General features: G+C 48.3%; 51 protein-coding genes, 1 pseudogene and 1 riboswitch. Of the genes and pseudogenes, 38 read left to right on the top strand and 14 right to left on the bottom strand.

Features of this window, described 5'->3' with window-relative positions; translation table 11 throughout:
• Together AVZ68_RS16835 and AVZ68_RS16830 are read left to right on the top strand one after the other, a co-directional pair.
• Positions 1-398: 3D domain-containing protein (locus tag AVZ68_RS16835; protein WP_180316724.1), on the top strand; the 398-nt coding region annotated here is incomplete at its 5' end.
• Positions 399-742: 344 nt separating this feature from the next.
• The gene (locus AVZ68_RS16830; RefSeq protein ID WP_059105742.1) at positions 743-1,888 is read left to right on the top strand and encodes a peptidoglycan-binding protein; all 1,146 of its coding nucleotides are present in this window, start codon (positions 743-745) and stop codon (positions 1,886-1,888) included.
• Between the two features lie 229 nt (positions 1,889-2,117).
• Here the strand turns inward: AVZ68_RS16830 and AVZ68_RS16825 are convergent, their stop codons facing one another.
• Entirely contained in the window at positions 2,118-3,017 is a 900-nt protein-coding gene (locus tag AVZ68_RS16825) for a cation diffusion facilitator family transporter (protein ID WP_059105741.1), read from the bottom strand.
• Positions 3,018-3,387: 370 nt separating this feature from the next.
• On the opposite strand from AVZ68_RS16825, the gene AVZ68_RS16820 reads away from it, so the two are divergent.
• The 7 genes from AVZ68_RS16820 to AVZ68_RS16790 all read left to right on the top strand — a co-directional run bounded on the left by AVZ68_RS16820 (position 3,388) and on the right by AVZ68_RS16790 (position 10,075).
• Positions 3,388-4,467 carry a branched-chain amino acid aminotransferase gene (locus tag AVZ68_RS16820; protein ID WP_059105740.1) on the top strand — a complete coding sequence of 360 codons (1,080 nt, stop codon included), beginning with the start codon at positions 3,388-3,390 and terminating at the stop codon, positions 4,465-4,467.
• A gap of 16 nt (positions 4,468-4,483) precedes the next feature.
• The gene (locus tag AVZ68_RS16815) at positions 4,484-5,275 is read left to right on the top strand and encodes an HAD family hydrolase (protein ID WP_059105739.1); all 792 of its coding nucleotides are present in this window, start codon (positions 4,484-4,486) and stop codon (positions 5,273-5,275) included.
• A gap of 48 nt (positions 5,276-5,323) precedes the next feature.
• A riboswitch (TPP riboswitch) is annotated at positions 5,324-5,422 on the top strand.
• A 139-nt stretch (positions 5,423-5,561) separates the two neighbouring features.
• Entirely contained in the window at positions 5,562-6,164 is a 603-nt protein-coding gene (locus AVZ68_RS16810; protein ID WP_059105738.1) for an ECF transporter S component, read from the top strand.
• Positions 6,161-7,597, top strand: coding sequence for an ABC transporter ATP-binding protein (locus AVZ68_RS16805; RefSeq protein ID WP_157404691.1), 1,437 nt, complete (start codon positions 6,161-6,163; stop codon positions 7,595-7,597). The genes AVZ68_RS16810 and AVZ68_RS16805 overlap by 4 nt, the downstream gene beginning before the upstream one ends.
• Positions 7,594-8,391 carry an energy-coupling factor transporter transmembrane component T family protein gene (locus AVZ68_RS16800; protein ID WP_059105737.1) on the top strand — a complete coding sequence of 266 codons (798 nt, stop codon included), beginning with the start codon at positions 7,594-7,596 and terminating at the stop codon, positions 8,389-8,391. The genes AVZ68_RS16805 and AVZ68_RS16800 overlap by 4 nt, the downstream gene beginning before the upstream one ends.
• A 163-nt stretch (positions 8,392-8,554) precedes the next feature.
• Entirely contained in the window at positions 8,555-9,169 is a 615-nt protein-coding gene (locus AVZ68_RS16795) for a DNA-3-methyladenine glycosylase (RefSeq protein WP_245628165.1), read from the top strand.
• A 330-nt stretch (positions 9,170-9,499) separates the two neighbouring features.
• Positions 9,500-10,075, top strand: coding sequence for an LOG family protein (locus tag AVZ68_RS16790; RefSeq protein ID WP_059105743.1), 576 nt, complete (start codon positions 9,500-9,502; stop codon positions 10,073-10,075).
• 386 nt (positions 10,076-10,461) lie between these two features.
• Here AVZ68_RS16790 and AVZ68_RS16785 read toward each other — a convergent pair whose 3' ends face one another.
• The 4 genes from AVZ68_RS16785 to kynU are packed head-to-tail and all read right to left on the bottom strand — an operon-like array spanning position 10,462 to position 14,587.
• The gene (locus AVZ68_RS16785) at positions 10,462-11,796 is read right to left on the bottom strand and encodes a sodium-dependent transporter (RefSeq protein ID WP_059105736.1); all 1,335 of its coding nucleotides are present in this window, start codon (positions 11,794-11,796) and stop codon (positions 10,462-10,464) included.
• 39 nt (positions 11,797-11,835) lie between these two features.
• Complete coding sequence (kynA, locus tag AVZ68_RS16780) at positions 11,836-12,672, bottom strand: tryptophan 2,3-dioxygenase (protein ID WP_059105735.1); 837 nt, start codon at positions 12,670-12,672, stop codon at positions 11,836-11,838.
• Entirely contained in the window at positions 12,662-13,306 is a 645-nt protein-coding gene (gene kynB / locus AVZ68_RS16775) for an arylformamidase (RefSeq protein ID WP_059105734.1), read from the bottom strand. Before kynB ends, kynA begins: the two co-directional genes overlap by 11 nt.
• Positions 13,307-14,587 carry a kynureninase gene (kynU, locus tag AVZ68_RS16770; protein ID WP_059105733.1) on the bottom strand — a complete coding sequence of 427 codons (1,281 nt, stop codon included), beginning with the start codon at positions 14,585-14,587 and terminating at the stop codon, positions 13,307-13,309.
• Positions 14,588-14,742: 155 nt separating this feature from the next.
• Between kynU and AVZ68_RS16765 the strand changes: the two genes are divergently transcribed.
• Positions 14,743-15,723 (top strand): acrylyl-CoA reductase family protein, encoded by a 981-nt coding sequence (locus AVZ68_RS16765; protein ID WP_059105732.1) that lies wholly within the window; start codon positions 14,743-14,745, stop codon positions 15,721-15,723.
• Positions 15,724-15,831: 108 nt separating this feature from the next.
• On the opposite strand, the gene AVZ68_RS16760 is transcribed toward AVZ68_RS16765, so the two are convergent.
• From AVZ68_RS16760 to AVZ68_RS16745, 4 genes are all read right to left on the bottom strand, one after another.
• Positions 15,832-16,479 (bottom strand): Uma2 family endonuclease, encoded by a 648-nt coding sequence (locus AVZ68_RS16760; RefSeq protein WP_245628164.1) that lies wholly within the window; start codon positions 16,477-16,479, stop codon positions 15,832-15,834.
• 241 nt (positions 16,480-16,720) lie between these two features.
• Entirely contained in the window at positions 16,721-18,838 is a 2,118-nt protein-coding gene (locus tag AVZ68_RS16755; RefSeq protein WP_059105731.1) for an ATP-dependent Clp protease ATP-binding subunit, read from the bottom strand.
• Between the two features lie 286 nt (positions 18,839-19,124).
• Positions 19,125-20,336: a GNAT family N-acetyltransferase gene (locus tag AVZ68_RS16750; RefSeq protein WP_059105730.1), complete on the bottom strand. Its 1,212-nt coding sequence runs from the start codon at positions 20,334-20,336 to the stop codon at positions 19,125-19,127.
• A gap of 58 nt (positions 20,337-20,394) precedes the next feature.
• Positions 20,395-20,967: a TetR/AcrR family transcriptional regulator gene (locus tag AVZ68_RS16745; protein WP_082676732.1), complete on the bottom strand. Its 573-nt coding sequence runs from the start codon at positions 20,965-20,967 to the stop codon at positions 20,395-20,397.
• A 146-nt stretch (positions 20,968-21,113) separates the two neighbouring features.
• Here AVZ68_RS16745 and AVZ68_RS16740 point away from each other — a divergent pair, with 146 nt between their 5' ends.
• From AVZ68_RS16740 to AVZ68_RS16720, 6 genes are all read left to right on the top strand, one after another.
• Complete coding sequence (locus tag AVZ68_RS16740; RefSeq protein ID WP_059105728.1) at positions 21,114-22,124, top strand: LLM class flavin-dependent oxidoreductase; 1,011 nt, start codon at positions 21,114-21,116, stop codon at positions 22,122-22,124.
• Positions 22,125-22,131: 7 nt separating this feature from the next.
• Positions 22,132-23,424, top strand: a complete 1,293-nt coding sequence (locus AVZ68_RS16735) for a Zn-dependent hydrolase (protein ID WP_059105727.1) — start codon at positions 22,132-22,134, stop codon at positions 23,422-23,424.
• A 236-nt stretch (positions 23,425-23,660) separates the two neighbouring features.
• Positions 23,661-24,413, top strand: coding sequence for a type II toxin-antitoxin system SpoIISA family toxin (locus AVZ68_RS16730; RefSeq protein ID WP_059105726.1), 753 nt, complete (start codon positions 23,661-23,663; stop codon positions 24,411-24,413).
• Between the two features lie 86 nt (positions 24,414-24,499).
• Positions 24,500-24,643, top strand: coding sequence for a hypothetical protein (locus AVZ68_RS20340; RefSeq protein ID WP_157404690.1), 144 nt, complete (start codon positions 24,500-24,502; stop codon positions 24,641-24,643).
• Between the two features lie 255 nt (positions 24,644-24,898).
• Positions 24,899-25,903, top strand: coding sequence for an LLM class flavin-dependent oxidoreductase (locus tag AVZ68_RS16725; RefSeq protein ID WP_059105725.1), 1,005 nt, complete (start codon positions 24,899-24,901; stop codon positions 25,901-25,903).
• 113 nt (positions 25,904-26,016) lie between these two features.
• Positions 26,017-26,793, top strand: coding sequence for an exodeoxyribonuclease III (locus AVZ68_RS16720; protein ID WP_059105724.1), 777 nt, complete (start codon positions 26,017-26,019; stop codon positions 26,791-26,793).
• 9 nt (positions 26,794-26,802) lie between these two features.
• Here the strand turns inward: AVZ68_RS16720 and yxiS are convergent, their stop codons facing one another.
• Together yxiS and AVZ68_RS16710 are read right to left on the bottom strand one after the other, a co-directional pair.
• A complete protein-coding gene (yxiS, locus tag AVZ68_RS16715) occupies positions 26,803-27,111 on the bottom strand; it encodes a protein YxiS (RefSeq protein ID WP_059105723.1) in 309 nt (102 codons plus the stop codon).
• A gap of 121 nt (positions 27,112-27,232) precedes the next feature.
• On the bottom strand, positions 27,233-27,781 hold the full coding sequence (locus tag AVZ68_RS16710; protein WP_059105722.1) for a Uma2 family endonuclease: 549 nt from the start codon (positions 27,779-27,781) through the stop codon (positions 27,233-27,235).
• 128 nt (positions 27,782-27,909) lie between these two features.
• Between AVZ68_RS16710 and AVZ68_RS16705 the strand changes: the two genes are divergently transcribed.
• The 22 genes and pseudogenes from AVZ68_RS16705 (at position 27,910) to AVZ68_RS19975 (ending at position 50,886) form a co-directional block, all read left to right on the top strand.
• Positions 27,910-28,683, top strand: a complete 774-nt coding sequence (locus AVZ68_RS16705; protein WP_059105721.1) for an IclR family transcriptional regulator — start codon at positions 27,910-27,912, stop codon at positions 28,681-28,683.
• A gap of 172 nt (positions 28,684-28,855) precedes the next feature.
• Positions 28,856-30,181, top strand: coding sequence for an FAD-binding oxidoreductase (locus tag AVZ68_RS16700; protein WP_059105720.1), 1,326 nt, complete (start codon positions 28,856-28,858; stop codon positions 30,179-30,181).
• Between the two features lie 3 nt (positions 30,182-30,184).
• Positions 30,185-31,543, top strand: a complete 1,359-nt coding sequence (locus AVZ68_RS16695) for a (Fe-S)-binding protein (RefSeq protein WP_059105719.1) — start codon at positions 30,185-30,187, stop codon at positions 31,541-31,543.
• Positions 31,530-32,978 carry an FAD-binding oxidoreductase gene (locus tag AVZ68_RS16690; RefSeq protein WP_059105718.1) on the top strand — a complete coding sequence of 483 codons (1,449 nt, stop codon included), beginning with the start codon at positions 31,530-31,532 and terminating at the stop codon, positions 32,976-32,978. Before AVZ68_RS16695 ends, AVZ68_RS16690 begins: the two co-directional genes overlap by 14 nt.
• A 13-nt stretch (positions 32,979-32,991) precedes the next feature.
• Positions 32,992-35,178, top strand: coding sequence for a malate synthase G (gene glcB / locus AVZ68_RS16685; RefSeq protein ID WP_059105717.1), 2,187 nt, complete (start codon positions 32,992-32,994; stop codon positions 35,176-35,178).
• An 84-nt stretch (positions 35,179-35,262) separates the two neighbouring features.
• A complete protein-coding gene (locus AVZ68_RS16680; protein WP_059105716.1) occupies positions 35,263-36,027 on the top strand; it encodes a fumarylacetoacetate hydrolase family protein in 765 nt (254 codons plus the stop codon).
• A 221-nt stretch (positions 36,028-36,248) separates the two neighbouring features.
• Positions 36,249-38,033, top strand: a complete 1,785-nt coding sequence (locus AVZ68_RS16675) for an L-lactate permease (RefSeq protein WP_059105715.1) — start codon at positions 36,249-36,251, stop codon at positions 38,031-38,033.
• A gap of 439 nt (positions 38,034-38,472) precedes the next feature.
• Entirely contained in the window at positions 38,473-39,474 is a 1,002-nt protein-coding gene (locus AVZ68_RS16665) for a DUF3231 family protein (RefSeq protein WP_059105713.1), read from the top strand.
• 12 nt (positions 39,475-39,486) lie between these two features.
• The gene (locus AVZ68_RS16660; protein ID WP_059105712.1) at positions 39,487-39,948 is read left to right on the top strand and encodes a hypothetical protein; all 462 of its coding nucleotides are present in this window, start codon (positions 39,487-39,489) and stop codon (positions 39,946-39,948) included.
• A gap of 23 nt (positions 39,949-39,971) precedes the next feature.
• Positions 39,972-40,760, top strand: coding sequence for a hypothetical protein (locus AVZ68_RS16655; RefSeq protein ID WP_059105711.1), 789 nt, complete (start codon positions 39,972-39,974; stop codon positions 40,758-40,760).
• Position 40,761: 1 nt separating this feature from the next.
• Positions 40,762-41,223 (top strand): hypothetical protein, encoded by a 462-nt coding sequence (locus AVZ68_RS16650; protein WP_059105710.1) that lies wholly within the window; start codon positions 40,762-40,764, stop codon positions 41,221-41,223.
• 20 nt (positions 41,224-41,243) lie between these two features.
• Positions 41,244-41,711, top strand: a complete 468-nt coding sequence (locus AVZ68_RS16645) for a CBO0543 family protein (RefSeq protein ID WP_059105709.1) — start codon at positions 41,244-41,246, stop codon at positions 41,709-41,711.
• A 21-nt stretch (positions 41,712-41,732) separates the two neighbouring features.
• On the top strand, positions 41,733-42,563 hold the full coding sequence (locus tag AVZ68_RS16640; RefSeq protein ID WP_059105708.1) for a squalene/phytoene synthase family protein: 831 nt from the start codon (positions 41,733-41,735) through the stop codon (positions 42,561-42,563).
• A gap of 138 nt (positions 42,564-42,701) precedes the next feature.
• Entirely contained in the window at positions 42,702-43,706 is a 1,005-nt protein-coding gene (locus AVZ68_RS16635; protein ID WP_059105707.1) for a DUF3231 family protein, read from the top strand.
• Positions 43,707-43,774: 68 nt separating this feature from the next.
• The gene (locus AVZ68_RS16630; protein ID WP_059105706.1) at positions 43,775-45,370 is read left to right on the top strand and encodes a spore germination protein; all 1,596 of its coding nucleotides are present in this window, start codon (positions 43,775-43,777) and stop codon (positions 45,368-45,370) included.
• Positions 45,371-45,407: 37 nt separating this feature from the next.
• A complete protein-coding gene (locus AVZ68_RS16625; RefSeq protein ID WP_059105705.1) occupies positions 45,408-46,511 on the top strand; it encodes a GerAB/ArcD/ProY family transporter in 1,104 nt (367 codons plus the stop codon).
• A complete protein-coding gene (locus tag AVZ68_RS16620) occupies positions 46,508-47,740 on the top strand; it encodes a Ger(x)C family spore germination protein (protein ID WP_059105704.1) in 1,233 nt (410 codons plus the stop codon). The genes AVZ68_RS16625 and AVZ68_RS16620 overlap by 4 nt, the downstream gene beginning before the upstream one ends.
• A 119-nt stretch (positions 47,741-47,859) precedes the next feature.
• Positions 47,860-49,095: a Ger(x)C family spore germination protein gene (locus AVZ68_RS16615; RefSeq protein WP_059105703.1), complete on the top strand. Its 1,236-nt coding sequence runs from the start codon at positions 47,860-47,862 to the stop codon at positions 49,093-49,095.
• Positions 49,096-49,182: 87 nt separating this feature from the next.
• Positions 49,183-49,386, top strand: coding sequence for a CLC_0170 family protein (locus AVZ68_RS16610; protein WP_059105702.1), 204 nt, complete (start codon positions 49,183-49,185; stop codon positions 49,384-49,386).
• Between the two features lie 91 nt (positions 49,387-49,477).
• The gene (locus AVZ68_RS21095; protein WP_367576343.1) at positions 49,478-50,029 is read left to right on the top strand and encodes a DUF3231 family protein; all 552 of its coding nucleotides are present in this window, start codon (positions 49,478-49,480) and stop codon (positions 50,027-50,029) included.
• Complete coding sequence (locus AVZ68_RS21090) at positions 49,980-50,462, top strand: DUF3231 family protein (protein ID WP_367576342.1); 483 nt, start codon at positions 49,980-49,982, stop codon at positions 50,460-50,462. The genes AVZ68_RS21095 and AVZ68_RS21090 overlap by 50 nt, the downstream gene beginning before the upstream one ends.
• Before the next feature lie 89 nt (positions 50,463-50,551).
• Positions 50,552-50,886, top strand: a pseudogene (locus AVZ68_RS19975) (DUF3231 family protein).
• 191 nt (positions 50,887-51,077) lie between these two features.
• Here AVZ68_RS19975 and AVZ68_RS16600 read toward each other — a convergent pair.
• The 3 genes from AVZ68_RS16600 to AVZ68_RS16590 form a co-directional block, all read right to left on the bottom strand.
• Complete coding sequence (locus AVZ68_RS16600) at positions 51,078-51,407, bottom strand: hypothetical protein (RefSeq protein ID WP_059105701.1); 330 nt, start codon at positions 51,405-51,407, stop codon at positions 51,078-51,080.
• Positions 51,408-51,538: 131 nt separating this feature from the next.
• Positions 51,539-52,255: a Fic family protein gene (locus AVZ68_RS16595; RefSeq protein WP_059105700.1), complete on the bottom strand. Its 717-nt coding sequence runs from the start codon at positions 52,253-52,255 to the stop codon at positions 51,539-51,541.
• Between the two features lie 47 nt (positions 52,256-52,302).
• Complete coding sequence (locus AVZ68_RS16590) at positions 52,303-52,851, bottom strand: Uma2 family endonuclease (RefSeq protein ID WP_059105699.1); 549 nt, start codon at positions 52,849-52,851, stop codon at positions 52,303-52,305.
• Between the last annotated feature and the right edge of the window lie 162 nt (positions 52,852-53,013).

The raw sequence follows: 53,013 nt of genomic DNA, 5'->3' as shown, positions 1-53,013 counted from the left end.
AAGCTGAGCGGGAACAGGCTGCTCAAGCTCAAGCTGAGCGGGAACAAGCCGCTCAAGCTCAAGCTGAGCAGGAACAGGCTGCTCAAGCTCCTGCCGCTGATGAAGGACAGGCAACTTATCAAATGGAAGCAACAGCTTATACAGCCAATTGTGAAGGATGCACTGGCGTAACGGCTACAGGCATTGATTTGAATGCCAACCCGAACCAAAAAGTCGTAGCTGTTGACCCGGACGTCATTCCACTTGGGAGCCGCGTCCATGTTGAAGGCTACGGTGAAGCCATCGCCGGTGATACTGGCGGCGCCATTAATGGTCAAAAAATTGATTTATATGTTCAATCAAGAGGCGAAGCGTTAAACTTTGGTCGTCAAACAGTGAACGTAACTGTACTTGATTAATCGGTAAAAAAAGGATCCGCCATTGAGCGGGTTCTTTTTTGTCTAGCTCCTGCAGGTAGAAGCGACCTGTCGGAGCTTTTCGGTATTGGCAAAAGCTTTCTGTCATCTCCCTCAACATGTTTACAAAATCCCTTCTTGCCCCACTCAGGTGCCCATTTTTCTTCTTGTCTTCCTCTTCAAAAACATTACAAAAAGGTTACAAAAACATTAAACTCTTTGTAACTTGGCTTATTTGTAGAACAGGCTGAGTAGGTATCATAGCAGATTGAACGTTGACCACCATGGTTCAGCTTTCATCTCTGCGGCATCTGTCGCAAGAACTTTTTGTAAGGAGGAAACAAAGAATGAAAAGATGGTTGAGAACTTTTTTGGCTACGGTTAGCGCGGCGGTTATCATTATAGTAGCTCCAGGTGAAGCGAATGCTGAAGGAGAGGGTTTTAATCCTATACATAAAGGGGCACAAGGGGAAGAAGTGCAAGCTTTGCAAGAAAAACTTGCGGATAGAGGCTACTTAGGTACGGAACAAATCACAGGTGTGTTTGAGTCAGGAACGAAAGAAGCAGTGGTTTCCTATCAAGAAAGCCAAGGACTTATAGTTGATGGAGTGGCAGGCGTGCAAACCCTCGGGGCGATGAGCGTATTGCAACAGGGAGAAGTTGGAGTGCTCGTCTCAAGCCTTCAATCAAGACTTCAAAGCCTTGGTTATTATCCAGCCGACATTGATGGTCACTACGGACCGATCACCAAGCAAGCGGTCCTAGATTTCCAAGCGAGGGCGAACATCCAAGTAGACGGCGTTGCTGGTCCCGAAACACACAAACAGTTGTATTACGGAAACATCCCAACAGCGACAGCAGAAGAAACAGCCCCATCCGAGCACACTTCTGATTCTAGCGAAAGCACTGCTAACAACGAGAATGGCGAAGAATCAACAGCGGTGGCAGACACAGAAGTCCCTTCTGAAAATAGTGAGGCTCAGACTCAAGCCCCGTCCTCTGAACCGAGTGCAGAAAGCACAGAGCAGGCCGTGAGTTCAGAAGATTCTTCCGGAGATTCTGAGAATCAAAGCCCATCTGAGGCAACTTCCCAACCAAGCGAAAATGCATCCACTAGTCAGGGCTCGGAGGAGTCAGCAGAGGTGGCAAGTTCAGAAGCCTCTGCCGAGAATGCAGAGACTGAAAGCAGCAGCGACGTTTCTGGTGCCACCTACCAAATGGAAGCCACAGCCTACACGGCTTACTGCAACGGCTGCTCGGGAACAACGGCAACCGGCATTGACCTTAGAAGCAATCCAAATCAAAAAGTCGTCGCTGTAGACCCGAACGTGATTCCGCTTGGAAGTCGTGTGTATGTGGAAGGCTATGGTGAAGCGATTGCTGGTGATACGGGAGGGGCCATTAAAGGGCAAAAAATTGATTTGTTTGTAGAAACCAAGGATGAAGCATTTTCCTTTGGGCGTCAGCAAGTGAACGTCACCGTTATTGATTAATTCCTATCGAAAAAGCGGAGGTTTCCCTGCTCAGGGCCTTGGAAACCGTCCCACCCTATGTTTCAGATGACCTCCACCAGCCGGAGCTAGAAACACCGAGACGCGAAGGCGGATTGCTCAGGAGCGAGAAGTTTGGAGACCCGATAAAAGAAATCCCGGTTCTGGATGTCGGTATCGGGGGCGAAAAATCTCGGCGCTCCTACCCGCCGGAGCTAGAAAAACGCCGAACCTACTCGTTAGGTTCGGCGTTTTTTTCTTGCTGCTCCCGTGGTTCAATATGGACTTGCGTATGAGCAATATTGTGCGTCTCTCGCAATTTCACTTCCACACTATCGGCGATTTCATGGCTATCTTTCACGGTAAGGTTCGGTTTCACTTCAATAATAACATCGGCATAAATGGAGCTTCCGACTTGACGGGCTTTGATCGTTTTTAGCGCATGCACAGAGTCCAGCTGCTCCACCGTCTTTCTATAGGAAGAAAGAGAGCGTTCATCAAAGCCGTCTGTTAAGGAATGGGTCGCGTCTCGAAAGATCGTCCACGCCGTGTGACAAATAAGCACTCCAATGAGAAAAGCCGCCAGCGTATCGACCCAGCCCAAACCAAATTGAGCAGCCACAATCCCGACAAATGCCCCGATGCTGACGATGGCATCCACTTTATTGTCCTGTGCCGCTGCCATTAATGCCTGACTGTCGATTCGCTGAGCGAGCCGTCGATTGTACGCATAGACCGCAAACATCACGGCCGCACCGCCGATGGCCACCCAGGCGGTAAGCATATGCGGCGCCTCTGTGCGAGCATCACCAAGTAACGACGTTCCCGCGCCCCAAATCACCTGAAGTCCAACCACCATCATGACAAATGCAGCAAGGAGGGCCGCAATGTTTTCAGCACGGAAATGACCGTACGGATGATCATGGTCCGGCGGCTTTTGAGAGATACGAAGTCCGACGAGAACGGCCACCGACACAATGATATCGGTGGCATTATTTAAGCCATCTGCAATCAATGCTTGTGATAAGAACAAATATCCAACAATCAATTTAATAGCGGCTAATACAACATAGGCGCAAATGCTCAACCAGGCACCTGACTCCCCTTGTTTCAACTCATCATAACGTTTCATAAAAGTAGCACCTCAGCCCTTTAAATCTGTCTACGTATTTTAGCAAACGACTGTTGTGTGGGTCTATAGCAACAAGTTTCTCTCCCTTCAGAACTATAGCTCCCGCGGAATTCTTTTGTATAAGGGAAACAAAAACAGTTTCGGCATGAATTCGAAACTCCATTCATCTATTTTAAAATTTAAGCGCTCAAACGAAATTTTCATCAGGAGAGAAATGAAGGAAACTTGCCTAAAATTACTGTCTAATTGACCATTTCGTGCTATAGTTGAAAAATACGTAGGCGAACCTTTCTAGAGAAGGGGACATCAACCGTACGTGGAGAAGACAAAACCAGACTCTCAGAGATAAAAGAGAAAGGGGCGCTAATTCATGACACAGAATAAGCTAGAGATTATGAAATGTACACATGGTAAGCCAAAACCGGATGTTGATTCTCTTGCTTTTGGCAAGCACTTTACGGATCATATGTTCATTATGGACTATTCTGAAGAGAAAGGCTGGCACGGCGCACGCATCATTCCTTACCAACCTCTGACGCTAGACCCCGCAGCTATGGTTTTTCATTACGGGCAGACGGTATTTGAAGGCTTGAAGGCTTACCGCTCAGAGGAAGGAGACATTCGTTTGTTTCGTCCAGAGGAAAACTTTGCCCGACTCAATCGCTCAAGCGATCGCCTGAGCATTCCACCTGTGGATGAGAGCCTTATGCTTAATTACTTAAAAGAATTGATTTTACTCGATAGAGACTGGATTCCAACAGCGGAAGGAACGTCTCTCTACATTCGACCATTTATTATCGCGACCGAACCGAATTTAAGCGTGGCTCCTTCTCGAACCTACAAATTGATGATGATTTTATCACCGGTTGGCGCGTACTATGAAGAAGGAATGAACCCTGTAGGCATTTTTGTCGAGGATCACTATACACGGGCCGCTCCTGGAGGAACGGGGACGGCAAAAACCGCAGGGAACTACTGTGCCGCTTATAAGGCACAAGACCGGGCGACAGCCAACCAGAAATCACAGGTTTTGTGGCTGGACGGGGTGGAGAAAAAGTATATCGAGGAAGTTGGGAGCATGAATGTCTTCTTTAAAATTGATGGCGAAATCCACACCCCGGAACTCTCTGGCAGCATCTTAGAAGGGGTCACTCGAAAGAGCGTGATAGAGCTTCTACATAGTTGGGGGATGAACGTGCGTGAGCGGAGAATTTCCATGGAAGAAGTGATCGCCGCTAGCAAAGCAGGGACACTTGAAGAGGTTTTCGGCACAGGAACAGCTGCAGTGATTTCGCCCGTAGGGGAGCTGCAGTGGAAGGATCATTCCATGCTCATTAACAACCGCAACACCGGAGCGCTCGCCAAGCGTCTCTATGACAGTCTCACCGGGATTCAGACGGGGGAGCAAGAAGATCCGTTTGGCTGGAGCGTTCAAATTAATGACAACTGAAGCAGGGGGGAATGGAATGAAAGCGGTTCTGTTTGATTTAGACGACACTTTGCTATGGGACGAGCGCAGCATTGCTGAAGCGTTTAAAGTTACCTGCGAATATGCCAGGAAGAAAAATCAACGGGTGGTTCCTGCCGAACTTGAAGCTGCCGTAAGGAAAGAGGCTCGGGCGCTCTACGAGACGCTTCCCACTTATGAATTTACGCAAAACATTGGCATTAATCCATTTGAAGGCCTCTGGGGGCAGTTTCAAGATGAACACGAATCATTTGCCGCTCTGCGTGAGGCTGCTCCCGGCTATCAGAAAGCTGCATGGGCCAGAGGACTAGAGGCCATTGGAGTTGACGACGTTGACTTAGCGAGTGCTCTCGCCGAGCAGTTCCCGCTTGCGCGCAGGCGGCATCCTTATGTCTACGACGAGTCCTTTCGAATTCTTGAGAAACTGCGTGAGCGTTACAGCCTTTTGCTGATCACGAATGGTTCCCCAGACTTGCAAAACACTAAGCTTGAGATCACGCCGCAGTTGGTTCCTTACTTTGATCATATCGTAATCTCAGGGGCGTACGGAAAAGGGAAGCCGGATAAAGGCATCTTCGAACACGCGCTTGGATTGTTAAATGTGGCCAACGACGAGGCGTTAATGGTCGGTGATAATTTGTGGACGGATATTCTCGGAGCGAATCGCGCGGGCATTCGTACTGCTTGGATTAACCGTACCAACAAAGAGCCAGCAGAAGAAATCACACCGACCTATGAAATTTCTGCTTTGGAGGAGTTGTATCCGATTTTAGAGAAACTGGAAAAATAGTTTGTCTTTTTCTTGAGATTATGGTTAAATAAAAAGCAATCACATAGATGATTCCACTAGGGGTGCCGAAGCGCTGAGAGAGACGGATGTCTTAACCCTTAACCTGATCTAGGTAATGCTAGCGAAGGGAAGTGGAGTTGACGTACATACGCACGCGAGCAGTGTATTTCTGCACGTGCCCTCTGTAAGTCGCTCTCTTCGTTTCGGGAGCGGCTTTTTGGCTTGTCCAGAGCTCCCACTCGGCGATCCTTTTTGTTTTGTCTGTGCACGAGGAGAGGATTTGAAAATGAAAAGAAACCGTTTAACCTTAACCGATGTCATGGTCACCATTATGATTGCCGTTGTTTTTGCCATTGTCTACAGACTATGGACGCCGGTCATGGACATCTTTAGCCTTGTCGGCTTACAAGGGGAGCAGCTTCTATATGGCATGTGGTTCATCGCCGCTACCATTGCGATGCTTATTATTCGTAAACCAGGCGTGGCCATTCTCGCCGAGACAGCAGCAGCCTCCGGAGAATTTTTCGCAGGCGCTCCGTACGGGCCGATGCTTCTGCTGTACGGATTAGCGCAAGGACTAGGCACGGAAGCTGCCTTTGCTTTGTTTCGCTACCAACGTTTCACGGTTACTGTCGCGATTCTTGGAGCGATCGGAGCCTCTGTCGCCTCCCTTGGGCTGGACTATTACTACGCCTACTTAGGAGATCTATCCACATGGAATCTAACACTCCGTATTGTTTTCCGAACCGTTGGATCCATCGCGATTGCAGGAATATTCGCTTACCTGCTTGTTCGTGCGTTAGAGAAAACCGGAGTCACAACCATGATCAGGCCGGCCTCGAAAAACGATTATGATCTGTTGGATAAGAAAGCGGGGACCAAAAGATGATCGCTGCCTCCGTACACGATTTGCGCCTTGCTTTCCCTAAAAGCGAAACACTGCTTTTTGACGGGCTGGATCTAACGATTGAAAAAGGGGAGAAAGTGCTCTTTCTCGGACCTAGCGGCTGTGGAAAATCGACGCTGTTACAGGTTCTTTCGGGGTTGTTTCCAGAAGTGATAGACATCCCGATGCGCACGTCCCATGCCACCGTCCCCCAGAGAAGCGGATTTGTATTTCAAGATCCCGACACACAGTTCTGTATGCCTTTCGTTGATGAAGAGCTTGGGTTTGTTCTGGAAAACCTGCAAGTTCCACGGAAGCAAATGAACGATCGGATCGCCTCTCTCTTGAAGAAAGTAGGGATAAAGCTTGAAACGCTTCATACCCCAATCCAACATCTTTCTCAGGGGATGAAACAACGGCTAGCCATCGCTTCTATGCATGCCCTGGAAGCAGACACCCTATTTTTAGACGAACCAACCTCTCTCCTTGATCCCGAAGGCACCGCTAAGGTATGGGCAACCATCAAAGAAATGAGCGTTGAAAAAACCGTCATTATTGTCGAGCATAAAATCGATCACATTCTTGATTACGTTGACCGGATTGTACTTTTTTCGGACAACGGGATGATTCTTGCAGATGGAAAACCTGCAGATATCTGGCGAAACCACCAAAGAGAGATTGACACGTACGGCATTTGGCATCCTTCCTCTTGGAGCAGGCATTTACAAGAAGCGACGTTTTCCCCCGTCAACAAGCAAGGACCCCTTCATCTCTCACTAAAGGAATGGAAGGCTTGGCGAGGAAAGAAGAAAGTGGCTTCGGTCGAGCAAGCCCATGTTCAAGGCGGGGAGTGGGTCACCATCGTAGGCGAGAACGGAGCGGGGAAATCGACACTTTTGTATGCGCTGATGAATCTTCTACCGACTACGGGCACCTATAAGGTTAATGAGCGAAGCATTCACGGAAAGTCACCTCTCGCGGGTGAGATTGGCTTTGTCTTTCAAAATCCTGAATTTCAGTTTGTCACCGACCGCGTGATGGATGAGTTGATGTTTTTAAAAGACCCTTCAAAAGAAGAAAGGGCGCTTGCATTACTGGATCGATTTGATCTCCTTGATAAAAAAGACGTTCATCCTTACCAGCTTTCGACCGGGCAAAAGCGGCGCTTGAGTGTTTGCACAGCTCTTGTCGGTGCTCACTCGATCCTGATGCTCGATGAACCGACATTTGGTCAGGATGCCAAAAACACGTTCTCGCTTTTGCAGCTGCTCGAGACGTGCCGGGCCGAGGAGACAACGATTGTCATGGTGACACACGACGAGGAGATTGTGAAGCAGTATGCCACGAGTGTATGGACGATAAAAGGCGGCAAACAAACCAGGATCGAGGCTGGTGAACGAGTGGATACAATGAAGAGAGGAGTGGTGGGAGAATGAATGGTTACGAATGGAGGACCACATGGTTGACTCGCATTAACCCAAGCCTTAAGCTGATCCTCACCCTTGCTCTTTTTATCGTTCTTGTATTCATTCACAACCCCAATGTGCTGGTACTCTTTTTTGCAGGAAGCACGGTGCTGCTTTTTGCTTTTTCCGGACACCCGATTCGCTATGTGCTGCTCTATACCGCCCCGTTCATTCTCATCTTCGTCTCCTCGGCAAGTGCGATGACATTCTTTGGCCAGGGGGAGACGACCTGGTTTGAGTGGGGGCTTGTTCATATTACAGAGGAAAGTTTTTACCGCGGCATGCATCTGGGCGTAAGGGCGTTAAGCTTTGCTGTTCTCGGGCTTCTCTTTGCCTTAACGACGAAACCTGTGCTCTTATTTTACTCGCTCATGCAACAGCTAAAGCTGCCTTCGCGCTATGCCTACGCGTTCATGGCTTCCATTCGAATGCTTCCCATTATGGTGACGGAGTTTCAAACGCTGCGTCACGCGCTTGCCATTCGCGGGTTGCAATTCCGGGGAATGAGAGGCCTTTATCAAAAGCTTAAATTCTTCACCATTCCCTTGCTTGCCCAGGCGATTCGCCGTTCTCAGCGTATTGCGGTCGCTATGGAAGCGAAGCACTTTACGAGCCAAAGCAAACGCACTTATTTCTACCACACCGGTTTTTCGATGTACGACGTCGCCTTTGTGAGCATTATGAGTCTACTTTTAGCTGGAAGTCTTTCTCTTGGTCAGTATCAGTGGTTTGTGGGGGTTCACGATGTCCGGCATTATCAATAATACGTACATGTAGTCGCTCTCAGGTGCGGAGCGGTTTTTCGTTTAGCCACCTCCAAGCATTCCACTTTTGTTTTTTGGCGTGATCGGACAAACTAAGGAGTGGAAAGAAGCTGAGGAGGAATGCAGATTCCCATACGGCAGCTTAGAAAGGAAGGATGGTCCGTTGCAAACCGAAGCAAAGCCGAAACTGGAGGCATTGCCTGATCTCTTTTATTCACAATCCACACTGGCGATCGCCAAGGGGCTGATCGGCCAGTGGCTTGTGCACGAGGTGGGTGAAGAGACACTTGTAGCAAAAATTACGGAAACAGAAGCCTATCTTGGCACCCTCGACCGAGCTTGCCATAGTTACGGAAGGAGACGAACCAACCGCACCCGCGTTCTCTACGGCGAACCTGGACATGCCTACACTTATGTTATGCATACCCACTGCCTGCTTAACGTTGTTTGTGAGCCAAAAGGACAAGCGGAAGCCGTTCTCATCCGCGCGGTAGAACCACTTCATGGCATCGAGGCAATGGAGAGGTTGCGAGGACTGCCAGCTCACGTGCGTCACTTTTCCGATGGGCCAGGTAAGCTTACGAAAGCCATGGGGATTACCATGCAGCATTACGACCTTTCGCTGCAAGAGCGCCCGCTTTATATCGCCAGAGGGGAAGAAAACTTGACGGTGAACTCCAGCCCCCGTATCGGGATTGGAGGTGCAGGGGAGTCCAAGCACTACCCGTGGCGATTCTTTGAGGCCAACAGCCGCTATGTTTCGAAATTCAGGGCTTAAGTTCGGTGGTTTATTGCTTATGTAAGGGGGGCTTGCCCGTGCAAGTGCCATTGCTCTTGCAAACAAATCCCATAAAAACCCTATCTTTAAGATTCAAGAGAGGATTTTGGCGTTCCGAGGCTCTCTCTCGACGTTCCGAGGCTCTCTCTCGGCGTTCGAGGGCTCTCTCGGCGTTCTCCGCGAAAAAATTTCATTCTTAAAAGTCCTTTGGAGATTCACCAAATTACATCAACCTTTATCCACCCGCGTACCCTGTAAATAACCCGCCACTGTCGTCTGTTCTCTGGTATCCTAATAGGGTACAGAGAAAAGGAGAGGGGAGCATTGATGATGAGTAAACTAGACTCAGTAGCCGTTTTTTGCGGCTCAAGCGAAGGGAATCATCCATTGTATGTAAAAGAGGCCCAGAGGCTAGGGGCCTATCTAGCAGAGATGAACATCACGCTTGTTTATGGCGGCGCTCAAGTAGGGTGTATGGGAGCGATTGCGGATGCTTGCCTGCGAGCCGGAGGGCGCGTGATTGGCGTCATCCCAGAGAAACTGAGGAACGTAGAGATTGCCCACCATCAAGTAAGCGAGCTTCACGTCGTCAAAACGATGCATGAGCGAAAGGCGATGATGGCCGACCTCTCGGATGCCTTTATTGCCCTTCCCGGGGGAGCAGGAACGCTTGAAGAGTGGTTCGAAGTCTTCACGTGGGCGCAGATTGGCTATCATGAAAAGCCATGCAGTTTTTTGAACATCAATGACTTTTACAATCCACTGCTTGCGATGCTTGACCACACGATTAACGAAGGCTTCATGCGTTCGACTTATCGCGACTTCATTATCACGGAAAAAACTCCAGAGACGCTCATCGCAAAGCTCGAAGCGCACCAACCAAGGAACGTTTCAAAATGGAGTTAATTCCTAGTTCCACTAGTACAAAACGTCATGATCGGTTTTTTTGTGAAGTATAGTGGGAGCTAGCAGGAATACGCAATCTCTAGCTTATAACGCACCAACTGCAGCTGGTAAATCAGGGGGGCATGTATCCGAGGGAAGTGGCAGGTATTATTTGAAATCAGCATGTAATTTTACGATATTAGCAGGTGTAACTTCGAATCGGCAGGCAAACGCGCTTTTTCCCGAAAAATAAAACTTAATAGCACGCCAACAGCAGCAAAGACAATCATTACAAGTGCGTTGAGGAACTTTTTTCGTTGTCAAATATGAGCGTTCATGTACGAGAACGCCCATGCAAAAGCCCAATTTCTCCATAAGAAAAATTGGGCTTTTGTTCATCGCTTTGCTTACAACACAAACTGCAAAATAAAAACAAGGCCGATCGTTAGTGGAACGAGCGTTTGCATTAATCGATGCCAAAGCGTATACGTTGAGGTGCTCCATCTGCCGGTAGAGAGGAGATATTGCTCATGGATAAGCTCTCTGTTCATCTTAAAGCCGACAAAAAGGGCAATCGCAAAGCAGCCAATCGGCAGCATCAAGTTGGAGACCACAAAGTCCGTCAAGTCAAAAATCGAACGGTCGAACCACTGAATATGAGCCAGAACCCCTGAGGAAAGAGCGGCAGGCGTGCCGGCAATCAGCAGCGCGAAACCAGCAACCATGGAGACATTGCGCCTCTTATAGGGTTTTGCCTGCGTGAACGCAGAAACGATAATTTCCAGCAGGCTAAAGGAGGACGTCAGCGTCGCAAACAAAAAGAGCAACAAGAACAGGCTTAAAAACAAGCCACCCAGCGGCATTTGTGAGAACACCGTCGGAAGGGCAATAAAGAGAAGTCCTGGCCCGCTCTCTGGTTCTAGGCCGAACGCAAACACAATCGGGAAGATCGCAAGCCCCGCAAGCAAAGAAATGACAATATTCATTCCCGCAATAAAGGAGGCCGATTGTGGCAAGTTCTGCGCCTTCCCAAGATAGGAACTGTAGGTCACCATGCAGGAAAAACCGACGGCTAGCGAAAAGAACGAGTGCCCCAGCGCCTCGAGTAAACCACTTGTGGTGATCTGTGAGAAATCCGGATAGAGGAGAAATCGTACACCCTCCATGGCACCTTCAAGCGTCAGTGCCCGACCAATTAAAATAATTAAAAAGAAGAAGAGCAGAGGCATGAGGTACTTGTTGGCACGCTCAATTCCTTTTTGAATGCCGAAAGAAAGGACCACAACGTTTAGAGCAATGAACAAGGCAAAACCGAGAAGCGTCAGCCACGGATCCGCTGTAATCATCCCGAACAATTCCCCGTAATCCCCGCCATTCTGTAAAATGAAACCGGCGATTGAGAGAATCGTATAGATCATGATCCAACCACCGACCACAGCATAAAACGTCAGCAACAAAAAGGAGCCGAGCACGCCGAAGCGTCCAATCCATCGCCAGAGGCCACGAGGGACCAGCGCTTTATAAGCGGAGGCCGCCTCTTTTTTGGAGCCTCTTCCAATGACGAATTCGCTGATCAACATCGGCAAGCCAATGAGCAGTGTAAAAACAATAAAAAGAAAAAAGAACGCCCCGCCACCGTTGGTTCCCGTTAGGTAAGGAAAGCGCCAGAGCGCACCAAGTCCAACTGCCGCGCCAGCCGAGGCGAGAATAAAACCGAGCTTTGAAGACCATTGTTCTTTCATGGTCAAATGCCTCCTATATTTGATTTACGACCTTTTTGATTAAAGGGTTGTCCGCACATCCCATAACTCTGGGAAGAAGCGGTCTTTGAGCACATGCTGCAAGTAACCGACCCCGCTCGAACCGCCCGTGCCCTTTTTATGGCCAATAATGCGCTCCACCGTTTTCATGTGTCGAAAACGCCACTGCTGGTGCCAGTCTTCTAGGTCCACGAGCTTTTCTGCAAGTTGATACAAATTCCAGTAGCGGTTCACGTCACTATAAACCGTTTCCCACGCGTGCTGAACAGACTCGTTCGCTTCATGTGTAATGGTAACATCTCGGTGCAGCACGGCTTTATCAATGGGAAGCCCGCGTTTAGCGAGAGCTTGGATCGTCGCGTCATAAAGGCTCGGGGCATGATAAGCCTCATGCAGAACCTGGTGCAACTCCTTGTTATGCTCATAGATGCGCAGAATATGTGGGGTCTTCTTGCCAAGCGCGAATTCGAGCTGCCGGTGCTGGTACGACTGGAAGCCGGACGCCTGCCCAAGGGAGTCGCGAAACTCTGCGTATTCCGCAGGCGTCATCGTCGCGAGCACATCCCAGGCTTGAATGATTTGCGCTTGCACCTTCGAGACCCGGGCGAGCTGCTTAAAGGCTGGCTGGAAGTCTTCCTTTTTGATGGAGGATATAGCCCCGTTGATTTCATGAAGCATCAGCTTCATCCAGAGTTCACTCACCTGATGAATCACAATAAAGAGCATCTCATCATGATGGCCAGAGAGGCGGCGCTGACTTTGCAAAATGGAGTCAAGCTGTAAGTAATCGCCATAGCTCATTGCCTCGGAAAAATCGGTATAGACATTTTCGGTCAAATCGTCCGGGTTATTCGCCATGCTCATTACCTCCGCCCGCCGACTTCAGTACCGCACGCACGGGAGAACCATCAGCTCCTTCAATCAAAAGCGGCAAAGCAATAAGCTCGTAGTCTCCAGGTTCTACATGCTCAAGACGAGCGTTTTCGAGTATTGCCACCCCGGCACGACCCAACGCGTGATGCCCATCCAACGTCTTGCTCTCGGGCTCATCCACACTCGGCACGTCCACGCCGAGCAAACAGACCCCGAGCGTAGAAAGATAGCGAGCGCCGTCTTCTGTCACAGGCGGAAGCACCTTCGGAAACAGATGCGCGTTTGCTTGCCGCTTCGTTTTCACTAGCAAGCGCTTGACGCCTGAGAGGGAGTAGCGTCTGAAAAGGTCTTCGTTTAAGACTTTGGCATCAAGCGCTTCAATCACACGGGCAGGACCAATGTACGTCTTAAGCGAAAGTTCATGGACTTGTGTTCCGTCACTATTAAAATGAAACGGAGCATCGATATGTGTCCCTGTATGCAGGCTCATGGAAACCGACCCAATGTTGACCGATCCTGTTTCCTCCTTGCTTGCTTCAAGCGTGTAAGAAAATGCCCGGTCCCCAGGCCAATGGGCAATCGTTTCATTTAACGGTTGGGTAATATCGATCCAGGCCATTTACGCGATCACTCCTCGTTCATTATCAAAGTTCTTATAGGTTTCCTCGCGCATAATCCAAGCAAGCGTACGGACGCATGCCCAAACATCTACAAAGCTATTGTAGAGAGCCACTGGTGCCATTCGTATGCCGCTTGGGGCGCGGAAATCAGGAATAACGTGCTGAGCTTTAAGCGCTTTGCAGATTCGAGCCGCTTCCGGATGCTCCAAGTACACATGAGCCCCTCTTTCCCGGTGGGAACGCGGGTTCATCACTTTGAACTGGCGAGTTTCTGGAAACTCCGACAGCAAGGTCAGCATATAGTCGGTCAGCTGCAAGGATTTTCTGCGAATGTTTTCAATGCCCACTTCTGAGAACAGTTCAAGCGAGCCGATGAGCGGCGCAAGAGAGAGCACATGTGGTGTCCCCATTTGATAGGCGCCTGCACCCGCGGCCTTTGTAAAGCTTGTGGCCAAATCAAACTGCTTCTCTTTATCGGAGCCAAACCAGCCCGCAAGGCCCGGTCGCTCGCTGTGAAAGCGTCTGTTTACGAATAACCCCCCAACGCTTCCAGGCCCGCCATTTAAGTGTTTGTAGGAACACCAGAACGCGAAATCGACATCATCTTTGGATAGCGAGTGGGGAAGAGAACCGATCGAGTGACAGAGGTCAAAGCCAATCAAAATGCCGCGCTCATGCGCCGCTTTCGTTAAACGTGCCATGTCAAGCACCTGACCACTTCGGTAAAGCACGGAGGAGAGAATAACAACCGCCACATCGTCTGTCATCGCAGCGAGAATGTCCTCTTCTGCAAGTGTGTGCCCGTCCCGGCTTTTTATAAGCTGTAAATGGTCTTGCGGATCAAGCTGGTGCAAGCGAACCTGCGCATCCAGGGCGTAAAGGTCGGTCGGGAAATTTAATTCATCGGCAACGATTTTGGTGCGAGTGCTATCAGGCTTATAAAATGTCGCCAGTAGCTGGTGCAAATTAGAGGTCGTCGAGCCGGTGACCATCACTTCGTCGCGATGAGCGCCGAGGAGTGGCGCCATTTGCGATGCAAGGCTTTCGGATAGAGTAAACCACGGATGCTCGCCTTCCGTCCAGCCGTCAATGCCATAGCGTTTCCACGACTCGAGAATTGCAAGCGTTGCTTCCTCTGCAAGCGTGCTTAGAAGTCCAAGGGAATTGCCGTCAACATAAACCGTTTGCTTCTCTTTATAGAAAAGAGAGGCGTAAGCGTTCAGTGGGTCGTTCTCATCTAATTTTTCCGCGTACACACGCGTGGCTGCATCGGTGAGCATGTCGTCGTCCTCCTTCTATTTCATTCCTACTTAACGTACCAAGAAAGGCAGTCGTTGGCAATCGCTATTTTCGTCATCGGAAGAAGTGAGGTTTTAACTATTTCAGAAGGGGTAAAACAAAAGGTGGAGGACTGTTATAAAGGGGGAGTGAACCAATGAGTTTTAAAGCGTATGTGATTCGTAAGGAAGAAGAAACCATAAAATCGGCAGTCGAAACGTGGGAGCCTCAACAGCTTTCAGAGGGAGAGGTTACCATCGCCGTTTCCTATTCAAGCGTGAACTACAAGGACGCCTTAGTCGCAACACAAGGAAAGCTGGCTGACTTCTTTCCGCTCATCCCAGGTATCGACTTGGCCGGGACGGTCGTCAAATCTGAGGACGAACGCTTCAAAGAAGGAGAGGCCGTCATTGCGACAAGCTACCGCATCGGCACCGGCCATCACGGGGGCTATAGCGAAATGGCCAGCATACCTGGAGACTGGGTCGTTCCACTTCCAGACGGGTTGACCTTACAAGAAGCGATGGCCCTCGGAACCGCAGGCCTCACTGCTGCGCTTTCGATTCAGCGCCTGGGAGACAACGGGCTGACACCAGAAGCGGGGCCCGTCGTTGTTCCTGGAGCCACCGGAGGCGTAGGCAGCCTAGCCGTTCATATGCTCGCTGGCCTTGGCTATGAAGTTACGGCCGGAACCGGCAAGAAAGAGGAGCATGATTATCTATATGGACTTGGAGCCACACATGTCGTCGATCGAAGCGAGCTTGAAGACGACGGTGAACAAACCGTGCGCACAGCCAAATGGGCGGGAGCCGTCGATCCTGTGGGCGGGAAGACGCTTTCCTATATCCTAAGCACCCTAAAACGGGGCGGCTCGGTAGCGACCAGCGGGTTTACAGCTGGGGCCGATGTGCAAACCACCGTCTTCCCGTTTATTGGCCGCGGCGTGAACTGGCTGGGCATCGATTCCGTTACATGCCCAATGAAGGAGAGAACTCGAGCGTGGAAACGACTTGGCGATGACCTCAAGCCTACAGCGCTGGAACCTGTCGTGCAGGAAGTGGAGCTTGAAGAGTTGGATCAAGTCTTTGCGCAAATTCTGCAAGGGGAGGTACGGGGAAGAACCGTCGTCAGGTTTTAAAAAAGCGAGACCCACCGATGGCGGAAGACATCCGTCGGTGGTTTTTTGAAGTGGTCAAGAATGTCCGACAAGATGCTGTGACGCAGGGGGCAAAGGAGACAGGTCTCATTACATGTCTGTCTGCGAAATATAATCACCCAGCGCCATCAAAGCAAACACCTCCTGCAAGTCCGCTTCCAGTCCTTCAAATACATCGGAGCGGGCTGTTTGGCGGGCATGTTTTGAATAGGTTTTGTTGTTGATGATGTCATTGTCCTCCAGCAAATAGATCAACATATGTTCATTGATTGGATCGACAATCCAGTATTCTTTGACACCGCATTGTTGATATAACTCAAGCTTTTTCAACATGTCTTTGCTTCTCGTGGAAGAGGATAACACTTCGACCACAAGGGTCGGCGTTCCCCTATACTTGTCTCGCTCGTCTACATTGTCTTTGTCGCAGATAACCACAATATCTGGTTGGACCACACAGATGTTGTTCTCCTTCTTAAAGAAAGTCACATCAAACGGAGATGTCAGCGGCATACATGGTGTTCCTTTAAACCAGTTGTAAAAAGGTCCGTGGAGTTCGCTAACCGCATGTTGATGTTTGTAGGAAGGGGAGGCCAGATTGTAGGTGACACCGTCAATTAATTCAAATCTCTGTTCCGATTCCTCTGTTAATTCCATAAATTCTTCATAAGTCACCCAACCGATTGAAGAACGATATTCAGGTTGCTCTTCTGTGACAGAATTTTCGCCATCACAGGGCAAGATTTCGGCCGCGTATTTTCCATTTTTTTGTTATAATAATTTCTTCGTTGGCTTCCACGTACTTCAAGTATTTTCCGAAATTATTTTGCACTTTGGTGAAGACACTCTCATTTTTTAACGCATCTCCTCATTAGCTAACTTACTTAAATCATACGTCATTTTAGCTAATAAAGTCAGTTTGAAGTCATGACATAAAAAGAGACAACGCGAGAAGTCGCGTTGTCTCTTACCGTTACCGACCTTATACGTTTTTCACAACAAGGGCATCGTCAATCAATTCGACGGAAACATGAGCCACCGTTTCCTCGTTGATGATCAAGTCCGTGATGTCGTCCTCGATCGTGTCTTGAATGACACGGCGGAGAGGGCGGGCACCGAAGGATGGGTGATAGCCAAGGGCAGCGAGTTTTTTCTTCGCGTCTTCCGCTACATCCATTTCAATGCCTTGGGCACCCAGGCGAATGTGAAGTTCATCGAGCATCACATTAACGATTTCGACAAGATTGTCTTCAGACAGCTGGTTGAATTCAATCAATGCATCAAAACGGTTCAAAAATTCTGGCTTGAAGTAGTCTTGTAAGTTGTCGAGAATGCCAAGCGTTTTGCTTTGTTCGGTTGTAAAGCCGACAGATGCTTTTTGGATGCCAACTCCTGCGTTGGACGTCATGATGATGATCGTGTCTTTAAAGCTAACGACACGTCCTTGACTATCGGTAAGACGACCGTCTTCCATGATCTGCAAGAACATATGCTGCACATCTGGGTGCGCTTTTTCCACTTCATCGAGTAAGACAATGCTGTAAGGATTACGGCGCACGCGCTCCGTTAGCTGACCGCCTTCTTCATGACCGACATAGCCCGGAGGGGAACCAATCAGTTTGGACACGGAATGTTGTTCCATAAACTCACTCATGTCGAGGCGAATCATCGACTCCGCGTCGCCAAAAACTTCTGCGGCGAGCTGCTTCGTCAGTTCCGTTTTCCCGACGCCGGTCGGACCGACGAATAGGAAGCTGATCGGACGATTGCCTGCTTTAAGGCCAGCACGGCTCCGTTTCACGGCCTTGGCCACTTTGTCTACAGCCTCTTCTTGTCCGATGACATGCTCGGAAAGAGTGGAGGACAGATCTTTCATTTTCTCCTGTTCGGCTTTTTGCAGTTTTTGAACCGGAATACCGGTTTGCTTCTCGATGAGCGCCTGAATATCTTCCACCTTCACAATTGTACGTTCTACTTGTGAAGCGGCTTCTTCGAGCTTTGCCTTCAAGGTATTTTCCTCGTCGCGGAGGGAAGCGGCATCTTCATAGCGCTCTTGCTGTGTCGCTTCTTGTTTTCGTCTGCTCACGTCACGCACGCGCGTTTCAATCGACGCTTTGTCTTCATGATCTTCTGCAAGTGAATGGCGAGAACCGACTTCATCCAGAAGATCAATCGCCTTATCCGGCAAGAAACGATCTTGAATATAGCGGTCGGATAGATTCACGCACGCTTCTAGGACTTCGTCTGGGTAGCTCACGTTGTGATACTCTTCGTATACAGAACGAAGGCCTTTCAAAATTTCCACGGCTTGATCCTGCGATGGCTCCTTCACCGTTACCGGCTGGAAGCGGCGTTCAAGCGCAGCGTCTTTCTCAATCTTCCGGTACTCGCTAAGCGTCGTCGCACCGATCAGCTGCATGTCGCCTCTTGCAAGAGCCGGCTTCAAAATATTGCTAGCATCCATGGAGCCATCAGAGGTCGCTCCAGCACCAACCATCATGTGCAGCTCATCGACAAAAAGGATGACGTCGTCGCGTTCGCTTACTTCCTTGACAAGCTCCTGCATTTTTTCTTCAAACTGTCCGCGGTAGCTTGTACCGGCCACAAGGGACGAGAAATCAACCGCATAGACTTGCTTGCCTGTTAATTTAGCAGGAACGTTGCCTTCCGCGATGCGGCGGGCGAGACCTTCCGCAATCGCCGTTTTTCCGACACCGGCTTCACCAATAAGGACCGGATTGTTTTTTGTTCGACGACTAAGCACTTGAATCACACGTTCCACTTCCTCATCGCGACCAATGACAGGATCAATCTCACCAGCCTCGGCATCGCGTGTTAAGTTGTGGCCGTTCTGATCAAGAAATCCGTCTTGCTTTTGCGGCGGCTGTTGCTGCGTCTGTGCTTGATTCATAGAGTGGGGCTGCTGCCCGGCAAACATTTGCTTAATCAAATCATCAAAGTTCCCAAAGCCAGAAGAATTGCCCGGTTGCTGCACGAGCTCGTAACATTCCTTACAGAGCTTCACTTTTTTGCTTTGATTGTTAAGTACGATATTTAAGGAAACGACAGCCTCACGAGTTTGACAATGTTGACATTTCATTGATTTATTCCTCCTCGGTTTCGACTATGGTCTTTTGACTAACTCTGACCAATAGAATTTTGATAAAGCGGCTATCCTCAAGGCTTTGCCGCTTTTGACTTTGACTATCTTTGACTAATAGTTTAATGAAAAATCAGCGTTTCGTCAAGCACTATGACTCGTTCGCTGATGTTTATAACCCCATTATACCTGACCTTCCTTGACTTTTCAAGCGGGCTGTTTACGCCCTGTCTAAGAAGCAGGAGATATACTCTAGCATCAGGGGAGGAGGGATGTCAACCCTCCATTAGAAATAATCCGAGAACCACGGCTGATTGTTTGGAATGATCGAATCGATATAGTGTACGGCCTCATCAGTTGCCTTCAGGCGACCAATCTCCTTTAAGTCGGAGGCATGCTTGTAGTTAAGCAGCAGTGTTACAAGTGTCTGCACATCAAGTTCAACTACATGAATCTGCTCATCCTCTGTGGGCTGCGCTTGATGGTTCTCGTTAAATTGAAACGAGAACGTCCCCGTATTCCATTCAAGCATTGGGTCCGTCACGCGGAGGGTCAATCCTTCGTTTGCTTGTTTCGTGAAGGGAAAGGCTTTGAGAAACTCCTCAACATCCACAATACGCGCCATATAGTAAGGCGAGATTTTCTCCTCAATTTCCCCGTCCTCAAGAAAGAAGGAGAGAGGCTCATTGGCAAAAATTTTGCCTTTCACATGGTAGACCATAGAGAAGTGCGCGCCAATAAAGTTCCAAATGCCGCGCCTGGCTTCTTCATTGTTAAAGATCATTTCCTTCACATAGAAGGTCTCGTTTTCAACTTTGTAAAACATATAGCCCGTTGGCGCGCCGGATTCATCGTAATAGACGCACGCCGTCAAATCGTCTTTTTCCCATTTAAAATGCTCTTCCCATGCGAGGTCGCCTCGAATCATGGCGGCATTCACTTTCTTAGAAAAGGCTTGGTACGCTTTTTTAATGTCGGCATCGTCATTTGCGACCCGCTCCATATGACCAGGGAGCTCATACGGCTTAGGAAGCTGGGTGTCACGGACCGTGTAGGTGATGACATCCGAGATGATCTCCCAACCCTTTTTCCTGTAATACGGAATCGAGTAAGGGAAGAGGTAGGAAATCGTTTGACCCCGTTTTCTCATATGAAGGAGACTCGTCTTCATCAGATCGTTCATTAACCCGTATCCTGCGTATTCCGGGTACGTACCAACGCCTGTAACGCCCCCCATCTTAAAGGGTTTGCCATGAATATTGACGTTAAACGGATAGACGACCATTTGTGAGATTAGCTTTTCACCAGAAAACCAGCCAATAATGTCGCATGATTCCATGATTGGCTTTTTCCAGCGATTCATTTGCCCTTCGCCAACCTTGGATAGGTCCTGGTTGGTGACTTGAAAAACGTAGTTTAACAGGTCGATTGAATCTTGTGTATGACTAGAGGTGACGTTTCGTATCTCAAGCTCTTGCTTTTCCTTCTCTTTTCCCATGTTTTCACGTTCCTTTAACTGAGTATTGTTTATCACTGTAGAAGCAACCATAGACAAATCATGCGCGACTAGCCAAGGCGTGCCTTAAAAAATCAAGCACCTCTTGTTTTTGGGTGCTCGCGCATGTGTCTGTACTGTCATACAAATACACTTGCTCGGCAGCCGACTCAATCAAGCCGATGATCAGCTTCCCCGTCCGCTCGCTGTTCACGGAAGGACGAATCACGCCCTCGCTTTTTCCGTTCTCAAGAAAGGCCGTCATCCACGCGTAGTACGGGGCATAGATGGCTTCCCACTCCTTCAGATATTCGGTTGAGGCAAGTCCTGCATAAATCAAAGCAAAAATATCACGATAGCCCCTTGTTAATGTAAAAATAACATCGACCAACTCCTCAAGCTGTTGGTAGAAGGAAGGATGCTTAACAGAAGCCTCAATTTCATGAATCATCTTGTCCACCATCACTTCCGCAATTGCTGGCATGACCGCTAGCTTTGAAGGGAAATATAAGTAAAAGGTTCCCTGGGCAACCCCGGCCCGCTTGACAATATCCGATACTTTTGCCTTTTCAATACCTAGCTCCGAGAAGACGGCAATCGCTGCCTCAATCATCCGCTGATTCTTGTCCATCAATCCCCCTCCGTTCATTATGACTGACTATCAGTCATTTTAAGGGATCGACACCCTGATTGTCAAATCGTCTGAGTTGATTGCACCACACGCGCTCGGTAAAATAAAAGCACGCACATGACTCACGTGCAGAGAGGGAGACTGAATCTATGACAACTTTTCATAAAAACCCACGTCTTTCCGTTTTAAACCTGGCACCCGTTCGCCAGGGAGCGACGGTGAAAGACGCATTAGAGCAATCGTTGGCGCTTGCTCGTCACGTTGAACAACTCGGCTACAACCGCTTTTGGGTGGCCGAGCATCATAATATGGAAGGCATCGCGAGCTCAGCCACGTCTGTTTTGATTGGCCACATCGCTGAGAACACATCAAGCATTCGTGTGGGGTCGGGGGGCATCATGCTGCCAAACCACCCGCCGCTTGCGATTGCCGAGCAATTCGGCACACTGTCGACCCTTTTTCCTGACCGCATTGATCTCGGGCTTGGGCGGGCGCCGGGCACCGACCAACTAACAGCACAGGCGTTGCGCCGTCATGGCCAGGATGGCAACGACTTTCCAGAGCTTGTGAATGAGTTGCAGCAGTATTTTCACCCTACAGCCACGGGCCCGCGCGTGAAAGCTGTGCCCGGAGAGGGAGAGGACGTGCCGATTTGGCTTCTTGGCTCCAGCGGCTTTAGCGCTCAGCTTGCTGGTCAGCTCGGCTTGCCGTTTGCCTTTGCCGGACATTTTTCTCCAAAGAACACGATCCCGGCGTTAAACGTGTACTACGACTCCTTCCGCCCGTCCAATGTGTTGGACGACCCGTACGCGATGGTCGCGATTAATGCCATTGCAGGAGAAACCAACGAAGAGGCTCAGTATTTGGCTTCTTCCCTTTATCAGCAATTTCTCTCGATGATCCGCAACCGTCGCGGCAAACTTGCGCCTCCTGTGGAAGACATGGACCAGCTTTGGAGCCCGCACGAGAAAGAAATGGTCATGGAGCAGCTTGGCGGTTCATTCATAGGAGACGCGGCGACACTCAAGGAGGAGCTGCTTGCTTTTGCTGAGAAGACGGGAGTGAATGAACTCATGCTTCATACCAATCTATATGATCCAGAAAAGCAAAAACAGTCTTTTGATTCGATCGCAAAAGCCTTTCAACTAACCCGAGAGTAGGTGCGTCATGTCATTCAAACGCGAAGCCTTTAACCTTGATGCCAAAAAAACACCCACGAGGCAAGGGATCAAGCCAAATGTCCTCGCTGCCCGGCTCACCGCGCTTTCTCAAATTGGACGCACAGAAGATGACGGCGTGACTCGCTTTGTGTATACCGAGGAAGAGAAACAAGCGAAAGCCCTCATTAAAAAATGGGCGGAAAAGGCAGGCCTTACCCTCCGTGAAGACGCTGCAGGCAACATCATCGGCCGGGTGGAGGGCAGCGACCCGACACTTCCTGCTGTCGCGACAGGCTCCCATATCGATTCCGTGAAAAACGGCGGTGCCTTTGATGGCGCGCTTGGGGTTCTTGCTTCCTTGCAAGCGATCGAGTCGATCATTGAAGAAGGCCATAGCCATAAGCGTGCACTTGAATGGCTCGTTTTCGTAAACGAGGAAGGCTCGCGCTTTCCCACCGGCATCTTCGGCAGCCAGACGATGATGGGGGAAGTCGATCCCTCGTCGCTTGAGCGCTTTGTCGATGACGATGGCGTCAACTTAGCCGAAGGCATGAAAGCCAGTGGTCTTGATCCTCTTCAAATCAAGGATGCCAAGCGCGATCCGGCGGAACTTCACGCCTTTTTGGAGTTGCACATTGAACAAGGAACCGAGCTGGAAGAGACCGGGACGCAGATAGGCGTTATCAAAGGCATTGCTGGGCCGGTCTGGCTCTTCTGTGCGTTTACAGGCGCGAGCGATCATGCAGGCAACACACCGATGGGAAAGCGCCGGGACGCCGGAGCGGCAGCCGCCGCGCTCACCCTTGCGACCGAGGAGCTGCCCGAGCGCTTTAGCGATACGGCTGTGGCGACGGTGGGCACGCACGCACTTACGCCAAATTCCACAAATGTCGTGCCCGGGAAAGCCGAGCTCACGATCGATATTCGCGATATTCAAAAAGCGTCAAGAGACGCTTTGGTTGCGGCCATTATCCAAGAGGGAGAGGCCATCGCCACACAGCGAAACCTGTCTTTCTCCCACCAGGAGCTGACAAGCATTGACCCCGTCCCTGTGGCCCCTGCGATGCAGCAATTGCTCACGGATACGGCTGAGGCTTGTGGTTATTCAAGCCAATCGCTCGTCAGCGGGGCTGGACACGACGCGATGATTATCGGCCGCTATGTAGAGAAAACGGCAATGCTCTTTGTGCAAAGTGTAAAAGGCATTAGTCATTCCCCAGAGGAATTCACATCGGTTGAAGACTGTGTGGCAGGAACAGCCGTGCTCAAAGAAGCACTGCTGCGACTGGCCAACGAATAGCTGAAAGGAACAAGGCGAGCACCTACCAATTAGGTGCTCGCCTTTTTTAAGAACAGACCCACCCTTTTGCAGCAGCAGAGTGCGTTTCTTCAATCGTTCTTGGCATTTCTGTTCTCGTCTCTCCCTTTCACGACATTTAATGACCAAGCTCGACCATGTACGTCCTAAGAAACGTAATCTACTTTTGCACCTTCCCTCATATACTGTAGCAAGCATTGTATGAGGAGGCCATTTGTATGCTGCTGACTTTTCAGGTGCTCGTATGGGTTGTGCTCCTAGCTCTGGCCTGTTTTGTGTTCGCTTATTGGAAGCAAGAGGAGATGGTGCGACGCAAAATCAGGGCGATCCGCAAAATCTGGTACACGCTTTTTGCCGCAGGCGCCGGTTTGACATGGACTGTGTATCCAGAAAGTTTGTTTGAACGATGGCATCACTATTTAATTGTTGCCGTTCTGTTTGTGATCGTGGACGCGTTCGTATTTTTAAGTGCCTACGTAAAACGAATCGGCTCAGACATTTTTTCTGTGGATACGGGACATCTCCTGGAGCAAAACAATCAGTTGCTAGACACCCACCAAGACAAGCTCAAAGCCTTTTATCGATTGTTGAAAGATGACCCCATTAACGTCTATTATGGGGGGCATCGTGCATATATTACGGGAGTAAAAGAAATTATCACCCAGTTTGCAGAGAAAACCGATACGGAGGCAAGGGTGTTTCCATTTTCCAGTTCGGAGGAGAAAGCGCAGCTCGTTGAACACTATGATGACCGTGCCACAATGAACACAACGCTTGAACGACAGGAAATCTACTATGCAGATAATGAAAAGGTTGCCTTCATCCCCATCATTCTCGCGGGGGAACGGCACGTCTTGAAGCTCACGGCCGACGAACGTCTAACAGAATTTGATACCCTCTTGTTTGCTTCGCTCGTAGCGATTTACGACTTGCTTTCTGTTTCTGGTGGCGAAAAAGAGGAAGAGGAGTAGTCTTTCACACAGCAAATAGGTGCACCGCATGACTTACCGGGACATACACTAGGGGTAACAAAGACCAAAGAGCGGGTGTGAGAATCGTGAAAAAGAAAACGAAAAAAGTAAAAAACGCCGTGCTTCCAGCTTTCGTCACTTCGCCTTTTACATCGAAACTACAGAAAAAGAACAAAGAGGCGATTTCATTGCTCAAAAAGCAGGAAGGGGCCAACAAGAAAATGTTGTAGCGTCACGAGACTGTCCCCAAAGCCCCTGCATAATTGCAGGGGCTCGCTCTTTTTACTGTTGGAGCTAACTTAAAAACCTAGGGGATCGCCTCCTCTATATCCTAACGTTCCTGCACCGTATCACATTCGTTATGAGACGGCGCTCGTTTGGATTGGCTGCCTTGTTGCATCAACAAGAATCGTGCAAAAACGTTGCGAAACAGCGCGAAAAGCGGTACCTTTATTCTAAAGTGTTCAACAGAAAGAAGGTTACCGATGAGGCTAAGTATTTTAGATCAAATCCCACGTTCAACGCACACCACGAATGAAGTTGCCTTGAGTGAAAGCGGGGAGCTTGCTCAGGCAGCTGAAAGTTTTGGGTACCATCGCTACTGGATTGCTGAGCATCACGACCTTTCTGGCCTACTCTGCCCGGCTCCTGAAGTGTTGCTTGCCTACATCGGTGCGAAGACCCATTCGATTCGTCTCGGCGCCGGCGCGATTTTGCTTCCTCATTATGCCCCGTATAAAGTAGCGGAGACGTTTAATATGCTTGCGAATTTGTTCCCGAACCGCATCGACCTTGGACTTGGCCGCTCCCCCGGTGGCTCCGCGGAAGCATCCATCGCACTCTCTGGCAATTTTGTCGAGCGTGTACACACGATGGGCGCCCGAGTCGAAGAGCTGATGCACTTCTTCCGTCAAGATTTCCCGGAAGGCCATACGTATTCTGGCTTGCAGGCGAGTCCGGTGCCCTTCCAATCGCCAAGTGTATGGATGCTTGGCACGAGCAAGAAAAGCGCTACACTCGCGGCAAAAACGGCAACAAACTATGCGTACGGTCACTTCATGAAGGCTGAGAATGGACCAGACGTCGTCGCCAGGTACAGAGAACAAAGGGAAAGTGCCCCGCGTGACACCATGGTTGCCGTCAGTGCCCTTTGCGCCGATACGCGTGATCGTGCGCACGCTCTCTATCGTAGCGTGCAAGTCTGGCAAGCGTGTGTGAATAAAGGAAAGCAGCTTCAATCGATTCCAACAGAGCAGGAGGCAGAAGATTATTTGATGGCGCTGCCAGAGACGGAGCGAGAAACGATTCTAGAAGAGAAGTCCGCTGCAATTGTCGGGGATCAGGATGACGTTAAAACTGAACTAGAGAGAATTGCCTTACTCTACGAAGCGGACGAGCTCATGATTCTTACCCACGCGCCAACCTTTCAGGACCGGTTGCACTCCTACCGCCTAATTGCTGAAGCGATTCCTCAACTGACTTCGTTCTAATTGACGACAAGGGGAGGAGCACAACGCCTCAAAAAGGCATTGCGCTCCTTATTTGCGCTCAGTAACTAGCGCAGCGTACAATGAATCCATAGGGTAAAGGGGGAATACGATTTATGAAACTGGTTTCATGGAATGTTAACGGCATCCGCGCCTGTGTAAAAAAAGGATTTCTCGATTATTTTCACGAAGTCGACGCGGACATTTTTTGCCTGCAGGAAACGAAGCTGCAGGAAGGGCAAATCGAGCTTGAATTGCCTGGGTACGAACAATATTGGAATTATGCGGAGAGAAAAGGCTATTCAGGCACCGCCATCTTTACCAAGCAGTCACCGATCTCCGTTCAACACGGACTAGGAGAGGCGTTTCCTGATGACGAGGGACGGGTGATTACGCTCGAGTTCGAGGAGATGTATGTGGTAACGATGTACACGCCCAACGCCAAGCGGGATCTCACGCGCCTTGAGTACCGAATGGAATGGGAGGAAGCCGCGCGCCGTTACTTGCTTGCCCTGCAAGAGGACAAGCCCGTTGTTTTCTGCGGTGATTTGAACGTCGCTCACCGAGAAATCGATGTTCGCAATGACCGGACCAACATCGGAAATGCCGGGTTCACCGACCAAGAGCGGGGCAAATTCAAACAGTTGCTTGACGGTGGCTTCGTGGACACATTTCGCCACTTTTATCCAGAAAAGGACGATGCCTTTACATGGTGGTCTTACATGGCGAAAGTGAGGGAGCGCAACATCGGCTGGCGCATTGATTACTTCCTCGTATCCAACCAACTCAAGGACGCTCTCCAGGACGCAAGCATTCACGCTGACACCCTTGGGAGTGATCATTGTCCGGTTGTCGTAGAGCTTGAGTTAACGACCGTACACCAAGCTGTCTGAATGAAGCACTCATCGCAATTCTCTCTTCCTTTTTTCGATCTCCTCGCTGACAACAAAGGCTAAATCACTATTCCCAAATAGAGAAAGTACCCCAAGCAATGTCTCATCGGGAACCTCCCCAGCCTCTTCTTTCGAAACGGTGACGTCCATTGTTTTCTCAAGCTCCGGGTTCACCGATTGGTCAGGGTGAGCTCGTTTGTATAGTGCTTTGGCCTCCAACTGGTGATTCACGCACCACTGGGCAAACACAAGAATCATCATATTTTCATCACGCTGATAATTTTCAATCACTTGTTTTTCGATATCGTTTTGATTCATGCCTCATCACCCCTCTATACTGTTACTCCATTATAGTAGTGAGGGCGAGGTGGGGGCAATACGGGAGAGCGATCTCCTGTCAAAGGTGGTGCCTTGAAAGGAAGTGAAATTTCGAAGTCCCTCACACCCTGAAAATTTCCTCCACCTCCACCTCAAATCCCTTGACGACGTCCGATTGAGCGGTCCCTTTTTCCACCACTTGATAGGTCTTGTCTGAACGGTAAACTAAAATGGTGTTCGTCAAAGGGTCAACAATCCAATATTCTTTAACTCCATATGTTTGGTATAGTCTCAATTTAAGCACAAGGTCATGAGACTGGTTTGAGGGACTGAGAATTTCAATAATCATTTCAGGTACGCCAACGTAGTTCTTCTCATTTAGCCCGCCGTCGTCACAGATCACCGTTAGATCAGGAATCACTATTTGATTCCCTTCCACGCCTTCCTTTTTCAAAACAATATCAAAAGGAGCGGCCAGTGCTTCGCATGGCTTGCCATTTAAAGCATTGAATAAACGAACATGCAGCTTTGCTGATATTCGTTGATGCTCAGTAGAAGGGGAGGGAGACGTGTAGACGACACCATCCACATATTCAAGCAAATCGTTGGATTGTTCTCTCATCTCATTGTATTCCTCAAGAGTGTATAAACTTTGTTTAGGCACGCTCACAACGAACACCTTCCTTCAAAAGATGGATGAAGTCTCTTCTTATTATAACGCTTTTCCCTGTTCGTTGCGAACAACGTAAAGACAACGCTCTCCACTTGTGTGCTACAATATAGCCGAGGAGTGATACGATGGTAAAATCCGTAGACCGAGCGTTACAGATTATTGCCCATGTGAGCAAGTACAAACAAGGGGTGGGCGTAACTGAGCTCGCCACTAAGCTTGAGTTAACGAAAAGTTCCACCCATAAGCTACTGGCCACTCTTGCGGAACACGGTTACATCGAGCAAGAGAGGGAATCAAAGAAATATCGACTCGGCTATAAGTTTCTTGAATTAAGTTCGATTTTGTTGGATTCTATTGACCTTAGAGGAGAGGCCAGACCTTTTTTAGAAGAACTTGAAGCCACGACGAATGAAGTCGTCCATCTTGTTGTCTACGACCAGGGGGATATGATTTACATAGAAAAGCTAGAGGGAAACGAAACGCTACGAACACATTCTAAAATTGGTCGGAAGGCCCCGATTCATTGTACGAGTGTCGGGAAAGTGATTTCCGCGTATTTGCCAACCGATACACGAGCGAAGTTAATTGATAAGGAGGGGCTCCCAAGGCATACGGAGCGAACGATTGTGGAAAAAGAAGCGTTTGAGCAGGAGATAGAGAACGTACGTTTGCATGGCTATGGGTATGAGATGGAAGAAAATGAGCAAGGCATCACCTGCATTGCGGCTCCCATATTTGACCATCAAGGCGACATCACGGCAGCCGTTAGTATTTCAGGACCATCCATTCGTATGACGAGAGAGCGTTTGCAAAATCTGAGTCCGCTGATTATCTCTGTAGGGGAGAAAATCTCGCAACGGATCGGTTACCGGGGAGCGACGACGGCCAACAGTCATTAGGAACCTATTCACCATTTTCAAAAAATCGAAAAATTGTATTGAAAAAGTCTAGACAACATGGTTTAATGTTAGACAGAAACAAAAAATAGCTCTTTTTTGAAAAGAGTTTTATTTTTTCATCATGATTGGAAATACTGTTCGTTATTAGGAAACAAAGTGAGGTGGTGATGAAATGGTCGTTACTGAGCTTTACTCGGAATTATCGTCAGCGCTCCCCGCTAGCTATGTAGGGGTAGCCGAAGAGCGAGGCGATGCACTCGGAAATGAGGGGCAGGTGCTCGTGCGCCCCTCCACAGAAGAGGAGATTTGCCGCACGCTGTCTTTTGCGACAAAGCAAAAGCAGCACGTCACCGTCGAAGGGGCAGGGACAAAAAGAGGGTTCGGGGGCACGTCCAAGTCTACGGATTTGCTGCTGTCTCTCAGGGACTATCATGGGATTGTCGAGCATACCGTTGGCGATATGACCGTCACAGTGAAGGCTGGAACCAACGTTCACGAATTACAAGCGTACCTGGCAGAACACCAACAAAAATTTGCCTTTGACCTCCCGGCAGACGAGGAGGCCACGATTGGGGGGATCATTGCCAGCAATGAGAGCGGTCCCAAACGGCTTGGTTATGGCTCAGCTAGGGATCAGGTGATCGGCTTGAGAGTTATTTATCCAGATGGGCGACTCATTCGAACGGGGGGCAAGGTCGTCAAAAATGTGGCCGGCTATGATATGAATAAGCTTTTTATTGGAGCCATGGGCACACTTGGGGTGATATCGGAAGTCACGATGAAGCTACGACCTCTACCGAAGCATGAACGGCTCCTTCTTATCCCGTTTGCGAATGAAAAGATGGAAGACGTTCGGTCCTTTGCTGTGTCATTGCTCGATTCCATGCTGGAACCAGTGGCTCTGGAAATCATGAACGCCACGATCATGGAAAAACTGACAGGAATACGAACCTTGGGTCTTGCCCTTTCCTTTGAAGACGTCGAGCCTTCTGTAGACTACCAAGAAAAATTCGTTCGCCGCATGTTGCCAGCCCAGACGAACATTCTCGTGAAAGAAGGCAAAGATGCGCACTCATTTTGGGAGAATGTTGCGCGCATGGGTTCGTCCAAACGGTTAGTGCAAAGCTCATCTGCCGTTTCTGTCAAGCTTAAAATCGGCGTCAAAAATTTGCGCGTGTTCGATGTCCTAAAAGAAGCTGAGCTCCTAGAAGAGGCGCACGGGCTTACGGTACAATCGCAAGGCGGACTAGGGCACGGCCTTTGCATCGTTTGCCTAAGTGGGGCTAAGGAAGATGTCATCGCCTCCATCAATAGCCTCCGTTCTCAAGTGGAGGCTATTGGAGGCTATGTTGTTGTTACGCATGCTCCTCTAGCCGTTCGCGAAACCGTTCAGGTTTGGGGGAAGCCGCCGACCTATTTCCCGTTGCTCGAAGGCATCAAACGAGCAATTGATCCCAACCGTCTCCTCAACCAATCTCGTTTCGTGGGAGGGATATAAGCGATGAGTCAAACAGAACAGCTTCCTTGTGAGAGTAAGACCCTCACGAATTACTTATGGAGTGACCATCCGGATGAAAACAAATGGGCCGATTGCGTGCATTGCGGCATGTGCCTTGAAGCTTGTCCTACATATGAAGAAACGGGGCAGGAACAGCACTCCCCACGGGGCCGTGTGCATCTAATCAAGTCGGTAGCCGAAGGGAAACTGGAGGTCAACGAAGCGTTTAGCGATCCCGTCTTTGCCTGTCTTGATTGTCGCGCATGTGAAACCGCTTGCCCGGCAGATGTAGAGGTGGGCGGGTTAATTGAAGAAGCGAGAGGGCAAATTCGTCAAGCCATGCCACTCACAGGGTGGAAAAAGGTAGTCAGTGGCTTTTTCTTAAGAGGATTATTTCCGTACTACAACCGCTTGCATGCCCTTGGTGGTTTGCTGAAGGTCTACCAAAAGAGCGGTGCGCAAGCCCTTGTGCGCAAGACGGGGCTACTGAATGTCATGCCGCCTCATTTAGCGGCGATGGAAGCCGTAATGCCTGCAGTGCAAACACCCGTTCGAAAAAAGTACAAAAACAAAGCGGTGATTAAGGCCGAACCGGAAACAAAGCATACGGTCTCCTTTCTAACAGGGTGCGTGATGGATGTGATGTTTAGCGACATTAACGATGCCACGATTCGGGTTTTAGCACGAAACGGGAACGACGTCACGATTCCTGATAAGCAAACATGCTGCGGAGCACTGCACGTCCATGCAGGGGATCGAGAGATGGGTCGAAAGCTGGCGAAAGAGAATATTGAAGCCTTTGAAGAAACGGACACAATCATTGTGAACGCAGCTGGCTGTGGGTGTATGCTGAAGGAATACACGGAGCTGTTCCGGGAAGTCGACACCGAATGGAAAGAACGAGCAGAAGCCTTTGCCGAAAAAGTGGAGGACGTTTCGAAGTACCTCTATGACACAGGCTATGAAAAGCCAAAGGCAGCGCTTAACACTAGAATTACGTATCATGATGCCTGTCACCTTGCCCACGGTCAAGGAGTCACCAAGGAGCCAAGGGATCTTCTCCTTGACATTCCCGGTGTCGAAATGATTCGCATGCCCAATGCCGACCGCTGCTGTGGGAGCGCAGGAATCTATAACATCACCAATCCGGAAATGGCGGATGCCGTCCTAAAGAGCAAAATGGAGCATGTCCCCGAAGATGTGGAGATGATTTCGATGGGGAACCCGGGGTGCATGCTACAAATGGCGATGGGGGTAGAAAAATACGGACGGAGCCAACAGATTGTTCATACCGTTCAACTTCTTGATTGGGCCTATCAAAAGGAAGACAGCGGAAAGGGGGGCGCTGATGAGGCGCGTTAAGTTAAAAACTAAGGACCCTCACATTCAGAGTCTCGCCAAACTCGTTGAGGGCCCCAACCCTATTCTCTATCAAAAGGAAGATCTACTCGCCTATGACTGTGATGGCTTCACGATTCATAAACATCTTCCAAAGGCTGTGGTCTTTCCGAAGAATTCAGAGGAAGTCGCGAAGGTCGTTCAATACTGTAGTGAACACGACCTCCCCTTCCTGGCAAGAGGAGCAGGCACGGGCTTGAGTGGTGGGGCGATTCCAGTCAATGGCGAAGTGATCATCAGCCTCGTGCGAATGAAACGACTCCTTCGTGTCGACCTTGAGAATAGGCAAGCGGTAGTCGAACCTGGCTATGTGAATTTGAAACTAACCCATTCCATTTCTGACAAAGGCTATTACTATGCGCCTGATCCCTCTAGTCAGTACTGCTGCACGATCGGGGGCAACGTCGCCGAAAATGCTGGCGGCGCCCATTGTTTAAAATACGGCGTCACGACGAACCACATCCTTGGCATGGAAGTGGTCCTACCAAATGGGGAAATCGTTGACATTGGTCAGGAAGGCGTTCCAGATGCGCCTGGCTATGATCTTCTAGGACTGTTGACAGGGTCAGAAGGAACGCTTGGGATCGTTACAAAAATTACCGTACGCATTTTGAAAAACCCGCAAGAGAAACAAACCGTCCTTGCGTATTTTGATCGGGTTGTTGATGGCAGTCAAGCGGTTTCTGATATCATCTCAGCCGGCATTGTTCCAGCGGCTCTTGAGATGATGGACAAAATTGCCATTGAAGGAGTTGAAGCGGCCGCTTTTCCGGTCGGACACCCAAAGGATATCGAAGCGGTCTTATTGATCGAAGTGGACGGCATTGCGGCAGGCATCGATGAGCAAATTGAACAAATTCTCGACGTTTGTCGCACGCGTCATGTCCGCGAAGTCAAAGTGGCGCAAAGTGAAGAAGAACGACAGAAATGGTGGGCGAATCGAAAGACAGGGTTCGGAGCGATGGGGGCGATTTCCCCTGATTACCTCGTCCAAGACGGCGTCATCCCGAGAAGCAAGCTCCCGACCGTGCTGGAACAGATTGGCCAAATCAGCGAGACTTATCAACTGCGCATTGCCAACATCTTTCATGCAGGGGATGGGAACTTGCATCCGCTCGTCCTGTTTGACTCCAGAGTCCCTGGGGAAACCGAGCGCGCCTTAGAAGCTGGGAGTGAATGCTTGAAGGTGTGCGCGGATGTCGGAGGCTCGATTACAGGCGAACACGGCGTCGGAATTGAGAAACGAGAAGAAATGCGCTTTGTCTTCACAGAAGAAGAAATCGAGGCGCAGACGGAAATCCGGGAAGTGTTCAACCCTAGCAATCTTTTAAATGCGGGAAAACTGTTCCCTTCCCCGAGCCGCTGTGCCGAAGTCAAACAAGAATTAAAGAGTGTCTAAGGAGGCATTGGAGATGAATCAATACGTACACGTAGGAAGCGTACAAGTAGCCAAACAGCTAAAGGAGTTTATTGATCGAAAGGCACTGCCTGGGACCGGCGTTGACACGGACCAATTTTGGGCTGGGTTTGAATCCCTTTACACCGATTTTGCAGGAGAGAATCAACAGCTGCTTGAAAGGAGAGAAACCATTCAAAAGCAGCTGAATGAATGGCATCAAGAAAACCAAAACACTGGCAATCAAGAGACGTATCAATCGTTCCTTGAAGACATCGGCTACCTAGAAGAAGAACCCGAAAATGTGACGATTACGACAGAGAACGTGGACGATGAAGTGGCCCTACAAGCAGGCCCGCAGCTTGTCGTCCCTGTGAACAATGCCCGTTATGCGATCAATGCCGCGAACGCTCGGTGGGGGAGCTTGTATGATGCGCTCTACGGAACGGACGCCATTTCTGAAGAAGACGGAACGGAACGTGCTGGAGACTATAACCCGAAACGCGGAGAAAAAGTCATTGCCTATGCGAAACAGTTTCTGGATGACTCCTTCGCTTTAAAGGAAGGGTCTCATCAGCAAGCGACAGGATACGCCATTGATGGCGGGGAGCTCACCGTTTCACTAAGCAATGATCAGAACACGAGCTTGGAAGACGGCGCCCAGCTTCTAGGGTACCAAGGGGCACCCGCTGCACCGACGGCGATTTTACTGCAAAACAACGGCTTGCATGTGGAGGTTCAAATCGATCCCAACCATCCGATTGGCCAGACGGACGCTGCACATGTGAAGGATGTGCTGATGGAGTCCGCTGTAACGACGATTATGGACTGTGAGGATTCAGTGGCTGCGGTTGATGCAGAGGATAAAGTGCTCGTCTACGAAAATTGGCTCGGTCTTATGAAGGGCGATTTGAGCGTCTCTTTCCAAAAAGGCGGCAAAACCATGCAACGCGCCTTGCATCCCGACCGCCGTTATACCGGCCTAGATGGTTCAGAATGGACATTACCGGGACGCTCGCTCATGTTCGTACGAAATGTTGGTCATTTGATGACGACACCGGCGGTTTTAACAACGGATGGAAACGAGTTGCCTGAAGGAATTTTAGATACAATCGTCACGAGCCTCATTGCCAAGCATGACGTACAAAAGAGTGGCGGGAATCAAAATTCCAGAAAAGGGTCCGTTTATATTGTCAAACCGAAAATGCATGGACCCGCTGAGGTTGCCTTTGCCAATCGTCTGTTTAACCGGGTAGAGGAGATTCTCGGCCTTCCCCGTCACACGTTAAAGATCGGCGTCATGGATGAGGAACGGCGCACGACGCTAAACTTAAACGCCTGCATTCAAGAGGTCAAAGACCGAGTGGCGTTTATCAATACAGGGTTCCTTGACCGAACAGGGGATGAAATTCATACGTCTATGGAAGCGGGGGCGATGATTCGCAAGCATGAAATGAAAGCGTCCACTTGGCTGAATGCGTATGAGCAATCGAATGTGGTGGCGGGTCTATCTTCAGGATTCCAAGGCCGTGCCCAAATTGGAAAAGGCATGTGGGCCATGCCAGACTTAATGAACGACATGCTTGAGCAAAAAGGCGGTCAGCTTAAGGCGGGGGCAAATACAGCCTGGGTCCCATCCCCTACGGCGGCGACGTTGCATGCGTTGCATTACCACCAAAACAGCGTGCCCGTCATCCAAGAGCAACTAGCAAAGGAAACGAAATCGTACCGTAAAGAAATCCTTCATGTCCCAGTCGCTAAAGCGACCGACTGGAGTTCAGATGAGGTGCAGCAGGAGCTAGACAACAATGCACAAGGAATTTTAGGCTACGTCGTTCGCTGGGTGGAGCAAGGCGTGGGGTGCTCAAAGGTTCCTGATATTAATAATGTGGCGCTGATGGAGGACCGGGCGACCTTACGTATTTCCAGCCAACATATGAGCAACTGGCTTCGCCATGGCATTGTCACCGACGAGCAAGTGGCCGAAACGATGCGCCGGATGGCCAAAGTGGTCGATGACCAAAATGCCGGGGATGCCGCCTACCGTCCAATGGCCGAAAACTATGATGCATCCGTGGCCTTCCAAGCCGCCCTTGAGCTCGTTTTTAAAGGAACTGAGCAACCGAGCGGGTACACAGAGCCAATCTTACACCGCCGTCGTTTAGAATTTAAACAGAAGCTTGGGAAAGAACTTGTGAACTAAGAGGAGAAGCGGCCGATCCTTCCGCGTGCAGCGGGAGGGTTCTACATAGCCAACAAATTCACCAAAGAGCTGAGGAGAAGAAGAATGAAATTTATTCGTTTTAGATCGAAAGAAACCATTTACCAAGGAGTCCTAACAGAAGAGGAAATCAGAGGAATTGAAGGAGATCTCTTTTCCAACTGGTCCTATACGGGGAAGACATTCTCCATCAAGGACGTGACCTTGCTGGCACCACTTGAACCCAATCAAGTCATAGGGATTGGGGCCAATTTTATCGCCACAGAAGCGGATCGACCGGCCGAAGTGCCAACCATGCCTGTGTTCTTTTTCAAGGCGACGTCTTCCGTCATCGGCCCAGAGGCGGATATCGTGATTCCAAGCGGCGTCGAACAAGTCAAATTTGAATCCGAACTCGCCGTGGTGATTGGGAAAACCGCGAAAAACATCGCTGAAGAGGACGTATTCGATTATGTGTTCGGCTATACAGTTGGAAATGATGTCACCTGTCCCGACTACTTTCATGAAAATGGCCACTGGACGCTCGGGAAGTCTTTTGACACCTTCACACCGCTGGGGCCTTTGATTGAGACAGATGTGGACCCGTTAAATGTGTCGGTGAAAGCGACGTTAAACGGCGAAGAGAAACAAAACAGCCACGTTCAGCTCATGATTGTCTCGACCCAGCGAATGATTTCGTACTTGTCCCATGTGATGACGCTTACGCCAGGAGACGTCATTCTAACTGGCAGTCCGGTTGGAGCGGAAATGATTCAGACGAATGATGACATCGCGTGCACCATAGACGAAATTGGAACGTTACAAAATCGCTTTGTGAGCGCTAGTAAGTAACTAGGTCCGCATGGTAGGCTCGAGGTTCCGAGCCTACCATCCTTTACGACCACAGTTTTTTTGGAATTCACTCATTGAAACACTTGCTTATTCAACCAATCGAACCCGTTTTTTAACAATAAAATGTACATGGGCACCTCTGCATTTTATTGTTTTATATAAATGTAACAACAAACAACAAATTGGTTTGGCCTTGCAAAAGGTAGAAAGGGGATAGGTTGATGAGTACTGGAATGCTTGCTTTGTTGTCGCTGTTGCCTATCGTCGTAGTCGCTATTTTGCTTGTTGGCTTAAAGTTGCCAGCAAGTCGGGCAATGCCGGTATCTTACCTTGTCGCGGTCGGCTTAGCGTTATTTGTTTGGCAAGTCCCTGGGGCCAATGTCGCAGCCGCTTCGGTGAACGGATTGATCACTGCTGCGACGTTATTGTACATTATCTTTGGGGCGATCCTGCTCCTAAACACATTGCAGGAGAGTGGAGCCATCAAAACGATACGACAAGGCTTCACCGACATCTCAGCAGACCGACGCGTTCAAGTCATTATCGTCGCCTGGTTGTTTGGTTCCTTTATCGAAGGTTCGGCTGGGTTTGGTACCCCTGCAGCTGTTGCAGTCCCACTCCTCGTCGGCTTAGGATTTCCAGCTATGGCAGCCGTCGTTGCGGGGATGGTGATTCAAAGTACACCCGTATCGTTTGGTGCCGTCGGTACACCGATGCTTGTGGGCGTCCAATCAGGGCTCGCTGCCGATGCGTCGATTTCTGATAATTTTCTCGCCCTGACTACACTGATTGGCGGACAGGCAGCGATTCTTCATGCGATCGCCGGGACGCTCATACCGTTATTTGTGGTTGCGCTAATGACCCGATTTTTCGGCAAAAACAAGTCCTTTTCGGAAGGGTTAAAGGTTTGGAAATTCGCTCTCTTTGCTTCTTTTGCCATGACCATTCCGTATGTAATTGTTGCAAACACGCTCGGCCCTGAATTTCCAGCGATGTTCGGTGGGCTAGTGGGACTTGTCATCGTTGTTGTTGCCGCAAAAAAAGGATTTCTGATGCCAAAAGAGGACGAGACTTGGGATTTTGAAGAAAAGTCGAAATGGAATCCAGAGTGGATTGGTAGCGTAGAAATCAAAGATATTACGCATAAAAGTGGAAATATGAGTATGCTGCGTGCCTGGTTTCCGTATGTGTTAATTGGGGTCTTTCTTATTATCACAAGACTGGAAGTATTGCCTTTTCGGGGATGGGTCCAAGCGTGGAATCTTGAACTTAACAATATATTCGGAACGGACATTTCTGCGAGCTTTCAGCCGCTATTCTCCCCGGGCTCCATCTTCATCCTAGTAACACTGATTACATTTTTTATTCACGGGATGAATGCAAGCGCATACAAAAAGGCGTGGGCTCATTCTGGAAAAACCATGCTTGCTGCATCCACCGCACTGATCTTCACGGTGCCGATGGTGCAAGTGTTTCTCAACAGTGGCGGAGGAGCGGCTGGATTTGAGCGAATGCCGATTGAACTCGCGAATGGCGTTGTCGCTGCAACCGGAGATTTGTTCCCGCTCTTCGCCCCTCTGATCGGCGGTTTGGGCGCTTTCATTGCAGGGAGTAATACGGTTAGTAATATGATGTTCGCACTGTTCCAATACGATGCTGGTGCGCAAATTGGTGTGAACCCAACGTGGATTGTCGCTCTTCAGGCTGTGGGGGGAGCGGCCGGAAACATGATTTGCGTGCACAATGTCGTGGCTGCCTTGGCGGTTGTCGGCCTTGTTGGCAAAGAAGGAGCAATTATTCGAAAAACCATCGTCCCCTTCTCTTACTACGCCATTCTTTCTGGCGCTGTTGGTTACTCAATTGTCTGGTACAGTGAAAAAGGTCTTTTCCACATTGGAAGCTTGATCATTGCCTTGATTGCCATCACAGCCGGCTACTTGATTGCCACCAACAACAAACGTTTGAATTCGACGCTTAGCCAGGGTGGACGTGGAATAAATCAGTAGATAAACTCAAAGATTGAAAGCCATAAGAAAAATCCTTCCCCAGCCTTAGCGGCTGGGGAAGGATTTTTCAATTTTCTCGCCCAAAGTCTTTATACTCAGAAGCTGGCGACCGATTCATCCCCGCAAAAAAATACATAAGAAACATAGGTGATGCCCGAAGAGGATCTATGTATGAATAAAACCCTTCGACCAGTTTCATCAGTTTCATGAAGAGTTCGCCAGATTTGGGACCCAATTTTTTTGCATTGGGGATTGTATTCTGCTCCCATTTATCCATTCATCTATCTGTTTTGTGACTGGCTAACAAAGAGAGAGTCGTTTGAGGAAGGTCATTCGAACTGATTCTTCTTTGAGACACACCGTTGTTGCATTGTATAAAAAACAAGTGGCGATATATATTAAGGGAAACAAGTCAGTACCAAGTCGGGAGGACGATTGGATGGAAGAGACGATCCACACAAGGCTAACCTCTGCTGAGATGAGTTTGATCTGGAGCCAATATATCAATGACTCAGCAACAAAGCAACTCATCACGTATTTTTTAACCCATGTGGACGATCAGGGCGTCCGTGAAATTCTTGAGACGGCTCTACAAGCGACTGAGGAACACCTTGATTTTCTTGTAGCGCTGTTTACAAAAGAATCGTTTCCTATTCCGACGGGGTTTACAGAAGAGGATGTCAACGCAGGAGCCCCACGCTTGTTTTCGGACACTTATGATTTGATGTTCATCAGCCACATGACCATCGTTGGGATGACGGCCGGCGCTCTCGCAGTGAGTCTTTCAACAAGAGCTGATATTGTCCAGTTTTTCAGAAAAACGCTCTCGGATGGGGTGAAATTGAACGGTGCGGTGAAGGAACTCCAGTTAGAAAGAGGCGTTTATGTTCGGCCTCCTTACATTCCAACGCCGCAAGACGTAACATTTGCGAGTACGCAACATTATTTAGGAAGCCTATTTGGAAAGCAGCGTTCTCTTAACAGCATTGAAATGATGCATCTCTATATCAATACTCAAACAAATGTTGTCGGAAAAAGTTTGATCTTGGCATTTGCCCAAGTCACAAGATCGGAGGAGTTGCGCCAGTATTTTCTACGAGGAAAGAAGATCGCACAAAAACACATCGATCTTTTCAGCGACATTCTCGTGGCAGATGATATTCCAGTCCTACAAACAGCGGATACAGCAGTGATGGATTCTAAAGTCGCTCCTTTCTCCGATAAGCTCATGCTATTCCTAGTGTCTGGAATGACGGCGGCTGGGATTGGCAATTACGGCACGGCGATGGCGGCCAATCCAAGAAAAGATGTGGGCTTAAAGTATGCGAGATTACTCGCGGAGATTGCCTTATACGCAGAAGATGGCGCTAATTTGCTTATAAAAAACGAATGGTTAGAGGAACCGCCGCAGGCACCTGACCGTGACCAACTAACAAAGTAAAGTAGTGAAACGATGGAAAAAAAAGTAGAAGCCCTCTTGTGGAGCATCGCTCTGCCCGGATTTGCACAACTGTTAAGCCGTTCCTATGTAAAAGGCGTCCTATTTATTGGGTTAGAAATCCTTATTAATGTCCAAGCCAACCTTAACACCGCCATTGTCCTAAGTTTTCAAGGGCTTACACGGGAAGCCGTTCAGCAAACGAATTATTTATGGCTGATGTTTTACCCTTGTTTGTACCTCTTTGTCATATGGGATGCCTATAAAGATGCTTCCGATCCGCCAAAAGCCTATATGTTTCTTCCGTTTGTCTGTTCCGCTTACATCACTACCGTCGGCGTTACTTATTCATCAAAGGCGATGATGGGTGTCGTGCTCGGCCCGATTTGGCTGCCCATTCTTAGTATCTTCCTAGGGTTGGCGGTCGGGTTTGCCATTAGGAGAATGGTCATTGCGAAGGGAGGAGAGAATTTGTAAGACACACCTGAGGAGTTCACACCATGAGGAATTTTTCACCAACCAACCAAGAACGTCGCTTCAAAGCGTTTGTGAGTTCTATAGGTACTACACAATTGCATTTACGCAATCCTTACATTGTTGCTTGGTGGTCTGCTGCCTTTCCAGGTTTTGGGCATCTCCTATTATCTAAATACCTGAGAGGTTTCATACTATCGGCGTTGGAAATTGTCATTAACGTTATGACAAACCTAAATCTGGCCATCGTTTACTCGTACACAGGTCAGTTTGAGATGGCAAAGGATGTCCTTGAACCTAAATTGTTGCTTTTGTATTTGCCGTTCTATATTTTTGGCATTTGGGATAGTTATCGATCGACAGTCGACATGAATAAAGTGTTTTTGCTGGCTGAACACGAAAATGCTGCTTTCCCCACTTATAGTATAGGGGCCTTGGAAATCAATTACTTAGACAAAAGGAGACCGGTGATGGCGGTCATTTGGTCTCTGCTAACACCAGGATTGGGGCATCTTTACATTCACCGAGTACTGAGTGCATTTTTTGTTACATTTTGGTTTATCTTATTCGTATACTTATCAGGGCTTCTGGTTGCCGTTCATCATCTTTTTTTAGGGCAAGCCCCTCAAGCGACGCAAGCACTACACCCTCAATGGTTGCTCTTCTTACCCTCTCTATGTGGCTTTTCTGTGTATGATTCTTACGTCAATACCGTGGAAAATAACAAACTCTTTGAGAGCGAGCAGCGAAAATTCTTGAACCATCATTATCAAGAACATCGTGTGACCATCCCTGCTCGAGAGGAGTGGAGATAACGTGCAAATCTTTGCTACTTTCGAGCATTCCATTTTTTTAGAGTTGGCGTTATCGGACTTAGAAAAAAAAGGGATTACAAAGAACAACATTTTGGCTGTATCGCTTGACAATCGGCTAGAGGAGCGAAGATTGTTTGATACGCTCCACCAAGCGGACGGAGTGAGTTTGTTTGATAAGGGAGCGGCTCTGGCAGTGGTTTTTTCCGTTATCGGCACAAGTATCGGGTTCGTGTTGAGATGGGGACCCATATGGTGGGGGCTTATTGGCGCTACATTTGGGTTCTTGCTAGGTTTTAGCATTGACGTATTGATCCTCAAGATGGTGCATAAAAGAAAAAGAGTATCAAAAGGAAAACAATCAGAAGTGATCCTAGTGATTAACTGTCGCCCGGAACAAGTGGAAACGGTTGAACACATCCTGTGGGAACATCTTGCTTTGGGTGTTGCGAAACTAGAGGGGTAAGTGAAGGGAGGTACCTCATTTTGGAACGATTCATATTACGAGCCGTTTTAGTGATTGGTTTGGCCTGTCTGCCTTTCACCTTTCGCAAGAAGCGTGTCAAAGACTGGGGCCTGGTTTTCTTTGCGACGGGATACGTTGTTACCTTTTTGGCTCAGATGGTTGTTAAAGGAAAAAAGTTAAAGTATACAGTCCGTTTCTTTCCCAAATACTTTGAAACCAATATCGTTTATGAACATCTCATTCTCCCCCTTTTTTGTGTGTGGTTTAACCAAACGACGTCACGCTCCAAACTACCGGGGATCATCGGACAAGCCCTTTTGTATAGCGGCATTCACACCTTGATTGAATACTTTATTGAAAAAAAGACGCAATTAGTCAAATGGAAAAAATGGACATGTTTAGAGAATGTAAGTTCTCTCACGATTGTTTTTCTAGGAAGTCGAGGGGTACAATCCTTATTTAAATGGTTATCAAAGAAGTATGATTAACGACATTTAGGAGTGAATTAAATGAGCAAAACGAATGATTTGTACACCGAAGCGATGGAAATGTTAAAAGCGACCAGTCGCACGTTCTTCATTCCGATCAGCTATCTGCCCCCGGCTTTGAAAGAAGGGGTCGCTGGTGCTTATTTAGCCATGAGAGCGATCGATGAAATTGAGGATCACCCTGAGCTTCCGTCCGCGGATAAGATTCATTTGCTAAGATCCATCCGTGACATCCTGAAAACCGATGGCGATCACGGCAAATTGCACGCCTTGTTTCAGCCCTTTCGTGCCAAGCTGCCAGAAGTCACGTTGCGTCTTAGTGATTGGAGCCGACTTTCTCCCGATGCGGTCACCGCGAAGGTATTGCAGTCCACTTCCGATATGGCGGACGGGATGGCCGACTGGGTGGAAAACGAGTGGCAGATCGAAAGCAAAGAGGATCTGGATGCTTATACATACTATGTGGCTGGGCTGGTCGGTCTCATGCTCTCCGACCTATGGGAATGGTACGAGGATATCAAGACAGACAAAGACTTGGCCGTTGCCTTTGGCCGTGGCTTACAAGCCGTCAATATGATTCGAAACCGTTCGGACGATTTAAGCCGGGGGGTTGATTTCTTTCCAGATGAATGGGGATCGGACGAGATGTTGGCCTACGCAAGAACGAATCTGGCCTCCGCAGATGCTTACCTGGAGAGTCTTCCTCCTGGGCCGATTCGTGTCTTTTGCCAAATTCCACTAACGTTAGCGCACGGGACGCTCGATGCCATTGCCAAGAATGAAGAAAAATTGAGTCGCGCAGAGGTCTCGCGGCTGGTCTCGCAAGTGCTGGATGAAGCGGGTGCTTCATAATTTTCCTTTGTTGGTTGTCTCAGAGTCCCTGTTGCTTGGCAGGGGCTATTTTTCATCATTTCTATATTCGCCAAAAGAATATCTATCTGAATTAGGTAAAGACTACCACTATAAACCTTAACACAGAGGTGATAAACGTTGAAAACGAACCAGCACGCACAGTTAACGTCATCAGAAATTGGCGTTCTGTGGGGTTTCTATATGAAAAATAGCCTTGCTGTCTGTATGTTGACATACTTTCTTGAGAAAGTGGAAGACCCGGACATCCGCAAAGTGATTCAATTAGCGCTGAAGCAAAACCAAAACGATGTGGCTATGGTAGAGAACGTATGCCAGCGTGAACAAATGGCGATACCCGTTGGCTTCACGCAAGAAGATGTGCAGCCTTCCGCCCCACGTCTGTTTAGCGATGCGTTCATGTTGGAGTATGTCCGGCAACTGGGCGTCATTGCGATGGCAGCCTCTGCGGCTGCCATCCCCGTCGTGACACGCCCCGATATGACGAAGGTCTGTCAAACGGTTCTTGGCCGAGCGACAGAGCTTCATGATGTAGCCAAAGAGACACTTCTCTCCAAAGGGCTCTATAGTCGACCGCCTGCCATCCTGACACCGAAACACGTCGACTTTGTCGAAAAACAAAGCTTTCTGAGAGGATTTTTGGGAGAACGCAGACCACTGAGTGCCGTTGAAATTACGCATATTTTTATGAATGCTCAAACAAATGGGTTAGGAGAAGCACTTATGATGGGCTTTGCGCAAGTGGCCAGGGACCCGAAAGTGAAGAAATTTTTTGTCCAGGGAAAACAAATCGCAAATAAACATGTGGAGATTTTCAGCTCGCTTTTACTAAAAGAAGATCTTCCTGCTCCAATGTCTTGGAATGACAATGTCATCGTTTCGACCATTTCTCCGTTTTCCGATAAGCTGATGGCCTTCCATACGACGTTATTGATCGATAGCGGAGTCGGCAATTACGGGTTATCGACTGCGGCTAGCCCCCGGCGTGACCTAGGACTCACGTATGCCCGCTTAATGGTAGAGGTGGCTCAAATGGCGAAGGAGGGGGCAAATCTCATGATTGACAATGGGTGGCTGGAACAACCGCCGCCTGCCCCGGACCGAGAGGCACTGGAAAAATCCTAACGATCCTATGTACAAACAAAACGAGTGACCCCTCACATCAACAATGACTTCTCAAGGATGGTGGAATCGTGTCTAAGAAAAAAAAATCAAACAACACTAGCCAGGGCAAAGACCTCATTCCACACCAAGTGCTGGAGGAGCAAGATGAGAAAGTACTATCTGGCAACCTGGAGGAGACCATTCGGTTTATAGAGGATTTACTCAGTCAGAATGACGATTTCGTCACTCGTCGTTTCCATATCTTCGGAAATTTTTCTGCGGCGATGTTTTATTTCTCAAACTTGGTCGATCCATCCGTGATTAACACCGATATTTTAAAACCGTTAATGTATGTACCGCCCCATTTGGCTGGTAGGGAAGTAAAACAAGAGCAATTGCTCAATGTATTACTGAAGGAAACCATCTATCAGAGTGAGACCGAACTGGAAGACCACTTATCACCTCTTGTTCAGGTACTTTTACGTGGCAAAACCGTGCTCATCATCGAAGGTCTCGATCAAGCGCTTCATATCGGAACACGTACGATAGCGAAAAGGGCCGTCGACGAACCAAAGACAGAGCAGGTGATTCTCGGGCCAAGGGAAGGGTTCATTGAGCAACTAGAAACCAATCTTGGCTTGCTGCGCTATCGCCTGCAAACGGCTGATTTACAAATAAAAACGCTAAAACTTGGCCGCCTTTCCAAAACAAAAGTGGCGATTTGTTATATAGAAGGGATTACCAATGCAGAGGTTATAAAAGAAGTGGAAAACCGTCTATCCAAGATTGATATTGATATCATCCCCGATATCGGCTACATTGAACAATTCATTGAAGATCATAAATTTTCCCCTTTTCCCCAAATGATGAGCACCGAACGACCAGATAAAACGGTTTCCAATTTGGCGGAAGGAAGAGTAGCCGTTTTGGTCGATGGTTCCCCATTTTCCTTACTGTTGCCAGTTGTCTTCAATCAGTTTTATCAAACAGCCGAAGATTACACGAATCGTTTTTTAATGGGGAACTTTGTCCGAATCTCAAGAATTCTAGCACTGGTGTTTTCACTCATTTTCCCCTCTCTGTATGTATCGCTCATTTCCTTCCACCCGGAATTGTTGCCTACGGAATTTGCCGTTGCGGTATCCGGGGGGAGAGCCGGTGTTCCTTATCCAGCCGTAGTGGAAGTGTTGTTCATTGAAGTAGCGATGGAAATATTACGGGAAGCGACGGTTCGGCTGCCGACGCAAGTAGGGGGGGCGCTGTCGATCGTAGGGGTGCTTATCGTCGGAGAAGCAGCCGTCTCAGCTGGATTTGCCAGTCCGATTACAGTAGTTATCATCGCCTTAACCACCATCGGTTCGTTTGCAACGCCGTCCTATACCGCCTCGTTTGCTCTGCGAATGCTGCGCTTCCCATTAATTCTTCTTGCTGGGATTTTTGGGCTTTACGGGGTCGTGATTGGGATCATCCTTATTTTTAACCATATGCTCTCGTTAAAATCGTTCGGGGTTCCGTATATGAGTCCGGTTTCGCCGGGAAATGCTCAAGGTTGGAAAGATGTTGTGTTTCGCAGCTCGTTATGGAGGTTGTCCAAGCGGCCAGCCTTTCTCCATGCATCAAATCGCAAACGAGTTGGGAAGGAAGCAGAGGAGCAGTCAAACGAAACAAACCATACACGCGGCTAACGACAAGTCGGAGATGATCAATGGGAGGATGAAAAGCATGGAGTTTCCAAGACAACTATCCGTCTATCAAGCAACGGCGATACTCATTAGTACGATCATTGGTGTTGGCGTACTTCCTCTGCCGTTATTTGCGGTGAGAGCTGCCGACACAGGGGCTCCCTTGGTCACATTTATAGGAATAATGGTGGCTTTTTTCGGACTTGCGGTTGTGACCAAACTGGGAATGCGATTTCCAGAGAAGTCCATCATTGGCTATAGCGAGGATGTCTTAGGAAAGTGGCTCGGGAGAATCGGCAGTCTCGTTCTCATTGCTTTTTTCGCAGTGTTGACCGGTCTTGCTGCGCGCGAATTTGGTCAAGTCGTGATTACAACCATCCTACCTGAAACACCTCTGGAAATATCAGTAATTGTCATGCTTTTACTAGCTTCCGTCTCTTCTCGAAACGATATCAATACCTTTGCCTATATTCACGTTTTCTATCTCCCGGCCCTCATAGCACCTGTTTTAATTATCATCATCCTGTCCTTAGGGAATGCTTCTAACAGTCTCTACCTGCAACCGTTATGGGGAAACGATCCAAGCGGAATGATCACAGGTGGTTTAACCGTCGCTGCCTTGCTTCAAGGCTCGTTTATCATTACTATGATTATTCCCTTCATGCGCTTCCCACAAAAAGCAATGAAGGCCACGATTTGGGGCGTTATCACCGCAGGTGGGGTCTATGTACTCATTGTAGCCGCAACACTTGCCATGTTTGGACCGGAAGAATTGAAGAATTTGCTTTGGCCGTCACTAGAGTTAGCAAGAGCGACCTCCTTGCCCGGAGAATTCTTGCAACGATTAGATGTGATTTTTTTAGTTGTGTGGGTAACCGCTGTGTATACCACGATTTATGCCAGTTATATGTTTACCGCTCATTCCTTAAGTCAGCTCTTCCGGTTACGCGACCATAAGATGTTTTCGTTTTGTATTCTTCCGCTTATTTTTATCATTGCAATGATTCCTCAAAACACGCTTCACATGTATGAAATCGTTCAAATGGTTGGACGATTAGGGCTGATTCTGACCATTCTGTATCCCATTCTTTTATACGTGATCGCCCTGTTACGTAAGAAAAAAGGGAGGAAGAGATCAGAGTGAAACGGATAGGTGGGCTAGGTCTCCTCTTTCTCCTTCTTTCCCCGCTGCTATCAGGCTGCTGGGACAGTGTCGACATTGAAAATCGGGCCACGGTGCTAGGTCTTGCCATTGACGAAGCAGAACCCAGTACTGAACAAGAGGAAGACAAGAATATTAGTCATCTGGAAGGGGTTTCTAGCGAGCCGAAAGGAGAACTAATTCGCTTGACGGCTCAAATCGCTGTACCGGGAAGGATCCCCTTGGGTCCAGGAACAGGAGAGGGAGAGGGAGAGGGCGGTGCTGGAGGGTCCGAACCGGTATGGGTGCTTAGCGTCGTCGGGCATACTCTGGACGATGCGTTCAACAATCTACAACAAGAGGTGGCAGAAGAGCTGTTTTTAGGGCATTTACGTGTCATTGTGATCAATGAAGAATTGGCCAAAAAAGGCGTCAATCGCTTCAATGATTCCCTGCGGCGCAACCCGGAAGTGAGGAGAACCGCCTGGATGGCGATTTCAAAAGAGGAGGCGGGAACGTATATGAATATTGCTCCACAGTTGGAGCCAGTGCCGACCTTATACCTTGCCAATATGGTGGATAACTCAGTGGAGCTAGGGAAGTTTCCGGAGAATTTCATTGGTTTGTTCTGGCGAAGATTATCAAGCAAAGGCCAAGATGCCTTTCTGCCTTACCTCGAGATCCAGTCAGATGAAAATGTTCAGATAGATGGCCTTGCCTATTTTAAAGGAGATCAAATGGTCGGGACGATCGATCCGATCGAAATTGGCGTGTATATGGCATTAACGGATTATCCGGAAGGCGGGTACGGTTCAATCGTAACCATCCCTGGAACGGATACAGAAGTTCTAGACCGCAGTCTTACACGTCAAACCAAAGTAAAGACCACGATAGACGGAGGAAAGCCGCATATTCGGGTAGCGATTCGATACGAGTTTGAGATCGAAGAAATAGGCCATGGCACTGCCAACCTAAGTGATGCGCAAGTCATTAAGAAAATAGAAGAGAAACAGGAAGAGGCCATTGTCCAGGCGGCCCAAGGTCTAATTAAAAAAACACAGGAAACAGGATCGGATATTTTTGGGTTCGGCGAGCATATTCGAGCCAAGCACCCTGGCTACTGGAATCAAGAAATCGAGACCAAAGAGAGGTGGCAGGAAATGTATAAAGATGTCGAAGTTGACGTCGAATGTATGTATCATATTCGCCGTGTGGGCATGAAAGCAAAATAATGAGAAAAGCGAAAGCCCCCCGTTTACCGGGCATCAACTGGCAATATGCCCCCTCGTTTGGACTCCGTTTAGAAAGTAGGTTGCTTTGTTACAAAAAAAAGGGAGGAGGAGATCCGGAAATGAACGGTGGAGCGAATCGGACAGGTCTGCTCAGTCTACTCATTCTTCTTTTTCCATTGCTATCAGGTTGCTGGGACAGTGTCGACATTGAAAATCGAGCCACGGTGCTTGGTCTCGCCATTGACGAAGCAGAACCCGGTGCTGAACAAGAGGAAGACAAGAATATTAGTCATCTGGAAGGGGTTTCTAGCGAGCCGAAAGGGGAACTAATTCGCTTGACGGCTCAAGTCGCTGTACCGGGAAGGATCCCCTTGGGTCCAGGAACAGGAGGGGGAGAGGGCGGTGGTGAAGAGTCCGAACCGGTATGGGTGCTTAGTGTCGTCGGGCATACACTGGACGATGCGTTCAACAATTTACAACAAGAGGTGGCAGAAGAGCTATTTTTAGGGCAGTTGCGTGTCATTGTGATTAGTGAAGAAGTGGCCCAAAAAGGCGTCAATCGCTTCAACGATTCCCTGCGGCGCAATCCCAAAGTGAGGAGAACCGCCTGGATGGTCGTTTCAAAAGAGAAGGCGGGCACCTATATGAACATTGCTCCGCAACTGGAGCCAGTGCCGACCTTATATCTTTCAAATATGGTTGAAAATTCAGTAGATTTAGGGAAATTCCCTGAAGATTCCATCGGTTTGTTCTGGCGAAGGCTGTCAAGCAAAGGGCAAGATCCTTTTCTGCCTTACCTCGAGATCAAGGCAGGCGAAAATGTTCAGATTAATGGTCTTGCCTATTTTAAGGGAGATCAAATGATCGGGACGATCGATCCGATCCAGATTGGCATCTATATGGGTCTAGCTGGACACAGGGAAGGCGGGTACGGGGCATTTGTACCGATCCCTGGAACGGATACACAAATTCTAGATCAACCTTACTCACGTCAAACGAGAATCAAGACGACAATCCAAGAAGGAAAGCCATCTGTTAAGGTAAAGCTTCGATACGAACTTGTGCTTGATGAAAAGATTGAAGAAACCATCGATCTAAGTGATTCGCACATCATTGAGAAAATAGAAGAGAAAGGGTCAGAGGAGATTGCTGACTCAGCCGAAGAATTAATTGCAAAAATGCAGGAAGAAGGATCGGATATTTTTGGACTCGGAGAGTATATTCGAGCCAAGCACCCTGGCTACTGGAATCAAGAAATCGAGACCAAGGAGAGATGGCAGGAGGTTTATAAAGACATTGAGGTTGACATCGAATGTACGTACTATATCCGCCGTGTAGGCATGAAAGCAAAGTAGCGTCTGTTTATCAGCGACAAGGAGCGAGTGAATGCTAAAGCTGGATCATGAAAGCTTTTCTTTATTAAACATACAAGGGTGTGCGTTATGTTAGACATTGGCTATATGAATTACATTGTAACGTTGTTCGTGGTGACGGGAGCTCTTATCTTGTCTATTGATGTGAACGCGTACGGCAGGGCAAAAAAGAAAAAAGAAAAATGGGTAGCAACATTCCTTGGCTGGGTGAATGTTTCTCTTGGAATAGTGCTGTTTATCGCCAATTGGGCATATGAGAGATGGTTTTGGTGACGTGCGGGGGAACGCGAATATACGTATAAATCCATAAAAAGACCACATACTAATATGTGCCCGTAAACACATATAGGAAGGAACTGTTCAAATGCTGAAAAAACCGAAAATGAGCTCAACGGAACTCGGCGCATTGTGGATGACATACCAGAAAAAAACATTGATTCTGCGTGTATTGGAGTACTTTATTGAGAAATCGGAGGATAAAAAAGCCGAGCAGCTACTATCAGGATTGTGGAAAAAACTTCAACCCAAAGTTGACGACTTGAGAACGATGTTTGAAAACGAAGGGGCCGCCGTTCCTATTGGGTTTACGAAGGAAGATGTGAACCTGGAAGCGCCACCGTTATTTGAGAATGGCTTTGATATTATGTTCAGCCGAAAGTTAAAAGAAATCAGTATGGGCATGTACACCCTCCATGTATCGATGTCGTATCGTGAAGATATTATTCAGTTCTATCAAGATATTACTGATATCACGCAAACATACTATAAGCAGTTCACCCAATACTTACTTGAAGAAGGATTATCTTTCCCGCCCCACCTATGTCACCATGCCAAGGTCAGTGGATTATATCACGGACAAAACCTACATGAAGGGATCGAATCTCTTTGGTCAGAAGCGGCCACTAAATGCGGTTGAGTTTGGCTATCTCTATAATAATGTGGAGACCAATATTACCGGGATGCAACTGATGGCAAGTTTTGCCCAATGTGCCAGGGATAAAGAAGTGAAGAACTATTTTATCAAAGGGAAAGAACTTTCGAAAGAAGTTATCAAAGAGACTGCGGACACCCTTCTTCAAAATGATATTCAACCACCTGCCACACCGGGAGGTACCATTACAAATTCAACAGAGGCTCCTTTTTCTGAAAAGCTGATGATGTTTTGTACGTATCTTTTGTCTAGCTTTGGTCTTGGAGGTCAAAGCTTTAGCACGGCTTTCAGTCTGCGTAATGATTTGAATGTGAGTAATGCGATACACGCAAAAGATATATACGAATTCGGGCGCGAGGGAGCAATGATCATGATTTCGAATGGATGGCTGGAGGAACCACCGAAAATGGATCTTTGATTTCTCAACAGCAAAAAACGCTGATTCGATTTACTTCACAATAGGATGGCTAAACCTTTGATCGGAGGATGTAGGTCAGAGGGAAAGAAATCGCCGCCAAACATGTAGAGGTCTTTGGCTCCGTATTAAGTGAAGATGATCTTTCGGCCCCCGTCTCGTGGGACTCGGAAGTAACCACATCTACCGTTGCTCCTTTTTCAGACAAGCTGATGATGTTTTTGACGACATCCCTGATTGCCATTGGTATGGGTTACTACGGGACCAGTATGTCAACCACCATGAGGCGTGACATACTGGTGCATTACGGAGTCTGATCATGGAGATTGGAAAATACTCCGGAGCCGGCGCCAAACTCATGATTGACAACGGTTGGATGGAAAATCCCCCGCAAGCGCCAGATCGGGATGAGTTAGCGAAGCGCTAAGGGAGAATGGGGGAGCGGGAACTGGGAGGAAGGCAGAGGCCGAGCGTGTAGGCTTTTGAGCTTCGGGTTTTTTTAATGCTGGTTAGGGCTCTACTTAATGAGCCCTATTTTTAATGGGTAAAAGCAGAGTTAAGAGTGTGGAGGTAGGTCACGAAGCTATTGCTGCCTTTTTATGATGGGGAAGCTGTTTCTTATTGGATTCGTTTGATCTCGGCCTCATGACTAATCGATCTTTTGGACAATAAATCAATAATTCCTTGCTGTTTTTCTTGAATCTCATTAAGCTTGTATAAATGATCTTTGACTTCCAACTTGAAGTTCTTAAGATCGGCAACATCATCACTTAAGTTGGATAAAGCGACTGTGTGCATTTTTAACGTATTCTCTACTTCATCAAATCGTTTTTCAAATCGTTTTTCCATAGACTCGAATCGATTTTCAATAGAAGCCGTTCTTTTTTCATTGCTTTCCTTCATATCATTCACTGCATTAAAAATTTTTTCAAGCATTTCGTTGTTCATTATGACACCTCCAAAGGTTGATTACACTATTTATATCATTTCTGGTGTGGTTTGAACATTCTTTTCTGAAGAAGAAGTAAACAAAGAATATCTTTGGTCACCAATAGCGACATGGCCTTTACACCAACTGCTTAATCTCTGCTTTGCTCCTTAATTCGTTGATCTTCTGCATTTTGAAACTGTGTTCTACGCTCTTTCTCTTCTTCGATTGCCTTTTCAACAAACTGACTGAAACCTTCTTGATCCTCCTCTGCCAAAAAAGCAATATACCGCGCCCGCTCTTTGTTGTTAATGACCAGTGGCGGCAAATGGTTCTGCAAGAGAGAATAATTCATCACCATACGGCCTGCCCGCCCGTTCCCATCAGAAAATGGATGGATGCGCTCAAAAACAATATGGGCTTCACTGATGATCCCGATTTTCTCCTGGCCGTCCTTCGCTGCCTGCAAACGAAAATTCAAATTGTCCACCCATTGTCGTATTAATAACGGCGTTTCCTTCGCGCTCGCCGTCACAAAGTCGGCGCCTACAATGGCATTATCTGCTGCTTTAAACTGCCCCTTATCATATTGCAGTCGATCGGTAAGCAACGCATGAATCTCCTGGATCGTATAGACGCTTAAAGGCTCGCCTTTTGTCAGTTCAGAAAGAACAAAGTCAAAGGCTTGCTGGTGGTTCTTAATTTCATAAACTTCTCGTAGATCAAAGCTATGATCCCCTGTAATGGTATTATGCAAAATGATCGATACCGTTTCTGCCAGAGTAATCGTGTTTCCTTCAATTGCGGACGAATGGTGGGCGAGTCGGACTAAAAGATCATCCGCGTACTCTTTCGGCAATGGAAGCATTCCTTTCTCCTCCTTTGCTTACAGTTTAGCAAAACCTCTTACAGGTTTTATACTCTAAAAAGTTCTTCTACTTCCACTTGAAACCCCTGAACCACGTTAGATTGAATGGAACCTTTCTCTGCCACTCGATAGGTCTCGTCGGAACGATAACGTAAGACCTTGTTATTCAGTGGATCAACAATCCAGTATTCTTTGACGCCGTATTTTTGATATAGTCCCAGTTTAAGCACAAGATCATGAGAGGCATTAGAAGGGCTGATGATTTCCATGATGAGTTCTGGAACACCCATGTATTTTGTTTCTGTAAAACCCGTTTTATCACAGATCACGGACAAATCCGGGATCACATAGTGCTCTTCGTCGAACGTTTTTTTCGAAAGAACGATATCCAAGGGCGCAGCAAGTGCTTCACATCCGCTGTCGTCTGTGGCTTCCATTAATTTGCGATGGAGCTTGGCCGATATACGCTGATGCCTGATGGAAGGAGAAGGGGACATACATACAACGCCGTCAATAAACTCTAGGAGATCATCCGTCTCTTGTTTCAGTTTGTGGAACTCCTCAAAGCTGTCTGGTTTGCGTGCTGGATCCTCCATAAAATCACCACCTTGATTTTATTCGTCTAATTCCAAGTATAGCAGGAATGGGGCGGAGATGCGAAGGAAGGGGGAGTCCTCACCAAAGAGCACCCCTAAACCATTGAAATTGTTTAATAACTCAACTTTCGCACCAAGAAAATCGCAATGAATTCAACGCCC

It is taken from the genome of Shouchella shacheensis (assembly GCF_001484965.1).
Lineage (GTDB): Bacteria > Bacillota > Bacilli > Bacillales > Bacillaceae_D > Shouchella > Shouchella shacheensis.
This window is presented reverse-complemented; position numbering and strand designations above follow the sequence as displayed.

Excerpts from the sequence above, each read along its gene's own strand:
- AVZ68_RS16720 (WP_059105724.1), top strand. The coding sequence starts at position 26,017 with ATGAAACTGGTTTCATGGAATGTTAACGGCATCCGCGCCTGTGTAAAA.
- AVZ68_RS16640 (WP_059105708.1), top strand. The coding sequence starts at position 41,733 with ATGAGCAAAACGAATGATTTGTACACCGAAGCGATGGAAATGTTAAAA.
- AVZ68_RS16660 (WP_059105712.1), top strand. The coding sequence starts at position 39,487 with ATGGAAAAAAAAGTAGAAGCCCTCTTGTGGAGCATCGCTCTGCCCGGA.
- AVZ68_RS16825 (WP_059105741.1), bottom strand. The coding sequence starts at position 3,017 with ATGAAACGTTATGATGAGTTGAAACAAGGGGAGTCAGGTGCCTGGTTG.
- AVZ68_RS16730 (WP_059105726.1), top strand. The coding sequence starts at position 23,661 with ATGCTGCTGACTTTTCAGGTGCTCGTATGGGTTGTGCTCCTAGCTCTG.
- kynU (WP_059105733.1), bottom strand. The coding sequence starts at position 14,587 with ATGCTCACCGATGCAGCCACGCGTGTGTACGCGGAAAAATTAGATGAG.
- AVZ68_RS16600 (WP_059105701.1), bottom strand. The coding sequence starts at position 51,407 with ATGAACAACGAAATGCTTGAAAAAATTTTTAATGCAGTGAATGATATG.
- AVZ68_RS16820 (WP_059105740.1), top strand. The coding sequence starts at position 3,388 with ATGACACAGAATAAGCTAGAGATTATGAAATGTACACATGGTAAGCCA.
- AVZ68_RS16590 (WP_059105699.1), bottom strand. The coding sequence starts at position 52,851 with ATGGAGGATCCAGCACGCAAACCAGACAGCTTTGAGGAGTTCCACAAA.
- AVZ68_RS16625 (WP_059105705.1), top strand. The coding sequence starts at position 45,408 with ATGGAGTTTCCAAGACAACTATCCGTCTATCAAGCAACGGCGATACTC.
- AVZ68_RS16665 (WP_059105713.1), top strand. The coding sequence starts at position 38,473 with ATGGAAGAGACGATCCACACAAGGCTAACCTCTGCTGAGATGAGTTTG.
- AVZ68_RS16785 (WP_059105736.1), bottom strand. The coding sequence starts at position 11,796 with ATGAAAGAACAATGGTCTTCAAAGCTCGGTTTTATTCTCGCCTCGGCT.
- AVZ68_RS16675 (WP_059105715.1), top strand. The coding sequence starts at position 36,249 with ATGAGTACTGGAATGCTTGCTTTGTTGTCGCTGTTGCCTATCGTCGTA.
- AVZ68_RS16815 (WP_059105739.1), top strand. The coding sequence starts at position 4,484 with ATGAAAGCGGTTCTGTTTGATTTAGACGACACTTTGCTATGGGACGAG.
- AVZ68_RS16790 (WP_059105743.1), top strand. The coding sequence starts at position 9,500 with ATGAGTAAACTAGACTCAGTAGCCGTTTTTTGCGGCTCAAGCGAAGGG.
- AVZ68_RS16800 (WP_059105737.1), top strand. The coding sequence starts at position 7,594 with ATGAATGGTTACGAATGGAGGACCACATGGTTGACTCGCATTAACCCA.
- AVZ68_RS16750 (WP_059105730.1), bottom strand. The coding sequence starts at position 20,336 with ATGGGAAAAGAGAAGGAAAAGCAAGAGCTTGAGATACGAAACGTCACC.
- AVZ68_RS16610 (WP_059105702.1), top strand. The coding sequence starts at position 49,183 with ATGTTAGACATTGGCTATATGAATTACATTGTAACGTTGTTCGTGGTG.
- AVZ68_RS16830 (WP_059105742.1), top strand. The coding sequence starts at position 743 with ATGAAAAGATGGTTGAGAACTTTTTTGGCTACGGTTAGCGCGGCGGTT.
- AVZ68_RS16735 (WP_059105727.1), top strand. The coding sequence starts at position 22,132 with ATGTCATTCAAACGCGAAGCCTTTAACCTTGATGCCAAAAAAACACCC.
- AVZ68_RS16595 (WP_059105700.1), bottom strand. The coding sequence starts at position 52,255 with ATGCTTCCATTGCCGAAAGAGTACGCGGATGATCTTTTAGTCCGACTC.
- kynB (WP_059105734.1), bottom strand. The coding sequence starts at position 13,306 with ATGGCCTGGATCGATATTACCCAACCGTTAAATGAAACGATTGCCCAT.
- AVZ68_RS16725 (WP_059105725.1), top strand. The coding sequence starts at position 24,899 with ATGAGGCTAAGTATTTTAGATCAAATCCCACGTTCAACGCACACCACG.
- AVZ68_RS16695 (WP_059105719.1), top strand. The coding sequence starts at position 30,185 with ATGAGTCAAACAGAACAGCTTCCTTGTGAGAGTAAGACCCTCACGAAT.
- AVZ68_RS16810 (WP_059105738.1), top strand. The coding sequence starts at position 5,562 with ATGAAAAGAAACCGTTTAACCTTAACCGATGTCATGGTCACCATTATG.
- AVZ68_RS16700 (WP_059105720.1), top strand. The coding sequence starts at position 28,856 with ATGGTCGTTACTGAGCTTTACTCGGAATTATCGTCAGCGCTCCCCGCT.
- AVZ68_RS16765 (WP_059105732.1), top strand. The coding sequence starts at position 14,743 with ATGAGTTTTAAAGCGTATGTGATTCGTAAGGAAGAAGAAACCATAAAA.
- AVZ68_RS16655 (WP_059105711.1), top strand. The coding sequence starts at position 39,972 with ATGAGGAATTTTTCACCAACCAACCAAGAACGTCGCTTCAAAGCGTTT.
- glcB (WP_059105717.1), top strand. The coding sequence starts at position 32,992 with ATGAATCAATACGTACACGTAGGAAGCGTACAAGTAGCCAAACAGCTA.
- AVZ68_RS16690 (WP_059105718.1), top strand. The coding sequence starts at position 31,530 with ATGAGGCGCGTTAAGTTAAAAACTAAGGACCCTCACATTCAGAGTCTC.
- AVZ68_RS16805 (WP_157404691.1), top strand. The coding sequence starts at position 6,161 with ATGATCGCTGCCTCCGTACACGATTTGCGCCTTGCTTTCCCTAAAAGC.
- yxiS (WP_059105723.1), bottom strand. The coding sequence starts at position 27,111 with ATGAATCAAAACGATATCGAAAAACAAGTGATTGAAAATTATCAGCGT.
- kynA (WP_059105735.1), bottom strand. The coding sequence starts at position 12,672 with ATGGCGAATAACCCGGACGATTTGACCGAAAATGTCTATACCGATTTT.
- AVZ68_RS21090 (WP_367576342.1), top strand. The coding sequence starts at position 49,980 with ATGAAGGGATCGAATCTCTTTGGTCAGAAGCGGCCACTAAATGCGGTT.
- AVZ68_RS16705 (WP_059105721.1), top strand. The coding sequence starts at position 27,910 with ATGGTAAAATCCGTAGACCGAGCGTTACAGATTATTGCCCATGTGAGC.
- AVZ68_RS16755 (WP_059105731.1), bottom strand. The coding sequence starts at position 18,838 with ATGAAATGTCAACATTGTCAAACTCGTGAGGCTGTCGTTTCCTTAAAT.
- AVZ68_RS21095 (WP_367576343.1), top strand. The coding sequence starts at position 49,478 with ATGCTGAAAAAACCGAAAATGAGCTCAACGGAACTCGGCGCATTGTGG.
- AVZ68_RS16740 (WP_059105728.1), top strand. The coding sequence starts at position 21,114 with ATGACAACTTTTCATAAAAACCCACGTCTTTCCGTTTTAAACCTGGCA.
- AVZ68_RS16615 (WP_059105703.1), top strand. The coding sequence starts at position 47,860 with ATGAACGGTGGAGCGAATCGGACAGGTCTGCTCAGTCTACTCATTCTT.
- AVZ68_RS16680 (WP_059105716.1), top strand. The coding sequence starts at position 35,263 with ATGAAATTTATTCGTTTTAGATCGAAAGAAACCATTTACCAAGGAGTC.